Source organism: Bacillus sp. ok061 (assembly GCF_900108285.1).
Classification (GTDB): domain Bacteria; phylum Bacillota; class Bacilli; order Bacillales; family Bacillaceae_G; genus Bacillus_A; species Bacillus_A thuringiensis_S.
Window position 1 is genome coordinate 1 of sequence record NZ_FNUW01000007.1, and the last position, 57,671, is coordinate 57,671.

Genomic DNA, 57,671 nt, shown 5'->3' on the forward strand with positions numbered 1-57,671 from the left:
GTATATTGAAAAGTGCCGCTGTTTCTCTGATAGATGTCCCGTGTTCATTCATATAATAAAGTACATCTAGTTTATACTGGGCTGGGTAGAATGTATAGCACTTTTCAAAGGCCTTTTCACCTGAAGACTCATATCGTCTAATCCACTCACGAAGTACGCTAGGGTTAACTCCTATAGATTTAGCAATTGTTTTTCCACTTTCTGTACCATCTAAATATCGTTTCACCGCTTGGATTTTTTCTTTTGAAGAAAATTTAGCCATAAAAAATGCACCTCCAATTGTTAGGCTGTGTCTAACAATTGGGGTGCACTTCACTTTTCCTTTGCGGCTTGTTAAATCAAGACAATTGTGTTTATACATTCGGTTTAAAAGTGCTGAAAATTCAACATCTAGTTTATTAAAGATATGAGTGCTCTTTTCAATTAAATCATTTTCATTTGCAATAGGTTTAAGTACTTTTTGATCTGGAGTTACAGCTGATACATCCCACGGGCGAAGCGTATCAACTTGCAGTTTATCTTTTTTCTCTAGCAATATTTTATCTTTAAGAGGCACAACATACTTACGTATGGATTTAGCTAATTCATAGCAATCTTTCGCTGAATAATCAAAACGCTCGTATTTTTTGAACATATAATCGCGATAATTCTCTAATTGAATATTTTTTGCTTTTTGATGGCGAATTTCAATTAATTGATTTAATATGTTTTGGAGTTCTTTTTCAACAGATAAAAATTGTTCAGAAATAATGGTTTTTGCCTTTTTACGGGTGTCACGATTCGAATCTTGTAAATAGGATTGTAATTCTGTTATCGTTTTTTCTTCTCCGTCCCAAATTCCACTTAATCCTCCAGTGATTTCAAAGTACTCTGTGATTAATTTGTCTTCCTTTATTTCTAATTCGATATTTTCCTCACAAAATAACTTTTGAGCATTTTTTATTTTTGTATCTAATAAACCATATAGGTTAGAATCTAATTCCATTCGAAAAGGTGACTCTAAATATTTATTATCCAATAAATTTTGGTATCGCTTTAAAAGTGGCTTTACAAATTGTTGATCATGTTCAAAAGTATCCTTTATTTCTTCATCATCCGTATTACATTGAAAGGCGATGTAATGTGATCTTAATTGTTCTTCGATGTCCCAAATTACTTTTGACTGCTCTTTTAACCAATTTTCAAGGTCTGGTTTTGAAGAAATCATTTTATTTAATAAAGTCGAAAGAGTTTTTTCCAATTGTAGTACATTACTAATATCAATCGTATTTACACGTTGCATGATATATCCCTCACTTTTTATTTATTCATAGAGATATTCTATTTATTAATTGTAATTTCCTTGTTAAGTGGGGGGAATGTGAAATAATGTTAAATTTAATAATTAAAGAAGGTATTTATATGTCAAAGTAAAAAGTTTATCGTAAATGAAAATATATGGAGGGGTGCTACATGAGAAAGAGAAAGAAGTTACTTGTGTTTTTATTTCCACTTGCTTTATTATGTGCCTGTGAGAATGACATTGAAGATCCAAAAAGTGAAGAGTCTATAGTGATGGATATTGCTACAGCGACAGTAAAGGAGGAATCTTTTTTTAGTGCCGCTATATGGGATGAAAAAGCAAGAATAGTAGATTTAGAGATTGCTGATAGCGAAAATGCTAACGAAATAAAAAAAGAGATTAATAAAAGATTGCAAATTCAAGGCATTATGTCCTATAAAGTAAACATATCTCAAAGAAACAAGGAGATTTCAAATGCAGAACATAGGTGGGAGTTAGTTTTTGGACATATATTTGATGACGTATTCAGAAAAAATGGATATGAAGGGTTTGGTATTCAGCAAATAAATTATAAAAAGAATCAACCTGTTACCATTGATATAAAAACTAAGATTAGCGATGATGAAGTAGGGGCGAGAGGACTTGGACAGAAAATAGAAAAAGAAGTTGAAGGGGTACTTAAAACAGAAGCAGTAAAGAAATGGATTGAAAATGATTCATATGCTATTGGGATTTACGATATAGACGATCGGAAAATTAACTAATTGAGGAATGAATGCTATATGAATTAAAAATCGATATAATTAAATATAGAATTACTGAAGGAGGTGTAATATGTATAAGTATTTAAATATTTTAAACGACATAGAAAATATGATTCAAAATGGAGAAATAAGAGAAGGAAAGAAATTACCGTCTATACGGTCACTCGTTACGCAATATGAATGTAATAAGGCAACAGTTATACGTGCTCTTCATGAATTAGAAAAGCGTCACATTATATATTCTGTCCCTCAAAGTGGATACTACGTTGTTAAAAAATCAGAGAATACTATAGAAAATAACGAGATAATTGATTTTGCTTCCTCAGCACCAGATCCAGATGTTTTTCCGTATTTAGATTTTCAACATTGTATTAATAAGGCTATTGATACGTATAAAAATGATTTATTTGTATATGGAACGCCGAAAGGGTTACCATCTTTAATTCCAGTCATTCAAAAACAGTTGGCAAATTATCAAGTGTTCACGAAAGAAGACAATATTTTTATAACGTCAGGTGTGCAGCAGGCACTTGCTATATTAACTTCTATACCATTTCCGAATGGAAATGAAACCATATTAATTGAACAGCCAACATATCATCTATATATTGATTATCTAGAGATAAATAAAGTTCCTGTAATCGGTATTAAACGTTCGAATGAAGGTATCGATTTGAATGAATTGGAGCAAATATTTCAAACTGGAAAAATAAAATTCTTTTATACGATACCGAGATATCATCATCCGCTTGGAACTTCTTATTCTAAAGATGAGAAAGAAAAAATCGCACTATTGGCTAAGAAATACAATGTATTTATAGTGGAAGATGATTATTTAGCAGATTTAGAAACTGATTCAAAAGCAGATCCGTTATATAGCTTGGATAATTGTAGTCATGTCATATATTTGAAAAGTTATTCGAAGATTATTTTTCCTGGTTTACGGGTTGGAGTTGCGGTCATTCCACCGTCCATTGCAAATGCTTTCTATACATACAAAAAGATACTAGATATTGATAGTCCGATGATTTCTCAAGCGGCTTTAGAAATTTATATAAAGAGCGGTATGTTTGAACGTCATAAAAATAAAATTAAATCTTCCTATCACAATAGATCTAAAAAATTAGCAAAAACACTAGAAAGAACTCATAGTGAAAACCCACTTTTATTCACATATAAAAAGCATAATACAATTGGAATTCATACTTGTTTAAAATTACATAAAACGAGTATTTCAGAAATGTTTTTCCAAAGACTAAGTGAAAAACAAATAAGTATTGATACAATTGATAAAAATTATGTGAGAGGTTTTCCGAAAGAAAGACTATTAAAGTTAAACGTATCGAATGTAAAGGAAGATAGGATTGAAGAAGGAATTCGTAAAATAATAGAGGAAATCAAACAATTGGAACATATAACCTTCCAATTTAAAAAAGAAAAAAATGAATAAGTAGCTTTGTTGTGAGACGCAAAATAATTCTTTTGTTTGTGTGTATCGCTATAATAATTGAAGCTATTGTTGTAACTAAATATTATAATAAGGATGATAATTATAATCCTTCAAAGATACATGGCTCGATTTATTAGAAGATAATTCCTAAAGCCAATGCTTAATTAAGGTTATGGCGGGTGTAAACCAATTAGAACATGATCTGATCCGTAGGTGGAAACATAAAGGGATTGAACTGAATAAGAAAGAAGGAAAATTTAAAGGTTGGTTAAAGAAATACCATAAAAATCATGCAGGAATGAATTATGCAGTAAAGCTTTATGAAGAGGTAGATATGAATGTAAATCAAATTTGTGAAATTACAAATGTGTCTAGGGCCTCATTATTTAGAAAGCTATCGGAAAGGAACAGTTGATGAGTTATACTAAAAATCAGAAATATATAATAAGGGATAAATTCCATAGAGAGGTGGAATTACATGCCTAAAATTGATAATATGTTAGCGATTCTATGGATGCTTCGTTCAGGTAAAAAAATTACTGCAAAACAAATTTCAGAAAAGTTAGAGATGAATATACGGACTGTGTATCGTTATATTGATACAATTTCAACAAGTGGTGTGCCTATAATTTCAGAACCAGGACATAACGGTGGATACACGTTATTAAACAATTTTATTGAGGCTCCTCTTTTTTTTGATTTTGAAGAGCAAACTTCACTATTTCACGCTGCTGTTTTTGCAGAAGAAGCCGGATATTATGGAGGTGAAGCATTAAATAGGGCCATTTCAAAACTAAGTAAATACTCAAATCAAGAGCAGGAAGCAAAGATAAACCGACATTTAAGTAGTCTAGAAGTAATAAGTCGATTTAGTTCATCCTCTATGGAACATTTTTTGAAGGAGTTGGAGCAGGCCGTAACTGATGGGTATTCAGTAAAAATTCTTTATCATAAAAGTGGGAAAAAGCAATTAAATTATAGATTGGTCGATCCGTACAGAATTATCTATTGGAATAATAAGTGGTATGTGATTGGATTTTGTCATCTTAGGAATGATATCCGTAGTTTTAGGGTAGATCGAATTGAAAATTTAATGCTAACCGAAAATAAGTTTAACCGGCCAGAAAATTTTTCAGCACGTGACTTTTTTATAAAAAATCTTCTTCCAACTATAGAAGATAAGGAAGGGATTATTTCTTTGGTTATTAGTGGGGATAAAAGTGTATTAGCTGATATTTGCCAACATTGGTTTTTAGGACATTATTTACAAGTGCGGACTTCAAATCAAGCAGTTTTTCTTCTTGAAAAAGATATGATACATACATATGTACCTTATTTACTTTTACCGTACAATAAATCTATTAAAGTTATTGAGCCAATAAGTCTTAAGAAAAGACTTATTGAAGTTCTGTCGGAATTAATAAAATTTCATGAAGTATGATAACTTCCCTGACGTTAACTGTCAGGGAAGTTATATTATAATATCCATATCAATTGTGATTGGAGTGATATGGGATGCAAACAAAAAAAGTTTTTCTATATGTATTTAATACAATGTCGGACTGGGAATATGGATATTTAATTACCGAACTAAATTCAGGAAGATATTTTAAAAAAGATTTAGTACCTTTAAAAGTAATTACAGTAGGAGCTAATAAAGAAATGATTACTACTATGGGGGGACTGAGCATAAAACCAGATATTTCCCTTGATGAATGTACTTTTGAGAGTAAAGATCTTTTAATTTTACCAGGAGGGACTACTTGGAGTGAAGAGATTCATCAACCTATCTTGGAAAGAGTTGGCCAAGCTTTAAAGTTTGGTACTATTGTTGCTGCAATTTGTGGTGCAACTGAGGCCCTTGCAAATATGGGATACTTAGATACTAGAAAGCATACAACTAATAATTTAGAATACACTAAAATGGTATGTCCTAACTATAAAGGAGAAAAGTTCTATGAGTTGGGATCTGCGGTATCCGATGCGAATTTAGTTACTGCATCAGGAATAGCTCCTCTGGAATTTGCGATGGAAGTACTGAAAAAATTAGATGTATTTGCACCAGATACATTACATTCATGGTATAACCTAAATAAAACTCACAAACCTGAATACTTCTTCCAGTTAATGAATTCAATAAATTGCTGAACTAAAAAATCAACTAAGCAGATTTATATTAGTTTAAAAAATAACCATGTTCTAGACAATGTCAAAGCATGGTTATTGAATATAACTTAAAAATGGTTATAAAGTAATGAAAATTCCTTAACGTTGTATATTCGTATTTTCCTGACGTTACCTCTATAAAAGGAAATATGATAACAATCATATACCGGAAGTGATAGAACTGAGTTATAAAAAGTAGAAGAAAAGTGTTACTATAATACTTTTTAGAGCACTCAATTGTTGAGTGCTCTTTTTGTTTATGTAAAAACAAAATGGAAATAAACTACCAATAGGTGATATCCTTAAAGTATAGCATTTACTTTGAATAGGAGGGTGATGGAGTCTATGGGGGTACATATAGTCGATGATTTACAGCAATTATCGTTATTATTAATGTTTTTAAGTACATTCATATTTTACAGATACTTAAAGAAGGTTAAACGAGAGAGAAAATTGACTGGCTTTGAATGGACAATGTATTTTGTCACTCAATTTGCGACATTAATTTGGGCAATTACTTATTTTATTAAGCACTTAGCTGAATCGTAAATACTAATCATTCAATCTAGTATACTGTTATCTATTTGGGATATAAATGTAGTCCGTATCTAAATCAATGACAACATCGCTTATGATGTCTACTTGTAGTAACTTTCGGATTTTTTTGTAATGATATCGTACACAAAATAAGCTTAGCAAATCCTCATTAGATATCTCTTCATTTTTTACATTTAAATACATCGTTATTAATTCGTTAATAGAACAGTTACAGCCAATAACATACTCGTTTATTCTATAGCCATCAAATTCAATTATCATGTTATCACTGTTGGGTGCTAGCCAACGTTATAGCTTTAATTTTGGATGAATCTATTATACATTGTTTGAAATTTAGTGAGAATATATTTTTATAAAGTGAGAGGATATGAATGGAACAATATAAGTTAGTTTTAGAAGGTGCGAAACAACTTAAGTGGAAAACAAATGAAATTAAGGACATACAGGACGATGAAATTATCGTTAAAACAATGGCAGGAGCGATAAGCATTGGGGCCGAGTTACCACAGTATAATGGATCCGATGTTACAGATCCGCATCCTTTTTATCCAAGAAAAACTGGATATGAAAGTTATGGTGAAGTGATTGAAGTTGGTAATAAAGTAACACATGTAAACGTAGGTGATAAAGTAGTTTCTTTTTATGGACATGAAACGATAGGGATAGTTAAGGCGCATAAAGTAATTCGAGTGCCTAGTTCTATACAACCTAAAGTTGCTTTATTATCTATTCTTTCGTGTGATGCCGCTAAAGGAGTATTGAAACTAAACCCGCGACAGGATGAAAAAGTACTTATAACTGGAATGGGAGTTATTGGTTTACTCGCTTGTTATTTCTTAAAATACTATATAGGTGTTGAGCATGTGGATGTTGTTGAGCCTAATAAAAATAGAAGAGAATTTGCAAAGAAGTTTGGTGCGAAAAACCTCTTTGATTCAGAAAAACAAATAATAGAAACATATAATTACGGTTTGGAATGTTCTGCTACAAATAGAGGGTTTCACACATTACAAAAGGCTATTAATAGTAATAGAGCGATATGTATTCTTTCTGATGGTAATATAGAAGACTTAACATTAACCGCCGACTTTTATCGAAAAGAATTGAAAATCATTGGTTCAAGTGATGGATATGGTTACCAAAAACATGCAGATTGGTTTTTTAGTCAAATAGAACAGACGCCATGGATAGAAGAGATTTTTCAGCATGAAATTCATTATACTGCACTTGAAAAATGTTTTGAGGAATTAAGTCAAGGAATAATTACTCCTTTAAAAGTATTTGTCTCATATGAATAAAATGACAACGTACTTGTCACGTAGCTCACATATATTTTGTCATTAATATGATAATAAAACGAGGAGTAGCATGTACGTGTTAATTTTTAATAGGCACAACGGGTTGTTGCTCTTTCATTATGTACAAATCGTATATTATCTTTCTCAATGTACATATTAAGTAAAGTATTTAATATCACGTACATAAAAGGCGGGGTAATATGGATGGAAATAAGAAAAATGAAGAATTGAGTAAATTTAAGAAACAACGGTTTAATGAAGATAATCAACCAGTAGCTGGTATAGAGCTAGCTTTACCGCCTGATATAGGCAGCATGTTAGACTCGAAATCAGTTGATGATCAAAGTGGAGAAAGTAATAATGAATAAGTTTAATCTATACGCATCCATTTGGGTGCTTTTGTTTTTTTGACAATAGAAAATAGATCATCAAATTCTTATTGAAAAAAGATGGATCTAAATAGATCCATTTTCTATATATGTAAGTTTTAATTTTCACCAAAAAGTTTAAAGTGCATCTAGAATGCTAATAACATTTACCATTAAAGGATTGGGCTATTATGCATATTATTGTTGAAAGCATTATTTTAATTCTCACTGGGATTCTTGCATTAAAAATGACAGGTAGTAAATCTGTTAGCCAAATGACAAGAGCTGAAATCATCATAGTAGTATCAATTGCGCGTATTATTGTAGAGCCTGTATTAAGTAGGAAAGTAGTCCCATCTATATTTGCAGCTGTAATATTTGCAAGCGTACTTCTTATCATTCATTTCTTTGAACTGAAATCAAGGGAGGTGGAACAATTCCTAAATGGCAGTAGCTTTGTAATTGTTGAAAATGGAGAGATTATTAAAGCGAACTTGATGAAGGCAAAAATGTCTGAACAACAACTTTATATGCAATTAAGAGAAAAAGGAATACATGATTTAAAGATTTTGCAGCAAGTTACAGCTGAGCCGAATGGACGTATTGGTTATCAATTAATAGAGAAAGCTCAACCGATAACTTTAGAAATGTTAGAAAAAACATTAGATCAGCACAAAATAAAAAGATAATTTCTTATGTGAAATGCCAATATACAATTGAATTATTGGCATTTTTTATTTTTTCTAAATGTAAAAGTTAATATTTAGAATAGATATTCAGCCAATCTTTAAATTAGATATAGGCTTATTAATATGCTATATTCAATGGAGCTATAGTGACTGTGGTGAAAAAAGCAGCGTTAAAATGAATAGGTCTTTCATGTGATATTAAACATGAGATAAGAATAAGGAGATAAAAATAAAATGGAATTTTGGGAATCAAGTTTTATCGAAAAACAAACGATGTGGGGATTTGAACCTACAGAATCTGCAATTTTGACAAAAGATTTTTTTCTTGAAAAGAACGTTAAGAATATATTAGTTCCGGGTATTGGATATGGAAGAAATGCAAAGGTTTTTATCGATAATGGTATAAATGTAACAGGTATTGAAATTTCGAAAACAGCGATCGATTTAGCAAGAGAAAACGGACTAGAAGATGTTAGTATGTATCACGGTTCAGTAAACGAAATGCCTTTTGATAATAAACTGTATGATGGGATATTTAGTCATGCACTTCTTCATTTGTTGAATGAACAGGAAAGAGAGAAATTTATTGAAGATTGTTATAATCAGTTAAAACCAGGCGGATATATGGTTTTTACAACTGTTTCTAAAAAAGCTCCCATGTACGGAAAAGGAAAACAGTTGGATAAAGATTATTATGAGATAATGGAAGATGTAAAAATGTTCTTTTATGATTCTGAATCTATAAAAAAAGATTTTAATCAATATAGATTAGTAAAAGTTTCGGAAATTGATGAACCAAATAAGAACATGGCAAATAAACCTTCAATCAATTTCTTAATGATAAAATGTAAGAAAGAACGATAACTAAAAGTTATTAAGAATGATTAAAGATGTTTATATATTGATTATGCACAAATAAAAAGGACAAGCATATAATATAAATACCTTTTAACTTTAAGTAACCTTAACTTTCGTTAATAGGGTATCTCAAAATCCCCAAAAGAGCACTTGCGGAAACAAGTGCTCTTTTATTTTTTTGTTTCATAAATATTTATACTTGCAAATTTCGTGCAATAAAAATAAATCTGAGAGAAATAACCATATCTTTATTATACGATTATTTCTGAACTACAAACGTTATAGCATTTGTTTTTAATTGAATGTGTCTTTCATTACGAACTATATTATAAGCTAATTCTTTTATTTCAACTTTTACTTCTTTCCATCCTTTATAAATACTTTTTAATAGATGTATCATTTCATCAGTTGGGAGATTAATTTCAATTAAAGCTTCTAATTCTTCATTCGTTTTTAAATCAATTTCTTGTATGTTAGAGTTAATAATCAAACAATTAATACCACTGTTTTTTGTCCCTTTTTTCATAGAATGAAGCACGTTTTTAAAATCTTTTTCTGATTTGACATGTTCTAAACTTGATACTGCAACGATATAATCATAAGCGTTAGAGTCAATATGATAGTTTTCAATTGCTGCTTGTTCTGTTTTTATAACCTCGAATACATCATGTTCTTTGCTATAAGTTTGTAGCTTTGTTAAAGCGGAATTAAGTAAATCAACACATGTAACAGTGCCGCTAGTATTTCTTATCTTTTGTGCAATTGGAATGCTATTTCTACCGACGCCAGAGCCAAGATCAAGTACTTGTAAGTTGTTTTGTCCTTCAAAGTGATCCATCAAGTCCATAACTGTTTTAACCGGTTTGTACAGCCAAGAGCCAATTTCAAATAGTTTATATTGTTCATAGCAAAGGTCGTGATATTTCTTTTCTTCTTGTCTTATGTAATCGATACGGTTCACATTGTTTCAGCTCCAATATTTTTATTGCAAAATGAATAGGTGGGACAGCCTTTAACATTTGTTTGAATTCGAAAAATACCACCAGCATGTGGATACTCTTTTAATTCGTCATCAGTCATTCTTGTTCTGGCTGTTGTAATATATAAATCTGTTAAATTAGGCCCTCCAAATGTACATGATGTTACATATAAAGCTGGAATTGGAATGCTTAATATTTTTTCTCCAGTAGAGGGATTCCATCTAGTTATTTTTGAACCTCCCCAATGTGCAATCCATAAACAGCCGTCTTCGTCAATTGTCATACCATCAGGTAGACCATCATTTTCAGAGAAAATGATTACATCAATTGGATTATGAATGTCTCCAGTACGTATATTATATTGATAGCGAACCACTTTTTTAGTAGGTGTATCTATAAAGTAAAAGTATGTATGATCAGGTGACCAAGCAATTCCATTTGATGTATTTACATGTGAAACTTTTTTCTCTACACTTAAATTATGATGTAAACAATACAAGGAACCTGCAGCATTCATACCGTATGTATCTGTAGTACCTGCCCAGAAACGACCAGCTGGATCACATTTTCCATCATTGAAACGATTTTCTATTAAATGTGGTTCAGGGTCAAAAATATGTATCAGTTTTTCTGTATTTACATTAATAGAATAAAAGCCGTTTTCCATAGCTAAGAGTAGTATATCCTCTAAATATGGAACAACACAGCCAATTTGTTGATTGAGAGCGATTACTCGGTTCGTATTAGTAGTAGGATTATATATGCATAATTTTTTCTCCATAATATCAACCCAATATAAAAGTTGCTTTTTTTCATTCCAACATGGTCCTTCAGCTAAACTTGCTTTAACATTTAAAACTAAGTCTATATTACTGAACAAGATGTTCACCTCGCGTTATAAGATATTAATATAATTCGATAAGAATAGAGGTAAACCTTTTAGTCAGAGGATATTATGATTTGTGCTCTAGAAAACTAATCTTCTCAAGTGATTAAAAGGTTTATAAACACGGAGAGGAAAATGCATATGATGTTTTATGAGATTGTTTGCTTTTCTTGTAAGAATATATTTCGTGTTTACGAAGGTAGTGAGAAATATAAGCGATTTAAAGAGAAACCAAAAGGGGCATATTGTTGTGATGAGTGTAGCCACAAAATTCAATTAGAAGCGATAAAGAATTTTTTTAGATAATTTTACAATTTCGATTCGGAAAAGTTTGACAATAAAAGTGTTATAAATTATCATATTAAAAAACTAATATTTAAGGCATAGAAGAGAAGAGTAGTTAAGAAAGAATACGTACAGAGAGCTCTGGTAGCTGAGAAAGAGCGGTATACATCTTAATGAAAAAAGACTTGGAGCTGCGCAAGGAACTAATTTATTTAGGGATGGTGCGACGGGTTCTCCCGTTATAGAGATAGGGTATAAGCATATTTTGCCGTACCTGAAGAGGTTAATATGGTGACATATTAACAAACTGAGGTGGTACCGCGAAGCTAACAACTCTCGTCCTCAAGATGAATAATCTTGGGGGTGGGAGTTTTTTTGTTGCATAAAACTAGAAATGAGAAACAAAAAAATAATTGAGGTGAGTAATATATGCATTGGGCGTATGAAGTAGCACATGAATTAATTAGGAAACATCCAAATAAAGAAACGTTTGTTTGTGCATCTGGAATTAGTCCGTCAGGTTCTGTTCATATTGGGAACTTTCGTGAAATCGTAACGACTTATTTCGTAGTAAGAGCACTTCAAGATTTAGGGAAAAAGACTCGTTTTATATTTTCGTGGGATGATTATGATAGGTTTAGAAAAGTTCCAAAAAATATTGATCCATCTTTTGCAAAGTATATTGGTATGCCATACTGTGATATTCCAGATCCGTATGGATGTCATAACTCGTATGCGGAGCATTTTGAAAAAGAGTTTGAAAAATCGCTTCAAGCATTTGGAATTGAAGTAGAATTTATTTATCAACATGATGAATATAGAAGTGGAAGGTATAATGATAATATTTTAGAGGCTTTGTATAAACGAAAAGAAATATATGATATTTTAATGGGTTTTAAAACTGGAGAGTGTAGTGAAGAAGAGCGAGAGAGCTTTTATCCAGCTACATTATATTGTGAGAGGTGCGGAAAAGATACAACAACTATTACACATTTTAATGAAGTATTAAAAACAGTGCGGTATGAATGTGAATGCGGAAATGAAAAAGAGTTATCCGTATTAAATACAAATAAAATGAAACTAAACTGGAAAATCGATTGGCCGATGAGATGGATGATAGAGGATGTTATTTTTGAACCGGGCGGTAGAGATCATTCATCAGAAACGGGTAGTTATAATGTATCAAAAGAAATTGCAAGGAAAATATTCAATTGTGAAGCGCCTCATTACGTTGCTTACGATTTCATTGGTATTAAAGGGAATCATGAAAAAATGTCTAGTTCTTCAGGGAATAGTATTACACCAAGCGATTTATTGAAAGTGTATATACCAGAAGTAATTCTCTTTATGTTTGCAAAATACAAACCAGGCGCTGCTTTTCATATTGGGTTGGATGAAGATGTGATTCGTAATTATACAGAGTATGAGCGATTGAAAGATAGTTATGAAAATAAAACGCTCAAAAATGAAGATTTATTTGATGCAATTAAAATCTCTAAAGTTGATAGGCAGTTTAAAGAATATCCGAGATTTAATCAAGTAGCAGGAACGTTACCGCTATTAAATTTTGATTCATCTATTTTACAAGATACATTAGAAAAAATAGATAGAAGTTATACATTAGATGCTATGATAGCGATATGTAACCGCGCAGAGTATTGGATAAGAAACTTTCAATCTGAAAAATTAATCGCGGTAAATCAGGAGAAAAATGCAGAGTTTTACTACACATTAGATGAAAGGCAGAAAGAATGGCTAGTAGAAGTTTGTAAAATACTTCGTTCTAATAAAGATTACTCTAACTTAATGGAGCAATTATATGCGATTTGTCATCATGAAAATAAAAAAATAATGAAAGAAAATCAAAAACAATTATTCACTATTATATATAAGCTCATTATGAATCAATCAAATGGTCCTCGTATACCATTATTAATACATGTAGTAGGCATAGAAAAATTCATCACACTATTAGATTTCTAAAACACAGTTAAAAGCAACGCAAGTACCAAAATTTCTAAGTACTTGCGTTGCAAATTTTACTATCGTGAATACATTTTCGGACATTCATCACCACTTGGTTCATAAAAACAATGGCTTTTAAACTGTCCTACAAATGGCTGATTATACCATTCAGGCGGACAAGCTCCAACTGGACGGAAATACCAAAGAGCCCATCGTGCAGGCCAGCGCCATTGACCTTGTAAAACTTTTCGTGCGATTTCTTTTTCTGATTCACGAGCGCGTTGATAAAAATATCCATATTGTACTGCTTCAAATCCGCCGGGGCTTTGATATACAGCGTCTCGTACGGTACGGAGTTGTTTAAAATCTAAGCAATCACAAAATACACGGTTTACTACAACGCATCCAACTAACTCCTCACCTTGGCGACCTTCGCCTTCAGCTTCAGCACGAATTAATCGAGCTAGTAAATCAACATCACTTTCGTTGTATGGAATAAGGGGCATAGTGATACCACCTTTCTGTTATAGTAAAGAGTGTATGTTATAAAACAATCTGCGTGCTTTTTTACATAAAAATAACATTTAATTTTAAGAGGAGCTTGTATAAAAAAAGCTAATTAGTAATAGTAGATAAATATAAAAGGGAGAGGTATTATGTATCGAATTCATAAAGACCATATCATTTACTCAATGTCACCAGAAAATAAGCCGTGTATGGAAGTAGAAATTGGGAGCAGTCTTGTATTTGAAACATATGATTGCTTTGAAAATCAAATCGATTCTGAAGATGTTGTGTTTCAAGAATTAGATTGGAACCGAATTAATCCAGCGACTGGACCTGTATATGTTAAAGGAGCAGAACCTGGCGATATATTAGTCGTAACGATTGAAAAAATTGAAATTGCAGAGCAGGGCGTTTTAACTACAGGTGCAAACCTTGGTGTAATGGGTGATGAGTTAAATGAAAATACAGTGAAAATTGTCCCAATACATAATGAATATGTTTTGTTTTCAAGTGAACTACAAATCCCGATTAATCCAATGATTGGGGTAATTGGTACTGCACCGAAAGAAGAGAGCATTTCATGCGGCACCCCACATGATCACGGTGGGAATATGGATTGTAAAGAGATAAAAGAAGGGACGACATTACTATTACCTGTAAATGTTCCTGGCGCTCTATTAGCATTAGGTGATCTACATGCAGCAATGGGTGATGGTGAAATTGGTGTTAGTGGCGTAGAGGTGGCTGGTGAGGTAACTGTAACAGTTCAAACTATAAAAGGAAAGAAATGGCCATTACCAATGGCTATTCAAAAAGAAAAAATAATGACGATTGCTTCAGAGAAATTGTTAGATGATGCAGCAAATCGTGCTGTACATAATATGGTGATATTTTTACATGAAGTATTAGAAATGTCTAAAGCTGATGCAACTCTTTTATTATCGGCAGCAGGTAATTTAAAAGTTTGCCAAGTTGTTGATCCGCTGAAAACGGCGCGTATGGAACTAGGAATGGATTATGTGGAGAAACTAGGATTTACTTTTAGTAAATTTCATATTAAATAGATAAGGGAAGAAAAAGGATACTTTTGTATAAAAGCATCCCTTTTTTAATTTACGGATTTTGTGAAAAGAGGTAGTATTTATTTTATATAAGTATATTTAAGATTGTGGATTAAAAAGGAGTTCAATAATGGTCAAAATTATGATTGTAGAAGACGATATGAAAATTGCAGAACTATTATCAACACATGTTGCGAAATATGGTTATCAAGGAGTTATTGTATCGGACTTTCAAAATGTATTAGATATTTTTTTAGAAGAACAACCAGAGTTAGTTTTATTAGATATTAATTTACCGAGTTTTGATGGGTACTTTTGGTGTCGTCAAATTCGCGGTGTTTCTACATGTCCGATACTATTCATTTCGGCTCGTGAAGGTACGATGGATCAAGTTATGGCGTTAGAAAACGGTGGCGATGATTTTATTCCGAAGCCTTTTCATTATGAAGTTGTAGTGGCGAAAATTCGTAGTCATTTAAGACGTGCATATGGAGATTATGCACCGAAACTAGAAGAGCGAATGATTGAGCAACAAGGCCTTTGTTTATATCCTGAAAGGCTTGTATTGAAACTTAGAAACGACGAGATTGATATAACGAGAAACGAAGCTATTTTATTAGAGACATTAATGAAAAATTATCCGCGTGTTGTGAGTAGAGAAGTGTTACTTAATAAATTATGGGATAGTGAATCTTATGTTGATGATAATACATTAAGTGTAAATACAACACGTGTGCGTAAAAAGTTACAAACGTTACATATAGAAGGTGCGATTGAAACGATTCGTAGTGTTGGATATAGATTGCACATTACTTGGGATAATGGTATAGAAAAATGATAAGGTTGTTTATACGTGATCATATACCACTTATTTGCTTTACCATAATTCAACTACTAGCTATATTTCTCGTATATTGGTTTGATGGGCATAATCATATTACAACGGCGTTATATGCAATGTTTCTAGGTGTTTTCTTTATGGGAAGTTATTTAGTGTTTCGTTATTTTACACATCGTTCTTTTTATGAGCGCCTAGCAAATCCGATGCAATCTTTAGATGAATCTGTTCAAAAATCTGATTTTGCGGCTGTATCGGCTGCTCTTCAAGAACTACTTGAGGTGCAATATCGACATTATCAAAATCAGCTGCAAATACAAGAGAGAAAAAATAATGACCATTTAACCTTTATGAATCAGTGGATCCATCAAATGAAAACACCTTTATCTGTAATAGAATTAATTACACAGGATGAAGTAGATTCACGTTTTGAAAGTATAAATGAGGAAACAGACCGATTAAAAAAGGGATTGGAAATGGCTCTATATGTCGCACGATTAGAAGCGTTCACACAAGATTTTTATGTAGAAAGGGTACAACTACATAAAATAGTGAATGATTCGGTACATGAACATAAACGTTTCTTTATACGGAATTTTGTATATCCAGAGCTTGAAATTGATAAGGACATTACTGTAGAAAGTGATGTGAAATGGTTACAGTTTTTAATCGGACAAATACTATCGAATGCGATTAAGTATTCATCAGGTAGTAGAGAAAAGATTAAAATGAAAGCTTGTAAGGAAGGTAATACCGTTATACTTGAAATTGCTGATAATGGCGTAGGTATACCGAAGCAAGATTTACCAAGAGTATTCAAACCTTTCTTTACAGGAGAAAACGGTAGAGATTTTAAAGAATCAACAGGAATGGGGCTATATCTTGTATATGAAATTACAAAACAATTAGGACATAGTGTGGAAATCCATTCAGAAGTTGGTAAAGGTACGGTAGTGCGAGTAATATTTTTTAATGTGTAAAAAGTAATCAAGGCTAAAGAACTTTGGAGATAAGTTTTTTAGCCTTGTTTTGTACCCTTGATAACATTGGAGAATGAAATATTCTATAGATAAGAGAGGCAAAATGAACCCAATAAGAATAAATGTAAGACTACATACATGAACCATTTTTTATAATAAAAATAGAATCTTATAGAAGTTGCGAATGATAGGAGGCTTGAAATGGATATTCGTAAAATGAAATATTTCATAACGGTGGCAGAAGAATTAAACTTTAGTCGTGCAGCAGAGCGTCTTATGATGGCACAACCGCCTTTAAGTCAAGAAATTCGAAAATTGGAAGAAGAATTAGGAGTTCAACTTTTTCACCGGACAAAAAGGATGGTTGAGCTTACCGAGGCGGGGAAAGTCTTTTTAGAAGGTGCTAGGCAAACATTACTTCAAGTAGATAGAACGATTAAAGAAACACAGCTTGCAGATGAAGGGAAAATCGGGCATTTAATCATCGGTTTTGTCGATTCTACAGAAACAGTTATAGGCATATTAAAAACATTTCGAGAACGGTTTCCGAAAATTCAGCTCATATTACGCGAGATGACAACAGACCAGCAAATAAAAGCGCTTTACGAAAAACAAATTCATATTGGATTTATTCGTTCGGAGCAAAATAATAAAATATTATCTTCTGAAGTTTGTTCTGAAGAGTGTTTAAAATTGGTTTTACATGAAAATCACCCTTTCGTTTCGTTACCTAATATTTCAATCAAATCATTAGTAGATGAACCATTCATTTTATTTCCTCGCCATTTCGGTACAAATTTTTATGATTTAATTATTAGTTACTTTTGGGAACATGGAGTAAGTTTAAATATTGTTCAAGAAGCAGTTCAAATGCAAACGATTGTAAACTTAGTTGCAGCTGGAATGGGGATTTCAGTCGTTCCATCATCGGTGGAAAGCTATAAAAAATCAGGAGTCATGTATAATGATATTCTAGAAAATACACCGAAAATAAATTTATATGCTGGATGGAGGAAGGATGAAAAGTCTGTCGTGTTAGAGAACTTTTTAACAGTTGTTAGAGAGGTTTATATGACTTCACAATGTGAACTTAACAGATAAAAATAAAAGCCCATCTTTATAGGATGGGCTGTGGGAAGTTGGCAAGGAGTGTTTATTTATAGGTAAAACTTACTCATGATTCAACCTGTTTTACTAGTATCATACTCAGCGAAACCTTTTAATACACTATCAATCTGATCCATAATTTCAGGTTGCAATTTAACACTAGAAGCAATTACATTTTCTCTTATTTGTTCCGGATTTGAAGCACCAATAATTGCAGAAGAAACAGCTGGATTTTGTAATACCCAAGCAACTGCGAGTTGAGATAAGGTAAGGTTATTTTCTTGTGCGATAGGTTTAATTTCCTGGATAGCGGTAAGCACATCATCACTCATCCAACGTTGCACGAGTTTGTCAAAAAACGGTTTTCCAGCATCGGAGTTAGCACGCGATTGATTCGGTAATAGTTTACCAGGTTGATATTTTCCTGTAAGAATACCTTGTGCAAGTGGCGACCATACGATTTGGCCAAGTCCCTCACGTTGACATGTTGGAATCACATCAGTTTCAATAACTCGCCATAACATCGAATATTGAGGTTGGCTAGCGATAAATGGAATGTTCAATTCGCGTGCAAGTGCTGCACCACGGGTAATTTGTTCTGATGTCCATTCGCTTACGCCTAAATAGAGAACCTTACCTTGTCTTACAAGATCTGAGAAAGCTAACATTGTTTCCTCAAGAGGAGTTGTTATATCAAATCTATGTGCATAATAAACATCGATATAGTCTGTCTGTAATCGTTTTAACGATGCATTACAATTTTCTATAATATGTTTTCTTGATAATCCACGATCATTTTTTCCAGGACCGGTCGGATGGCATACTTTTGTACATAGTTCTATACTTTCTCGGCGTATACCTTGCAAAGATCGGCCAAGTACTTCCTCAGCTATCGTGTCCGAATAAACATCAGCAGTATCGAACGTTGTAATTCCAACATCTAGTGCGGCTTTTACACAATCATTTGCAGTATCTTCGTTTACTTTTCCACCATGGTTTATCCAGTTCCCGTATGCGATTTTACTTACTGTTAATCCACTGTTTCCTAGTTTACTAAATTCCATTGTAGAACCACCCCTTAAAAATGATACCTTTATTATAAGAACTGAAATTTAGTATGTATAATATATGATTTATGATGAATTTATATAAAATTTATATAAGAGGGAATGCTTACAATTTTATTGCTAGGGAAAGCTAAAGCAAGTAGTACAACAAATGTGGTTGATACTTGTTCGATATGAAGTGAAGAAATAATGAATAGACCTTAAAAGAAAGCAATCTTTTTTAGCAGCACAAATAATTGCATTTACTCATACAGTACTATTATGGTACAATATGGTTACTAATGAGGGGAAGGAATGATGGGTGGACGATGATTAACTAATCTTATTTTTAAATGTTGAAATTCAATAAATTTCAATTTCTAAAAAATAGGATTAGTCTGCCCGATTTCCATACAACGGTATTGCTATTTATGTTGCGTAATAGCTTATTTGGGTGTAAATATTTTAACGACTAATCCTGCCAAATTTATTTGGGAGGATTTTTTTATTCTCCCTTAATGAAAGGGATCGGTATTATGAAAGAACTATTAAAATTAAATGATGTTTATGTTGAAATAAAAGAAAATATGTTGTTAGAGAAAATGAATGTGACAGTAAAACAAGGGGATGTTATCGGGTTAATTGGTAAAAACGGTGCTGGTAAATCAACGTTACTTCAATTAATAAATGGAAAGATTGAGCCTTCAAAAGGGATTGTTGAATGGCAGCAAATGAATATGACAACCGCATATGTTGAGCAAGAAATAGAATCTTTTATTAGTAATGATGTGATTTCGCAAGAAGCAGAACTTCTTGCGAAATGGGGCGTGCCAACGAACGATTTTCATACTTTAAGTGGTGGTGAAAAGCTGAAAATTCGATTAGCAAAAGGATTTGCCGAAAATCCTAATGTCTTAATATTAGACGAACCGACAAATCATTTAGATGAGATCAGTACGGGATTTCTTATTAAACAAATAAAAAAGATGAAAGGTACTGTTATTGTTGTATCGCATGACCGATATTTTTTAGATGTTGTCGCAACAAAAATATGGTCAATTGAGGACAAAAAATTAATTGAGCATAGTGGTAATTATACGAGCTACATGAAAGTACGTGAGCAAAGAAGGAAGTCGCAGCAGCGTGAATATGAAAAGCAGCAAAAAAAGATAGAACAAGTAGAAACACATATAAAAGAATTGAGTTCATGGTCACAAAAGGCACATGCGCAGTCTACAAAACAAGAAGGTGTGAAAGAATTCTATCGTGTAAAAGCGAAGCGAATGGATGCGCAAGTGAAGTCAAAACGAAAACGACTCGAAAAAGAGCTGGAGAAAACGAAAGTAGAACGTGTGAAAGAAGAATATTCAGTTGAGTTTTCTATTCAAGCGAACAAAAAAGTAGGAAAACGCTTTTTAGAAGTGAAGCAATTAAAAAAAGACTTTCATGGGAAAGTATTATTTGAAAACGTTAATTTTACAATTCAGCACGGTGAGAAAGTTGCGATTGTTGGACCAAACGGTAGTGGGAAAACAACATTACTGAAGATGATTATGGGAACGGAAACTGCTGAAGGAGAAATATGGATTTCACCATCTGCAAACATAGGCTATTTAACACAAGAAGTTTTTGATTTACCGCTTGATAAAACACCGGAAAATTTATTTTTTAAAGAGACGTTTGAAGAAAGAGGAAAAGTCCAAAATTTAATGAAACATTTAGGATTCCAAGCGTCTCAATGGAAAGAGCCGATTGAGCATATGAGTATGGGAGAAAGAGTAAAATGTAAGCTAATGGCTTATATTTTAGATGAAAAAGATGTACTCATTTTAGACGAACCGACGAATCACTTGGATCTACCTTCACGTGAACAACTTGAAAATACATTAGCTGAGTATAACGGAACATTAGTAATTGTATCTCACGATCGATATTTTCTGGAGAAAACAACTAACACAAGACTCGTGTTTTCAAACAATACGATACAAAAGCAGCTAGAAGAACCTACTAAAACAAGAGATGATATTGAAGAGCTACGTTTAAAGTTAGAAACAGAGAGACAAGAAGTATTAGGAAAATTAAGCTTTTTAACTTCTAACGACAAAGAATATAAAGAACTTGATGAACGATTTATAGAACTTACGAAGCAGATTAAGGCGCTATAACGTAAGTAAGGGGGATTAATATGGGAGAAGAGAGTTTGACTAAGTTATTTAGAATAGATTGTGGAGATATATACTTGCAAGAGTTTATGGTCAAAGATGCAGAGAGTATTTATAAAATAGCAAATCAACCGGAAATAGAAAAGTTTTTACCAGACTGGAAATCAACAAAAGAACAAAGGATGGATTGGATTGCAAATTATGAAATACCAGCAAACAAAGCATTTCTTGAGGCAGTGAAAACTACGAATAACATAGATAATCATATGTTAAAGCTAGGAATATTTAAGGAAGCTACAAATGAATGCATTGGATGGTGCTGCACAGGCATGAAAGAAGAACTCCCTTCACCAAACAGAGAGATAATGTATGCTATCTCAAATAAACATCAAAATCATGGCTATGCTACAAAAGCGACTAAAGGCTTAATTGACTATTTGTTTAAAGAAACAAATTTAATTGTCCTTAACGCAATTGCTTTAATTAACAATGTACCATCAAATAAAGTTATTAAAAAATGCGGGTTTACTTATTTGAGTGAACACAAGATAGCAAATCAACTATATAATCATTATGTATTGAGTAAATCTGAATGGATAAAAAATATTGTTCAGTAAAAGGAATTAATACGAAATCATAAAAAAGCTTAGAGCTAAAACTCTAAGCTTTTTATATTCATTTTATCCCGCATAGGTACCTTAATCTTTATCATTCATGAATGTTTACACATTTTAGTAATAAGTAAAAAAGGGATATTAGCTTAACATTTAGTAAAAGCTTTTTTTGGCTAAATACAAATGCAGTCTTATCCAAAACGAGATTTTGGGTCTTTATGAGCTTGCCTATTATTGTATTATCAGTAGTACCTGCCATGATGTCGTTCTTTGTATCAGGAAATATTAAATCAATTTTATTATTTATATGTTGGATAAACACATTCATTTCCGCCTCAGATATTTACAATTCGTTTTTGATTGCAATGAAACCGAAGAACTCATTTTTTTGCAGAGGTTATTATCAAGTGAAATAGTATTTAATGGGTAACTCAAATATGCTTTAACTACACACAACAGTTAAAATATAATATTTGAAAGTAAAAAGACCGATAAAAATCGGTCTTTTTATATTAATAAAATAAAGATTAGAAAATAGCATTGTAATTCAAACCAATATGCAAATATTATAAGATAGATATGCTTTGTTTATAGATTGAAAATAGGTTTGTTATCAGTTTTTTTAGAAATCTTACAAGCGTGTAAGATAAATGAAAGATGAATCAATATGAGCTGTAAGACAATTCATTTACACTCTATAGTGAGCAGTGGAAACGAAGGGAGAATATAAATGGAAATTTTGCAGGCAAATAGTATTAGTAAAGTATATAGAGGGAAAGTACCTTTTAAAGCATTAGTAGATATTGATTTATCAATTCAAGAAGGTGAATTTGTAGGAATTATGGGCCCGTCAGGTAGTGGGAAAACAACGTTATTAAACATGGTATCTACTATTGATTCTCCATCATCGGGAGAAATATTTATTAATGGTACAAATCCTTTCCAATTATCATCAGAAGAATTAGCGTTATTCCGCAGAAAACAATTAGGATTTGTTTTCCAATCATTTAATCTTCTTAGCACACTTACTGTAAAAGAAAACATCGTATTGCCGATGACTTTAGATGGTGTTTCTGTGCAAGAAATGAACAAACGAGCGGAAGAGATTGCAGAGAAGTTAAACATTACAGATATATTGAGTAAAAGAACGTTTGAAATATCAGGGGGACAAGCTCAAAGAACAGCAATTGCTCGTGCGATCGTTCATAAGCCGCAATTGTTACTTGCAGATGAACCAACAGGGAATTTAGACTCTAAATCTTCAAATGATGTAATGGAGATGCTTGATACTCTAAATAAAGAAGAAAAAGCAACGATGATGTTAGTTACACATGATCCGTATGCAGCGAGCTTTTGCAGCCGAGTAATCTTTATTAAAGATGGTCAACTATATAACGAAATTTATTGTGGTGAAAGCAGGCAAACTTTTTATCAAAAGATTATGGATGTCCTTTCTTTGTTAGGAGGGAAAAGGCATGACTTTTCGTCAGTTCGCATTTAATAATATTTTTCGCAATAAGCGTACATATGCTGCCCATTTTTTAAGTAGTGCATTTTCTATTATGATTTTCTTTACGTATGCTCTTTTATTATTTCATCCTGATTTACAAGGTGAGTTGAAATCGACAAGTGCAACAATAAGTGCATTTGGTACATTGGGATTTTCAGTTTCGCAAGGATTGATTTTTGTATTTTCATTTTTCTTCATTTTATATTCAGTTAGTTCGTTTTTAAAAACGCGTAAGAAAGAATTTGGCATTTTAATGATGCAAGGTATGTCAATGAGACAGCTTAAGAAATTATTATTAATTGAAAATATGTTGATTGGACTTGGTTCAATTTGTATAGGGATTTTCATTGGACTCATATTTTCTAAACTAGTCTTATTGATAAGTGCAAGTGTATTAATGATTAATAATGGTTTGCCTTTTTATATACCAGTGCGGGCTGTACTATTAACAGTTATCACATTTCTTTTCTTGTTTTTAATTGTTTCATTATTTACATTTAAAATGATAAAAGTAACGGAACTTGTGGAACTTATTCGAGCAGAGGAAAAGCCAAAACCTGAACCGAAATCTTCAGTTTTATTATCGCTACTTTCTTTAATTAGTATAGGATATGGATATTTTTCAGTATTTCGCTTCATACCAAGTACCAATTTTATTACGCTTGGAATAGGTGTGCTCCTAGTAATTATAGGAACGTACTTTTTATATACACAGTGTAGCGTGTATATATTGTACCTTGCTAAAAGGAGAGAATCTTTCTTTTTAAAGAGAACAAATATATTAACATTTTCTGAATTAATTTACCGTATGAAAGATAATGCAACGATGTTTTTTATAGTATCTATTGTTTCAGCAGTTGCATTTACAGCAATTGGTACAACAGCCGCAATTGGAAATAGGGATTTGGTAAGGATGACAAATCCCTATACATTTTTGTATGGAAGTTTTGAGAATGACAAAGTATTGAACAAAAATCTTTCTATTATAAAAAAACACCTTTCTGATGCTAATATTCCGTATCGAATGGCTTCATCTTCATATATATACACAGAAAATGGCGTAAATGTAATGAAGTTAAGTGAATACAACGATCTTGCTAAAGCACTAGGCTATCAAAAAGAAACAATTGAAAAAGAAGATGAAATTTTATTAATTCCTGGGGTCGTATCACAAAAACAAGAATTTAAAAATGGCGAGTATAAAAAGAATATAGAAGTCATTCAAGGTGACTGGACAAAGACATTTCATGTGAAAAAAGCTGTAGAAAATTTAGTTTTACCACATGATTCTAGAACTATTTATATCGCTGTTCAAGATCAGGTATATGATGGAATACCTCTTACTAGTGACCCAGTTAATAAAGAAATTCCATATCGTACTTACGGATTTGTTGTAGATGATTGGATAAAAACGAAAGAGATTTCCAATCAATTAAAGAGTATATTCGATAAAAATCTTAGGGACAGAGATTTCTACTTTGAAGCTTTAACATTAAACTTGTTGGAAGCAAAGCAAAAGAATGGTTTATTACTTATGGTAAGTATTTTAGTCGGAATCGTCTTCTTTACATTCGCCGCTAGTTTTATTTATTTCCGATTATATACAGATTTGGATCGCGATCAACAACAATATAAAATGATTTCGAAAATGGGATTAAGTAAAGGTGAGTTGAAAAAAGTTGTAACGAGGCAGTTATTATTAATGTTCTTTTTACCAATTGTCGTTGCAGTGATTCATACTGTAGTCGCTTATATAGCATTACAGCAATTAGTCAATTTTTCTATCATAAATAGCTCTATCGTTATTCTAATTTCATTTATATGTATACAAGTTTTATATTTCTTTATAACCCGTTGGCGTTACCTGCAAAAGCTTTATAAGGTTATGGAGCAATAGAATTTATTAGCTTGTAAGACTACACTAAAGTATGTGGAAAAATGAACTGTATGATGAAAGGAAACGAGATGAAAAGAACTTTAACTATTTTTATGTTTACGATACTGCTATTAATAAGTTTTAGTGCATGTTCTAAAAAGGAGAATCCATTTCCGGCAAACGGTGTATTAATTATTGGAGATGAAAATAATATTTCACCAATTATTAATCGTTATCAGGAAATTACGGAAGAAAATGAAGTGTTTTCTGTGAAAAAAGGGGAAGTTGGAAATGGAAATGTCTTAATTTTAAATGAATCTACAGCACAAGCATTGATTAAAGAAAAACTTTTTCGAAAACAAGATAATGGCTCCAATTATATTATAGATACGTTACCGAAATTCTCAAAAGAAGGGTCACTTTTATTTACAAGTGAAGACGATAAGACTATGAAAAGTATTAAAATAGGAGGGGAAGAGATTCCTGTTACATACGATAGTGATGCTTGGATAGGTAACAATCGTAAATATTCAACGGAATGGTATATGATTGTAGCAAAAAATAGTGTGTATAAAGAAATAAAGGCAAATGAAATGAAAATGCATCTTCTTCATTTGAAAAAATCTCTAGGTGACGAAAAACCTAAAATGTCGACAGATAATACATTGGTTAATGAAAATGTCAAAGTAAAAAAACTAATTAAAGGTTTGGAAGGAAAAGTATCTTTCCAGTTTGTAACGATTGGAGAAAAATCATAAAAAAAGAGTTCGAGGTTGATAAAAACTTTATCACCCCCGAACTCTTTTTAGTTTGTAGACCAATCAAATATTATGCTTTACATTACTTCATTTAATCGAGTCTCGTTTGTTTCCTCAATCGCATTTGAATTTTGAACTGAATTATTTTGGGCTTCTTTTTCTTTACGAGCCTTTTGTAGCATTTCAAGGATGATCCATAAAGGAACACCTTTATCCTTTAACATCTTCCATAAATCTAATTCATTAAATTTATGCTCAGGCTGTTTCATTTCTTTTTCAGATGAACGAATATCAAACTTGATAGGATCATTTACTTTCTTACTTTCAAGTTTAGTAGAAGAGATAGTATTATGCTCAAGAGTAGATGGAGTTATTTTAGTAGGTTGAGATAATGTATGAATATTTGATCCGATTTGCATGCTTTTTCCTCCTTTTCAAGCAATGAGATTAGTTTTCTTATGGTTTTTAAATCTTTTTAACATGAGGAAACTATATCTAATTATAAATTCAAATAAACAGATTTACAAGTTGTATTGTAAAAAGTAAATGTTCACTTGAATTAATATTTATCAACATTTGTATATGTTTTCTATATATACAACGTATATAAAATACTTTACATTATGTTTAAGTTGTTAAAACATTCTGTTATTTTCGGAAGAAAAATGTAAACGTTTTATTAGGGGGAGAAAGTATGGGGAAGTTATTTTTAAAAATATGTTTTTTCGCATTAGTGACCTTATGTTCATTCGCAGCGAAAATATCATACGCTGAAGAGGGACAACAAAATAATTACCCTATCATATTGGTGAATGGATTTGCTGGATGGGGTAGAGAAGAAATGTTTGGCGTAAAATATTGGGGTGGTGTTCATGATATACAGGAAGATTTGAAACGAAATGGTTATACGGTACATACTGCAGCTGTTGGACCTGTTTCTAGTAACTGGGATCGTGCATGTGAATTGTATGCGCAAATTAGGGGTGGAACAGTAGACTATGGTGCCTCGCATGCTGAGAAACATGGACATAATCGTTTTGGCAGAACTTATAGTGGTTTTGCACCGAATTGGAGTGAAACAAATAAAGTTCATTTAGTTGGACATAGCATGGGTGGACAAACGATTAGAACATTAGTACAGCTATTAAAAGAAGGTAGTTTTGAAGAAAAGAATTATGTGAAAAATCACCCAGACACCAAAATATCACCACTATTTGAAGGCGGAAAATCATATGTTCATAGTGTTACAACATTAGCAACCCCTCACAACGGTACAACACTTGCGGATGGTAGCCTTCTGCTGCCGTTCGTTAAAGATTTACTCATTACAGCTGCGAGCTTTGGAGGAAACAATAATTTATCTTTATATGATTTTAAATTGGATCAATGGGGTATAAAGAAGAATGCTGGAGAGTCCTTTTTCCAATATAGTAATCGTATTCTAAATAGTTCACTTTGGAAAAATACAAAAGATATAAGTCAATGGGATTTAAGTACAGATGGTGCAAAGGAGTTAAATAATTGGGTAAAGACACAACCGGATGTGTATTACTTATCTTATAGTGGACATGCATCACAAGCAGCACCTATAACAGGTTTACATTTACCTCATATAACGATGAATAAAGTGCTGATGGGTAATGCATTTTTCTTAGGTTCTTATGCGAGATATGAAGAAAACCGTCCGTTAGTTGATACTTCTTGGTGGCAAAATGATGGTGTAGTAAATACAAATTCTATGATTGCACCAACTTCTAATGTTGCTGTAAATAATAATGAGTCATTACAGATTGGAAAATGGAATCATATCGAAACGAAAGCGAATTGGGACCATCTCGACATGGTAGGATTAAGTGTTTCAGACTCGTTAGGTTTTTCTAGCATTCAAGAGTTTTATAGAACAATTGCTGAAAAGCTATCACGTTTACCGAAATAGGTAATAATAAAGCGCTCTCGATGGAATTCGAGAGCGCTTTATATTATATTGAAAGAGGGGTTTGGTAGAAAAATATGGGGGGATATTATGAAAACTCAAGTTGTATTATCAGGATACGGAACAGTAGGCAGAGAGTTTATAAAATTATTAAATGAAAAGTATTCATATATATATGAAACATATGGGATTCAATTAGTTGTAAGTGGCGTATTAGGGAGAAATATTGCAATACATAATGAAGACGGCTTATCTCTTCATCATTTATTGATGTATGGTGGCGGTACCGCTGCAATTGAAAAATATTTAGAGTATCATCCGAAGGAACGTGCAACAACTAGCATAAGTGGTACTGTATTGGTAGAATCAACAGTTACAAATCTTAAAGATGGAAATCCAGGGAAACAATATATGAAACAAGCGATTGAGAAACAGATGGATATAGTAGCAATTTCAAAAGGTGCACTCGTTACAAACTGGAGAGAAATAAATGAAGCAGCAAGAGGCGTAAATGTACGAATTCGATATAGCGGTGCAACAGCCGCTGCACTACCGACACTAGATATCGGACAATTTAGTTTAGCCGGTTGCAGTATTGAAAAAATAGAAGGAATATTAAATGGAACAACTAATTATATTCTTACGAAAATGTATGAGGAAGATATGACATTTGAAGAAGCACTGAAAGAAGCGCAAAATAAAGGAATTGCTGAGACAAACCCTATATTAGATATAAGTGGTTCAGATAGTGCGTGTAAATTGTTACTTTTGACAAACAGCCTAATGGAAACAGAGAAAACACTTACTGATATACATATAAAAGGAATCGAGCACGTTACAAAACAGCAAATACAAAATGCTAAGGAACAACATAAAATTATTAAATTAATAGCATCAATATATAAGGATGAGGGTGGCAATGTGAATTTAAATGTTGAACCGTGCGAAATAGAAAAAAATCATCCGTTAGCAAAAGTAAATGGGACCGAAAAAGGAATTACGTTCTTTACAGATACGATGGGACAAGTTACTACAATTGGTGGGGCTTCTAATCCACGAGGCGCTGCAGCTGCAGCTTTAAAAGATGTAATTAACTTATATCGAAAAGACTTGTAAGACCGTACCGCCCTTTATAAAAAATACATATGTCGTGGACCTTTTGAGAATGAAATAAATATGCAAAAATGATTGCAGGGGGTAAGGAATTGTTTAAGGATTTTAAAGTTGTTAAAGATCGTCCCGTTTATATTCAATTGAAAGATTATTTGAAGAAGATGATTATGAAAGGGTATTTGCTCGGGGATCAAAAAATTCCATCAACAAGGGAACTAAGTGAATTACTAAGTGTGAGTAGAAACACTGTACTCGCTGCTTATGCAGATTTAGAGCAAGAAGGACTCATTTATGCAGTTAAAGGAAAAGGGAACTTTGTTGCGAAGGTGGATATATCTAACACTTCGTCTGTTGAAATAGATTGGAAAAATAAACTTAATACAGTGACCGCATTAGCGGATGAATTAGATTTAATGAAACATGGTGTTCGTTGGGAAAAGGGAATGATTGTTTTTAATAGTATAGCCCCGGATGAGAAGCTATTTGATGTTGAAAATTTCAAAAGAGCTTTTCTTACTCGTATGTCCATTGAAGGGGACATCGTATTGAACTACGGATATGCAAAGGGATATAGACCGTTAATGAATTATTTACTTCATTACATGGAAATGAAAGGCGTAGACATTTCGAATAAAGATATTCTAATTACAAATGGATTTACAGAAGGATTGGATATTGTACTCTCTTCTTTATCAAAAAAATCCGGGCGTGTCATTTGTGAGAATCCAACTCACCACGCTGCGCTAAAGTTGTTCCGCTTACATGGACTTGAAGTTCATGGGATTGATATGGATGAGGATGGTATTGATACGAATGAAGTTGAAAAAAGCTTGTGTGAAAAAGATTTTGATTTTGCTTATTTAATTCCTTCTTATCATAATCCAACCGGTATTGTTACGAGTTCAGAGAAAAGAACGGAATTGATGAGGTTATTCTCAAAATACAAGGTTCCTATTATAGAGGATGGATTTAATGAAGAATTACGTTATTCAGGTTCACATTTAGCTCCATTATTAACTTTTGCTGGAGCTGGCAATAATGTGATTTATATTAGTAGCTTTTCAAAGGTACTTTTCTCTGGTTTACGTGTAGGCTGGATTATTGCAGATAAAGAGCTGATTCATTATTTAGAAAGCGTAAAAAGAGCAAGAACGATTCACACATCTACGCTAGATCAAGCTGTTCTGTTTCAATATTTACATGAGGGATATTTTGAAAAATATTTAAAAAAGGCAAGATCTGTTTATAAGAAAAAATATGAGTTAGCTGTCGGGGCATGTAATCAGTACATTCCTTTCAAAAGAATGACTGGAGATGGTGGACTTCATTTATTTATAGAGCTAGAAGAGTATATGAATGCCCGCACACTTTTACAAAAGTGTTATGAGAAAGGCGTTACGTTTTCACCTGGAGATGTTTTTTACTCTGATGGAGAAGGAGCAAATACTTTCCGATTAGGGTTTTCGCGTTTGAAAGAAGAAGAAATAGTTCGGGGAATTAAAATAATTGGTGATACATTAAAAAATGAAATTTGGAGTTGAGAAAATGAAAATCGGTGTTATTATGGGCGGGGTATCGTCTGAAAAACAAGTTTCAATTATGACGGGGAATGAAATGATTGCTCATTTAGATAAAAATAAGTATGAAATAGTTCCAATTACATTAAACGAAAAAATGGATTTAATTGAAAAAGCGAAAGACATTGACTTTGCATTGCTCGCATTACACGGAAAATACGGAGAAGATGGGACAGTTCAAGGAACACTGGAGAGTTTAGGGATTCCTTATAGCGGAAGTAATATGTTATCTAGCAGTATATGTATGGATAAAAATATTTCGAAAAAGATTTTACGTTATGAAGGTGTAGAAACGCCAGATTGGATTGAACTTACAAAAATGGAGGATCTAAATCTTGATGAGTTAGATAAGTTAGGATTTCCATTAGTGGTAAAACCAAACTCTGGCGGATCGAGTGTCGGAGTGAAAATCGTTTACAATAAAAATGAATTGATCTCAATGCTAGAAACTGTATTCGAATGGGATTCTGAAGTAGTAATTGAGAAGTATATAAAAGGTGATGAAATTACATGTTCCATTCTGGATGGAAAACAGTTACCTATAGTTTCAATTCGACATGCAGCCGAGTTCTTTGACTACAATGCAAAATATGATGATACTAGTACAGTTGAGGAAGTTATCGAACTTCCAGCAGAAATTAATGAACGTGTAAATAAAGCGTCACTGGCTTGTTATAAAGCCTTAAAATGTAGTGTTTATGCAAGAGTTGATATGATGGTGAAGGACGGAATTCCATATGTAATGGAAATTAATACATTACCAGGGATGACACAATCAAGTTTATTGCCAAAAAGTGCAGAAGCAGCTGGAATTAGTTATAGCAAACTATTAGATATGATTATTGAAACGTCATTAAAAGTGAGAAAAGAAGAAGGTTTTTAAGATAGTTATATAACGAATTCTTTTGACAGTTTCATGAAGTATGCTATGATGAATACATTATAAAAACAAAATATTTATCCACTAGGGGGGCCTTTTATAGGCTGAGATCAAATGTGATTTTGAGACTCTTAGTACCTGATCTGGTTAATGCCAGCGTAGGGAAGTGGGAAAGACGTTGCTATTTAATGAGTAAATAATTACTGTCAATTTCACTTTCTTTACGCCTGTAAAGAAAGTTTTTTTATTTTACAGCTTTAATAATTGTGGATAAATACTTATATTTTATACATTATTGGAGGGATTTAAATGACTTTTTCACAATCATTACGTAAAGAAGTAGATTCAATTTGGGAAGCGAGTTTTAACCATCCTTTTGTAAAAAAACTTGGTGAAGGAACGTTAGATTTAGCTAGTTTTCGCTATTATGTGCTTCAAGATTCATATTATTTGAGTCATTTTGCTAGAGTACAAACTTTAGGAGCTGCGAAAGCTCTTGAATTAGAGACGACAGCTCGTATGGCACATCATGCTCAAAATACATATGAGGCAGAGTCATCTTTACATGAGAATTTTGCTAAAAAGCTAGGGATAACAAAAGAAGAAAAAGATAATTTTATTCCTGCGCCAACTGCATATGCGTATACTTCACATATGTATCGTGCTGCGTATGAAGGGCATTTAGGAGATATCATTGCAGCAATTTTACCTTGCTATTGGTTGTATTATGAAATTGGCGAACGCTTAAAAGAGTGCCATCCGGAAGAGCCAATTTATAACGAATGGATTTCTGCTTATGGATCTGATTGGTTCCGTACGCTAGTTGAAGAACAAATTACACGTTTAGATACTATCGCTGAAAAAGTAACAGAGGCAGACCGCAAGCGTATGAAACAGCATTTTATTATTAGCAGTCAATATGAATATTCATTTTGGGAAATGGCTTATACATTAGAAAAGTGGCCAGTGGATACAGACGTAAAAGACGTAATTGGATAAAGAATAGAAGTAATGTTATAGATAGGTATGGATCATACCTATCTATATATTTTTTCTTGTCAAATTTGCGTAAAGTCATTAGTGCTACGGATATGGCGAAATAGAATATCGATAATTTAGCTCATTTAATTGTCTACGCATTAACTGGATAAACTTCTGTCACATTTATTTTACAATCAAAGAACGTAAATGTTGGTGGTATGAAGTTAAATAAGAAAAGAAACCCGAGCTGTTAGCTGTAACGGAGTTGTTTTTTCTTTGCAGGAATTTCTAAGTTAACATGAAGTGCTGTTCATACAATATGCAAATTTGCATATTGTATTTTTTTGAGTTCTTTGTGTGTTAAAATCAAATATAGGGATATAGAAATATAAAGAAGCAAAAGCAGGAATATCCAATGAATTTTGAGAGGTGTTATATGTTTACAAATAAGAAATTAATTCGATTTGGTTTATCGTTGTTTGTATTTTTAGGGATAATTAATTTTACAATCAGCTATTTTCAAACATATCTTGAAACAGCAGCAGATATTAAATGGGTAATTCCAGAAATTTGGAAAACTATTTTACTAGATGTTCCTCAAGGTATACTTGTTCTTTTAGGCGCAATTGCATTATATGATTTCACAAAAGAGGCATCACAAAAAGACGCATCAATCTAAGTGTGTCTTTTTTCAATTAGAAATTTCATAGAGAGCTTTGCTGGAGAAATAGAATAAAAAGCCCTAATTAGGGCTTTTTTCTTTGTAGGAATTTCTTAACCGTCATAGAAACCGGTTACTTGGAAGTGTTATAGCGAAAGGCATTTACAGTACAGAAAAATCTAAGCGGCAGACGGAAATATATAGGATATGGCATCATAATTATTGAGAAATTAATTGAGCTTAGTAAGTATGAAGATATGACGCTAGAATTTATATTTTATAATTTCTATTTATAAAAATGAGCCCATAGTAAAAATAGGTATATGAACAAGGTGCATCATCTAGTGATAATTCATACTTTGTTGGTGTACGTATTGAACTTAGTTTATAGCGCTATTTCTACTTAGATGTAACGAACAGAAATATAGGAAAGCATCAATGAGGTTGTATTTTATAAACGGAGGTTATGAAAATGAATCAGTTTCAACAAGAAATACAAGCGTTAAGCCTTAATGATTACCAGTCTGGAAATATTGTCTATTGGGACCAGCAAAACCAATATCCATATTACTATATTGAGGATACTGCTCGTCGCTGTGGCGGTTGCGGCCGTTGTGGCGGTTGTGGTGGTTGTGGTGGAGGTCGTTGTGGCGGATTCCGTTGTGGTGGATTCCGTTGTATTGGTTGCTTCGGTTGTTTTGGTTGCGGGGGTTGCGGAGGTTGTGGCGGCTGTGGTGGTTGCTCTAATTGTTTTGATGGTTTTAGTGGTACTACTGATACAATTGTAACATATGAATATTGATTACATTTATCCCGCTATTTGCCGGGCAGTAAGACCCAAAAAAATTCAGTGAGAGCAAATAAATTAGGTGGAGGACGTGCTGCCCAAAGTTGTACTTTATCGACTAAAAAACATTAGTTATATATATGCCGACAACGAATATAGCCATTGTTAATGGATATATTCAAACATCCAAGTGAAATGGTAACAATAGGATATATAGGTGTAAATTAGGATGCATGGATAAAGCAATGACTAGGTTTAAAATCTAATCATTGCTTTTTCTTATGCTTTTATCATCAAATATCTGTCTGGTTTAGGGATTGATTTCTTCTAGCTAATGAATTTATTACAACTTTGTAAGGTTAATGTAATGTTAATCGATAGTAAATTAAGATGCTTGAGTGTAATTTAAATAAGATTAAAAAGTACTGTTTATCTATAAAATAATTGGGTAAATAATATGTAATTAGGAAGTGTATGAATATGATTGAACTAAAATCTATTATCCATTCGTATAAACTAAAGAGAAAAATAGCTAAAGATTTATACGGAAAAAGAGATGAATTGACACTGTTATTAAATGAATTTAATACTATGAAATGTACAGTAACATCTGAAAAGAAGAAAAACAATATATTATCTCGTTTGCAACTAATTTATCAAAATATGAAATTAGATAAGCAGTATCCTCTATCAGTTGCTTTTGATAGTAAATTATTGGAGCAATTAGAAAAAGAACCTCTACATACTATTGAGGATGGTGTAACATGTTTACATCTAATTTTAGATGTGAATTATGAGAAAATAAAACAATATGGTTCGAGTACAAGTAGGTCATTTGTTCCATTATCGCAGTCTTCTATTTGTCTTGCTGATTGTATTTGTTTAACAGGAGTTGTAGTAGGTTTACTAGGAGCAATTTCATTTGGAGGATTACTGTTATCTATATGTTCAATTACATAAAGGTTGATATTTGTAAAAAGGGCACCGATTTAAGGTGTTCTTTTTTGTTTTTTTGTAAAGTTATTGTAAATAATAAGTACAATATATTATATACATTGTATAATTTAAATGTATTAAAATACAAATGTAAAGAGGTGTTGTATATGATAATTACTTTTAATCTTTAAAAGAGTCGGTTTGATAATGTTTTATGTAGATAAATAGTTTTTACTTTTCTTTTAAATACTTGGTTTAAATGGATTAGATTAAGTAACTATTGTTCTAGCTTTTTGATAATCAAGACAACTGAAGAAAGGAAAGAATCATTTTATGAAAAAATTAAGGTTGTTAACATTTGAAAATATAGTAGAATCCCTTTTAAATGAAAAGGTATCATTTATATACTTTCCTATTGAATGGCTGGACATCGTAGAGATACATTATAAGACATTTTTATTAACGAGTAAGTTGAAACGTTTGAATGAAAGATTGTATGATATGTTTTCAGATATATTGTTTATACAGCATAATCCGTACGTATTAAATGAAAATACACCATGGATTGTATCGAAAGAACCTATTAGACAAGAGCAGCTCGATTATATTTTTCAAAGTTGGTATGAGATTATTCATGATTGGAAGCCAAATAGATTAGTAGAACCACCAAAATATGAATGGCAATCCGATTTGATTTCTAATTTGCCAGTACTACATGATAATGAAACGTATTCTAAGTGGGTGCCCGCTTTAATCTCACATGTTTTTTGTGAGCGTCCTATATATTTAGAAAATACAAATGCAGAAGAAATCTATTTTTCTCCTCTTAGATCACAAAATATTTGTGAGGCGATGTCAGGGCCGATAAAAGATGAAAAAACACAAGATTTTTTTTCCTATGTATATCGATTCGAATGCATAACCCGCGGTGGTGAGAACGCTCCATTATTAAATATTTCAATAGGGATTCGGAGATTTTATCAAGAATATAATCATCCAGATATTCCTTTACTTTTAAGACGGAAACGAGGCCTGATATTGATTTCTACCTCAGAGTTTGCGTCAAATAATAAAAAAATCCGGTTTGTAAAACTAAAAATACAACAAGCTACAACCGGCATGAAATGGATTAAGATATTTAGAAATTTAAAAGATGATTTTCAAATAGGTGGAGAGGTGGATTTAGACCATATTCTCCAATATCCGAAAGATTATATTGTCGGGGAAAATAAAAGGGTGTTATTTCCATACAATGAAAGAATATATAGAGTTCAAGGTACTAAAATAGAACCAGGTATAAAAGCAAAGGAAAGAGAGTATTTATTTAAAGAATTCCAGCGTAAATTCTCTTATTTCACAATACTTCCAGAATGTAAAAAGGTAGCAACAAATAACAAAAATGAATTATTTCCTTTATTTGCACCAAAAGGATTAGAGACATTAACATTAGAAGTTTGGTCTGAAAATATAGCGCTGGAAATAGAACAAGCATTACTTGATAGCGAAATTGTTTTGACTAAAATTGGTGGAAATTCTTATGTATTGAATACAGATTTTCCAGTATTATTAAAGATTGTGAGATACAATATTGAAAAGGTGTTACAAAATCCATATAAAATGCAATATTGTCAAAAATATAAAACAAATCTTGTAGATGATGTTACGAAAGCTGTCTATGCTACCGCGGGTGAGCGCAGTGATGCGACATTAGCATTAATCGCAATGAAAAATTGTGATGGACGCGAAAAAATTGATCCAAAACAAATCATTAGAGAGGGATTTGTACGAACAAATCGTATTTCAACATTTATTAATTTATTTATAGGCCAAAGTGTATCTCGTAAAACAATTGTAAATAGTGTTTTTAGTCTATTAGAACAAAAAGGATTTTTGAAGCGTAGTTGGAATAAGATAAATTTACCTTGTACATATGTTAATTTATCAATTGAACGAATATCGAAATTTGATTTCTTACCTATTCTTTCAAAAATAAAAGGAAAAGAAATTTTATATAAATTATATGGGAATACAGAGTGGCAAACGATTGATTACGTATTATTAAATATAAATAAACATAATGCATTTTTATCACAACCATCAAAGAGAAATGATATGGGGGCTCTTTTTAAACAATATGTTTTCGAAACATTAATGGAAATTGTACAATATGCAAAAGAACAAAATGAACAAGTTTACTTCATTGTAGATGCAAATTTGAGAAAATATTGGATAAAAGAGTTACAAAATAAAGAAATTAATACAGATATTTTACCTGATATTGTTCCAGAGGTATTAAAGGTTCCCAACTTAAATATTGTTAGAATAAATACAGGTTTTGATGTACCAAGCTACGGTGTAATAGAATGTGATGATGCTCTAGATAGAATTGGCTTATATGCAGATCAAAAAGGGATGTATTATAGCACTGGTGAATATTCACTTAATTGTAGTGAAGTTTTTCAGCGATATATAATTGAAATTCTACCATTAGGTGTAAAACCTGTAGAAAGGGATTATATCGCTAAAATGATACATTACATGTGCTGTAATTCTAGTATGCTTTCGAAAAAGAATGTACACATGACATATTCCGTACATATGGAAAAGGTAATAAAGAGTTATATTACTGACATAGATGCAAGAGAATTTAAAGAATTTGATGATGAATTGGATGTAGATGTAGTAAAAGTAGAAAAGAAAGATTCAATTATTCTACTTTAAATACTAGTAAACAAATCCTGCTCGTTATATCGATCAGGATTTGTCATTTTTTTATGCAAATAAGGATATCCTTTGTCAAGTATCTTTTCGTTTACATATTTACTTTATGTGCAGACAGGATTAATATGTTTTTTAGAAATACAAAAACTATATCAAATGGAAAAGCGATTTTTATTAATTGAAAAAATTTGAAAGGAATGGGGAATGGTGAAGAAATTAGATGTGCTCTTAATGCTACTGAGCGTCCTCTTTCCAATTGCAGGACTTACAAAGCAAATCCCTCTAGAACAATCTATATATATTGGAGGGCTTTTATTTTTTACTAGTTTCGGTAGTTATTTTGCTAAAAAGATGTATTCACGTATATGCAGCTGGATAGCGTATGCGCCATTTATAACATTACTATTAGTTATTTGGCATCAGGATATTTCAACAAGCTCAATCATAGCAAATGCGAAAATTGCTGCATGTGTCGCGTTAATTCCATGTTTATTCCGTTTTCGTACATATGGACTTACTTTGGGATTATTCTCATTATGGGCCGCTTTACTATGGGATATAAAAGAAGTACAGTCGTTAGTCATACTTGAACGCATGACGAGTTTAATGACAAGCCATTATGTATATATATTACTATTAATTGGAGGACTTGTATTAGGAGGATTACTTGCGATGTTCATTCACCGCAAAGAGAAAGATAATAATAAAGAAAATATAAATCTACTTGGACCAAAAAAGAAACGCAAAAGATTATCATTTAAGATTCGTCTTCCGAGATTACCGAAATTAAAGATGAAACTATTTAAGTTTGGTGGGAAAGAATCTAAAAGTAAAATCCCAGAAAAGATACATGAGCATAAGTACGAAGAACCAGTTGCAACATATAAAATGACAGAGCAAATAGATCCATACAAAGAAAATGAAGTTCAAGGTCAAACAAGGATGGAACGCCGAAGAAATAGGTTTAATGCATAATGAAGTTTAATAACCCCGTAATGACTTATCTTAATATTGATAAATCATTACGGTTTTTTTATGTAATTAAATAAAGGTTGCTAATGAGGGGGGATAGCATATTTTATAGGTGAGAAGTTAAATAAAATAAGGGGAGGATAAAATGCTTATCATTACATATATATCTGCTTGTATATTATTCTTAGTTAGCTTTTTACATGTATATTGGGGTTTCGGAGGTAATTGGGGGACAAATAGTGTTATACCAACTAAATTAGGGGAAAAGGCGTTTACACCTCGTGCCGGAATGACATTGTTCATTGCATTATTATTAAGTATGGCAGCGATAATTTTGTTGCAACAAGCAAATATTGTTCATTTTGCAGTTCCTAATGTTATTATTCAAGTCGGTTCCTGGATTTGTATGATTGTCTTTTCTATTAGAGTAATTGGTGAGTTTAATTACTTTGGTATCTTTAAACGACAAAAAGATACGCACTTCGCTAGAATGGATACCGGTTTATATATTCCACTTTGTGCATTTTTATCTTTATCTTTCTTATTAGCAATAATTTTGTGAGTAAATAATAGTAGTTTCTTTTCTCAAAATACATGTAAACGTGAGAATCTAAGAGTAAATAAAAAGGATGTAAGCGTCTTCTTGTCGAAATGTAAATTATTATGAAAGGCGGTGACACTATGAAGTATGTAAAAGTTAGTATGAATGGTGGAAGTGAACACAAATTCTCAATGACTTTAGATCGGTTTGAAGAACTTATTACTACAGAGAATGGGATATTAGAAAATAAATTAGTATGTATTGAAAATGTAATGATTAACCCTACTAATATATCTTCTGTAGTTGAAAAAATTGGTGTACCGGCTAAGTTTATGGAAGCTTAAAATCGTTAGATAAAAAACATCCCCAATGGATGTTTTTTAATTTATAAATATGAAATTGTATAGTGGATATTTGAGTAGATTTTTTAGCAATGACTATGCATATATTAAGTACCTGAACATGGTGCTTAATACATGCACGAAATAATAAGTACAAGCATATACTATTAAGTAGGACAAGATCTTCGTGTCCTACTTAATACTCAGAAAAAACCTCTAATCAAATAAGAGCATCCAATTCCAGGGTGCTCTTATTTTTTATAAAAATTTACCACGAGTCTTATTTTATAGTAGGATGCAAGAATAAAGGGCTATTTTTAAATAATGTTCTTTAGCCTTTAATTTTAAATTTATCTTTAACGTTAGTAAATATTAAAAATAATATGATAGCAGAAATTAAGTTAGATAAGTAGAAATCTTGATGAAACAGTAGTTCGAAGATGACATAGAAAGTAACGAATAAGGCGATAACAGGTAGTATGCAAATAAATATAAATCTCCAATTTTTTAAGTAATGTCTATAATTAGTAAGTACTTTCTCCATAAATGTAGCTCCTATATTTTTGTTTTTATATAATTATACATTTAGATACAAGGATTTTCAAAGTGAAAATATTTAGCAATTTAAAAATATAAGGAAAGTATTTGTTGAAAATCCAGATTGCTCTAGCAATCTGGATTTGACTTTAAATAACTATACTAAAATGATACACTATAATCTACGTTATTTTTGAAATGAATAGAGGGATTTGTGTGATAAATAAAATTAAAAATGCTGTAGAGGATATGTACGAGGATGAGGCTAAAGATTTACTTCAAAGTATTCTCATACAGTTAAACTTATTAGAAGAAAACTATAGTGAAGATACAATTAAAAATTTGATGGATATTCCGAAACAATTAAAGAGTAATCCTACTTATAAAAGAAATGTAAAAGAAAGTACGCACGTACATATTGCTTTTGATGACTCAACGGCTGGTTGCTTAACATATATGTTAAGTCAAGAAGAATTATCTGAAGAGAGTGTTGTTGCTTTTTCTGAATTCTTTTCAATTGGACCGATATATAAGTTGCATACGAATGGGGGGCAACTAGCAAGACAGAAGTGGTTAATAAATAATTTAACTGCTTATGATAGTTATTTTGAAGAAGAATATTTATCAAGATTTATAGCAACTATAGAAGAACTACATACTATTCCTGTTGAAACGCCTATTACAATTTGGAAGGCTGATAATGCACATGAACATGTAGGCCTAAGTTTTGTAATGGCACAATTAAAGGATAAGAAAAACATTCGAGTTATTAATACGTCTGAAGCAAGTCGAGAAATATTAAAACAAGAGTATGATATTCGTGGAACTGGAGAATTACCACCTGAAAGTTTAGCTCTATTCCAAAAAAGTTTTGCAAAGTTATCTTATTTAACTGAAGAGAAGCGAATGAAGTTTGAACATGAGTGGGATAGATTATCGGAAAGCGTAAAATGTTTAAGAGTGTGGAAAGAAAATGAAGTGTATTCTGTACAAGAAGATTATTTTGATCAATTTATAATTGAATGCGCGAAAAGTGTGGGTGCTGATCGAGAATTCCTCAAAGCTCCTAGAGTAATTGGTGAAGCCCTTGGTCTTGTTGAACAATTGGTTGGAGATACTTTCTTAGAATATCGCTTGAAACAATTAATTAAACAAGAAGTATTTGAATTTGAAGGTTCGTTAGATGAAATGCGTTTTTATAGTGTGAAGTTAAGGAAATAATAAACACCTTCTATTTTTGAAAGGCTCGTATTTTTAATAATACGAGCTTTTTAAGTTGAATTTGGGCTATAACATAAGCTTCCCAGAGAGGGCATATCACATATAAATGTTAAAGGTAATGAATGAAAAGTAGGTGATTTGTTAATATGTATAACCAACAAAATTATCCATATGATCAAGGAATGTATTATAATCCACAAAACTACGGGTATGAATCTGTAGATGAAGTGAGAGATATGGAACAAGAAGATTACAGACCAGATGATGCGGAAGATGCTCCAACGTCACCACCGCCGTCGCAAGCTCCGTCGTTACCGTCTACCTTTGCGTCTCCATCTCAAGCGGGCAATATGAAATCATGGATGTGTAATTGTCTAGGAAGATGGGGCTATTTACGTTTACATCGTCCTGGTCCTTTCGGAAGGGACTTATGGTTCTTTCCGACTGAAGTGAGAAGAAACGGAGTATCAGGTTACACTTGGCAAGGTGGTCGTCGTCGTAAAGTAAGTTATCGCTATCAACAAATTAGTAATTTTATGTGCTTCGCATAAAGAGTAGTGGGAGAGTGAAACGATTTTACTCTCTCACTTTTTTATTTTTCAATATACCAAGTAAGATTTTGGTTAAAAATTTACAATTTTCACGTTTTTATTAGAGTATAATGCATATGTTGGGTTGGTTTTCAAAAACAAATGAGAGTGAGGGAATACAATGTCAATGAAAAACAAAGTTGGACTAAAAATAGAGGATGGCATTAATTTAGCTTCAGCTCAATTTAAAGAAGATACGTATGAAATTTATAAAGAATCTAGAAAAATGCAACCTATCTTATTTGTGAATAAAACTGAACTAGGTGCGGAATGGCTTATCACAAGATATGAAGATGCCTTGCCACTTTTAAAAGATAGTCGCTTAAAAAAAGATCCAGCCAATGTATTTTCTCAAGATACATTGAATGTGTTTCTTACTGTTGACAATAGTGATTATTTAACTACTCATATGTTAAATTCAGATCCACCTAACCATAATCGTTTACGATCACTAGTACAAAAAGCTTTTACACCGAGGATGATCACGCAATTGGAAGGAAGAATACAGGATATTGCAGATGATTTGTTAAATGAAGTCGAGCGAAAGGGTTCATTAAATCTTGTTGATGATTACTCGTTCCCTTTACCAATTATTGTAATAAGTGAAATGCTTGGCATTCCAAAAGAAGATCAAGCGAAATTTAGAATTTGGTCTCATGCTGTCATTGCTTACCCAGAAACACCAGAAGAAATAAAAGAAACTGAAAAGCAACTATCTGAGTTTATTACATATCTTCAATATTTAGTTGATATTAAACGAAAAGAGCCAGAAGAAGACTTGGTGAGTGCTTTAATACTTGCAGAGAGTGAAGGGCATAAACTTAGCGCTCGAGAACTATATTCAATGATAATGTTACTAATTGTGGCGGGACACGAGACAACGGTAAATTTAATAACAAATACAGTATTAGCGCTGCTCGAAAATCCAGATCAATTACAGTTATTAAAAGAAAATCCAAAATTAATTGATGCCGCTATTGAGGAAGGATTACGATATTATTCTCCAGTTGAAGTTACAACTTCAAGATGGGCAGATGAACCTTTTCAAATTCACGACCGAACAATCGAAAAAGGAGATATGGTTGTCATTGCCTTAGCTTCTGCAAACCGTGATGAAACTGTATTTGAAAACCCAGAAGTATTCGATATTAATCGGGAAAATAATCGTCATATTGCCTTTGGTCATGGTAGCCATTTCTGCTTAGGCGCTCCACTTGCTAGGTTGGAAGCAAAGATTGCTATTACTACTTTGTTTAATCGAATGCCTGAACTACAAATAAAAGGAAATCGTGAAGAAATTAAATGGCAAGGTAACTATTTAATGCGTTCTTTAGAGGAATTGCCTTTAACTTTCTAGAATAGTTAAAGGGAGACATGCATACATCGAACATGGTTTACATAGAGTATGTATGTGTTATTTAAATTCGAAATGGAAGGGTGAAAACATCCCAATGATCAACTAATTCTATTTGTAAGAGACCTTCGTTAAAAAACGAAATATTCTTCTGAATAGGGTTAGTCTGTACATTTATAGAAAAGGGATGTATTTCGCTCTGCGAATATATAGTCTTTTTATATGATTTGTGCTGCCTCCTGTTCAGAACATGAAATAGGAGGCTTTTTTATGTCGACAAATGTAGTAACGAAACAAAACAATGGGGTATCACAAGTATTAAAAAATCGGTTTGTTCAAGGGATTTTAGCATCAGCATTATTTTTACAAATAGGAATATGGGTTCGAAACTTTGCAGTATTATTATATGTAATGGAAATGACAAAAGGTGATGCTTTTGCTATTTCGATGATTTCAGTTGCTGAATTCGCTCCAATTTTTATTTTTTCATTTATTGGCGGTACTTTTGCTGATAGGTGGAAGCCAAAGAAGACAATGATATGGTGTGAAACGTTAAGTTCCATTTCAGTATTCGCTGTATTAATTACGCTTATGTTTGGAACGTGGAAAATTGTGTTTTTTGTGACACTCATCTCTGCAATCCTTTCACAGTTTTCACAACCATCTGGAATGAAGTTGTTTAAACAACATTTATCAACGGAACAAATTCAATTAGCAATGTCTATATATCAAACGATATTTGCAATATTTATGGTATTAGGACCAATCCTAGGGACATTTATCTTTCATAGTTTTGGAATTTATATTTCAATCATCATAACAGGTATCTCGTTTTTACTTGCGGCAGTTGTATTGTTATTTCTTCCGAAAGATCTTGAAAACGACGTAGAAAAGAAAGATATCACTCTGTTGCAGGAGATGAAGGATGGTATTAAGTATGTCAAAAAGAAAAAGGCATTAACTTTGCTAGGGCTTTGTTTTATGGCTGCAGGACTAGGTATAGGATTAATTCAACCATTGGGTATATTTATTGTGACTGAGCAATTAGGATTATCAAAAGAGAGTTTACAGTGGTTACTAACGGTAAATGGTGCAGGAATGATTGTTGGCGGAGCATTAGCAATGGTATTTGCGAAAAACGTTGCTCCGCAAAAGATGTTAATTATGGGTATGCTTGGGCAGGCAATTGGTATTGGGATTATAGGTTATTCCACAAATTTATGGGTAACACTCACAGCACAACTTTTTAGTGGTTTAGCTCTTCCATGTATTCAAATTGGTATTAATACGCTCATTATTCAAAATAGTGATACTGATTTTATTGGTCGTGTAAATGGCATTTTAAGTCCACTATTCACCGGTTCAATGGTAGTAACAATGAGTATTGCTGGTTCATTAAAAGAAATGTTCTCATTAAGTACGATGTATGAAGGCACAGCTTTGCTATTTATAATTGGATTATTATTTATTTTACCTATATACAATTTAAAGCCAGTAATAGCGGTAGAAAGTGAAATAAATGGTAAAGGAAGTGCTGTACAACATGAATCCTAATCCAAATATTAAATACCCTATTGAAGGAAATCAAAACGTTCAATTTATAAAAAATACAATAACAAAATCTAATATACTTGTTGGTGACTATTCTTATTATGATGCAAAAGATGGAGAAACATTTGAAGATCGAGTATTACATCATTATGAATTTCTTGGAGATCGCCTAACTATTGGAAAATTTTGTTGCATTGCATCGGGAGTAAACTTTATTATGAACGGAGCGAATCATCGGATGGATGGATTTTCGGCATATCCATTTAATATCTTTGGAAATGGGTGGGAGAAGCATACACCTAGTTTGTCTGATTTACCTTACAAAGGTGATACAGTTATAGGAAATGACGTTTGGATTGGTATGGATACAACTATTATGCCCGGAATAAAAATAGGGGATGGTGCAATCATTGCAGCTAAATCTGTTGTGACTAGAGACGTCGCACCCTATACAATCGTTGGTGGAAACCCTGCAAATAAAATAAAAGAGAGATTTTCAAATGAAATAATAGAAGAACTATTGCAAATTCAATGGTGGCATTTTGACATTGAAAAAATAACTGAAAATATAGATGTGATTGTACGAGGAGATATTGAACCATTAAGAAAGCTAAAAAGGTAATAAAAAATACATGACAAAGAGTATCATACCTCCGAAATTTGTTAATGATAATAGAACAAGGAGGTGTGATACTATGGCACAAGACGTTTTATGTGAAGTAAACAACTGTAAATTTTGGGCGAACGGTAATAAATGTAGTGCAGAGGCAATTTACGTAGTAAGTCATAAAGGTAAACATGCATCTACAACGGAAGAAACAGATTGCAAAACTTTCGATCCAGAAGTGTAAATTTTTTAAGGGTAGCCAAATCGTGGTTGCCCTTTTATTAATTATAGTATTGATAATAAATATCATTTTCATTCATTGTTATTAACTTTTCTTGTTATTTTTTTATATTTTTTTCATAAGTGATGTAATCCAACTCAATTCATGTTCAATTCGTGATTTACTAAATTCAATGACTTCAGTAATAAAAGATGAGGTAACATCTAGAGACTGAATAGCAGTAAGCTGTTTATGTAGTACGTTTTGACGTACAGTCAAAATCTCTTTTCTATCCTCATAGTCAAGTTTTTCAAATAGCGCAATACGAACAAGAAATTCTGTATTGTTTGTCGCAAGTTTTTCGGGAAACTCTCGTAACATTTCAGAAAAAATTTCTTCTCCTGTTTCTGTTATATTGTACATATTTCGGTTTGGTTTTCCGACTTGTTTATGTATTTTTTTCGTTATAGCACCCATATTTTCAAAGCGCCGAAGGGCAGGGTAAAGCATGTTGTGATTTAATTCAAAATTCTCACCTAAACGATTTTGAACATTTTTTTTGATTTCATATCCATGTTTTGGTCCTGTCGTTAATTCTGCTAGCAGTAAAATGTCAACGTACATAAAAATCCCCCTTATATATTTCTCAAGTTCTCTAATGAAAAATCTCCTTTTATATATGTTAAAATAACATATGATAGTTTATACAACTTTGAACTGCCGACCTATCACTTTTATTGTAAAAGAAAAGGGAGGAAAGAACTATGGCTTCACCTGAAAATGTTATTTTAGTTCATGAAATTTCAAAGCTGAAAACAAAAGAAGAATTATGGAATCCATATGAATGGTATCGTTTGATGAGGGATAATCACCCAGTTCATTATGATGAAGAGCAGGATGTATGGAATGTTTTTTTATATGATGATGTAAATCGTGTTTTATCAGATTATCGCTTATTTTCAAGTAGAAGGGAGCGCAGACAATTCTCAATCCCTCCTTTAGAAACTAGAATAAATATAAACTCTACAGATCCACCAGAACATCGCAATGTACGTTCCATTGTTTCTAAGGCATTTACTCCAAGAAGTTTAGAACAGTGGAAACCTCGAATACGGGCTATCGCAGATGAACTTGTACAACATATCGAAAAATGTAGTGAAGTTAATATCGTTGAACAGTTTGCTGCACCTTTACCTGTTACCGTTATTTCCGATTTATTAGGAGTCCCAACAACAGATCGTAAAAAAATTAAAGAATGGTCTGATATTTTATTTATGCCGTATAGTAAAGAAAAGTTTAATGATCTGGATGCCGAGAAAGGGATAGCATTAAATGAATTCAAAGCATATCTTCTACCGATTGTTCAGGAAAAGAGATATAATTTAACCGATGATATCATTTCTGATTTAATTCGAGCTGAATATGAAGGCGAAAGATTAACCGATGAAGAAATTGTAACCTTTTCATTAGGTTTACTAGCGGCTGGGAATGAAACCACTACAAATTTAATTATTAATAGCTTTTATTGCTTTTTAGTAGATTCACCTGGAATTTATGAAGAGTTAAGAAAAGAACCTAACTTAATTTCAAAAGCGATTGAGGAAGTATTACGCTATCGCTTTCCTGTTACATTAGCCCGGAGGATTACAGAGGATACAAATATATTTGGTTCTTTAATGAAAAAGGATCAGATGATTGTTGCGTGGGTTAGTGCAGCGAATTTAGACGAGAAAAAATTTTCACAAGCCTCTCAATTTAATGTGCATCGAACAGGAAATGAAAAGCATTTAACCTTTGGGAAAGGTCCTCACTTTTGCTTAGGAGCACCACTTGCACGTTTAGAAGCTGAGATTGCATTAACTACCTTTATAAATGCTTTTGAAAAAATAGAGCTATCTCCATCTTTCTGTTTAGAAAAATGTATATTGGAAAATGAACAAACATTAAAATACTTACCTATTCGATTGAAAGCCAAATAAAAATCTTAACAAGGTGCATACATTTGCATCTTGTTTTTTGTTTCTCAATTGTGAGTTTTCGGTGATTACCTTAATATGGAATTGTATAAAACGTAGAGGAGGATTCTTATGTTGACTTGTAATGGAAGTAAATCATTTCAAAAGTTTATTAAAGGTGTTACAGATCTTATGGAAAACGGTTTATTTGAAGAAGAAATAGTGTGTGGCATTGAAAAGTTACTAGAAGAACTTTTAGAAAAGAAAACATGGCTCCCGTTAGATAAACAGAAGGCGAATTTGACTCAATATGCACGACATTTATTGTATGAAGATCCGCTCAAACGTTTTGAAGTACTAGCTCTCGTATGGAAAGATGGACAATCTACACCTTTACATGATCATGATGGCACATGGGGGGTAGAAGGCGTTTTTTCAGGAAGGATTATGGTGCAGAACTTTATACAAACGAAACAACTTGGTAATTCACTTGTTTATTTAACACATAAAGGCAATCTTTATTTGGGAGAAGGAGAAACAGATAAAGTAATTCCACCAGCGGATTGTCATATTCTTGAAATCAGCAAAAATGAAAGCGTTATTACGATTCATGTCTATGGTAAACAGTTAGAAAAGTTTAAAGTATATATCCCAACTGAAGAAAAAAATGTGTACATGTGTGAGACAAAATATATTAGTTATAATTCATAGTTTAAAATCCAAAGCTTTTTTAAAAAGAAAAGCTTTGGATTTTATTTTTAATTATTTCTTGACCTGAAACGCTTTTCATAAATTATAAATAAGAAGTACCGCACGAGGATTGTATGAAAACGATACCTATTAATTAATTAGAACTCGTGTATTTATAGAAAGTGGTGAAGAAATAATGAAATTAATCGCAATTGATTTAGATGGAACTCTTCTTTCGGGGAATAAAATGATAAGTAATGAAAATGCAGAAGCAATTCGAAAATGTCAAGAAGCTGGCCATGTTGTAGCAATTTGTACTGGACGTTCTATTGTTGATATTGAACGATTATTGTTAGAAGTTGATTTAGAATGTCCAATCATTGCGGAAAATGGTGCGCTTATATATAAAGATAAGAAAATGATGAAGAGATATCCAATTCGAAATATGCAGGCACTTGAAATTGTAGAGTATCTTGAAGAGAATAGTTTGTATTATCAACTTTATACTGATAAAGGTGTATATGTACCGGATTATGGAGTTGAGAGTGTACGTAATGAAATTGAGTATGTGAAGAATTCAAAAGAAAATTTCGACTTGAAAGAGTTAGAAACAATCGCAGCATTGTATCTTGAGCATACAGCGTTTCATAGTGCGAAAAGTTGTAAACAAATTGTAGAAACAGATATACATGTGCATAAACTATTACCATTTTCTTATGATATTGAGAAATTAAAAAAACTAAAAGAAACATTTCTTCATAATACAGATTTAGCAATTACATCTTCATATTGGCACAATTTAGAGATTAATCATCGAGATGCTCAAAAAGGGAATGGATTATATACTTTAGCAGAACATCTTAATATTCCAGTTGAAAACACTGTAGCGATAGGTGATGGGCTGAACGATGTTTCTATGATGGAAAAAGCGAACATATCAATTGCAATGGGGAATGCAGTTGAAGAAATAAAAGCAATGTGTAAATACGAAACGTTATCAAATGAAGAACATGGTGTGGCACATGCTTTATATAAATATGTAATGTAATTAAAAAAGAAAAAAGAATCCAAATGGATTCTTTTTTCTTTTTATTAGGGGTAAGGTATTCTATGAGTTTCATAGAAGCCTTATTACATTTCATTATATAGAATATATTGGAATAAATGTTTATATTTTTCATAAAAATGTGAATATTTTATGAACTTTACACTTATTGCATGTTTATACCGCTATTAGTGACGCGTATGACCCTCAAGGAAAAATTCAGTGAATGTAAGAGGAATGAACGAAATATATACTAATTAAAGGTGTATTCAGTATATACATTCTTTTCTTATTTTAATTGAAAAATAAAATTTGTTCGAATAATTATTCTACAGCTATATACCTACACTAGCTTTCTTCGTATAATGGAGAAGTATGAATTTTAGATTTGTATTAATTTTACATATTGAGGTGAAAAAGGAATGAATTCGCGGCTAATGGAACTTATTGATGTGAGTACAATAGAAACCATGGCAGAACAATTTTATAAATTAACTAACATATCACATCAACTTCTTGATGCTGAAAAAGAGTGTGTTTTTTCATTCGGAATGAATGAGATAAAAAAGAGTAAACTTCCAAAGATTGAAATCCCCATTTTCTTATACAATCAACATTTAGGATCTTTTGTTGTATGGTCCAAAAAAAGTGAAATTTTCAGTTGTCAAAAATACTTTGAAATGCTCTCAAGTTTAATTTTAGATGGCGCAATAAAAGTATTTCAAAGTAAAAATACAACATTGCTTTCTCGAAAAGAGGAGGAACTACATACGATTTTACAAAACATGCCTGTTATGGTCGATGCGCTTGATTATAATGGAGATTTTGTTTTGTGGAACCGAGAATGTGAAATTGTAACAGGTTATACCGCTGAAGAAATAATTGGAAATCCAAATGCACTGCAATTATTGTATCCTGATCATAGTTATCGCCAGAAAATACAAAAGAAATTTTTAACTTGTGGAAAAAATTTCAGAGATTGGGAAATGCACTTAACATGTAAAAATGGTGAAATCAAAACAATAATGTGGTCTAATATATCAGAACAGTTTCCTGTAACAGGATATAGTTATTGGGCTGTTGGTGTAGATATTACACATTTAAAAGCGATAGAAGAGCAGTTAAAACAACAAACATCTGAACTAGAATTAATTTTTAAAGCTTTACCAGATTTATGTTTCTTAACAGAAGATGATGGCACAATTATAGATTACAAGGCAGGATCTCCTACAAAGTTTTACGTACCCGCAGAAGCTTTTATGGGAAAAAAGTTTTACGAAGTATTACCATCTTCAGTAGCACAGCAGTTTCAGGAAGCCATTAATCAAGTGAAGGAAAAAGGAACGAATGTAATTGTAGAATATCCACTCACACTTAATGGAAGTATTGATTTCTTTGAAGCTAGATGCTTACCATTATTACATGATAAAATTATGATTATTGTACGCGACATTACAGAGCGAAAAAAGACAGAAGAATTGCTAAACAAATCAGATACGCTTGCTGCAATTGGTCAATTAGCAGCTGGGGTAGCTCATGAAGTAAGAAATCCTTTAACTGTAATTAAAGGTTTTATACAGTTATTCCAAATTAATAAAGAAGATCAAGAAAGATATTTTGATCTTATGCTTTCTGAAATTGAAAGGATAGAAGCAATCCTGCAAGAATTTCTGTCAATTGCTAAAACAGATGAGATAAATACAGAAAAGAAAAATATTTATCAAATTTTTAAAAATGTCGTATCGTTAATGAATACAAAAGCAATTATGACAAATATTCAAGTTGAACTATTTACGGATGACAAAGATATAATTATTGAATGCTCAGAAAATCAATTGAAACAAGTATTTATTAATATTTTGCAAAATTCAATCGAAGCTATGCCAAATGGTGGGGAAATTTCAATTCACATAAAAGAAATAAATGATGATGGTGTCATCATTCATGTAATAGATGAAGGAATAGGAATACCTGAAGAAAGAATTAAGAGATTAGGTGAACCTTTTTATAGTACGAAAGAAAAAGGGACTGGTATTGGATTAATGTTAAGTTATAAAATTATTGAAAGTCATCAAGGGACAATTAGTATCATGAGCGAGGTTGGTGTCGGGACAACAGTAACTATTTACTTACCGAAAGTACAAAGTAAACAATCTTTTTCTAATTGTGACGATAAATGTATAGCAATACGCACTAGTAGTAATTCTTAAATCAATTAATACCCAATAACAAAGCGATTAGTGAAAGCTAAGCTTTTTGTTATTGGGTATTTTTTATATTTAATTTAGTAAACTTTATCTTTTCTTTACCTTTGTTTTAATTTCTATTAAGTTTTAAACATTATATTATTATTTGTACAAAGCAATGTATAGAAATTGTACATTACTTTTAATATAGAAATGTGATTATTATTTGGAATATTGTAAGGAGGAGATTATGACAAGGTGAAAAAGCAAGAGAAGAAAAGTGGTAGAGTAGTACCTCTCCGGTTAAATATTTTATTCCTTTGTGTATTTTTATTATTTTCTGGCATCGTTATTCAGTTAGGGAAAGTGCAAATTTTTGATGGAGAAACATATAAAAATGAAGTAGAGAAGAGAGCAAATACAACCGTGGGTCTTTCTGTACCACGTGGAAAAATATTTGATCGTGAAGGAAATCCAGTAGTTGATAATAAGTCTTTACGTACGATTACATATACAAAGGTGAAAGGTGTAAAACAAGAAGAAATATTAAAATCAGCAAGACAACTTGCAGACATTATTGAAATGCCGCAAGAAGATATAGCTAAGTTAACTGAGACTGATAAGAAAGACTTTTGGATGCAATTAAATCCAGAACTTACACAAGACTTAGTATCAAAAAAAGAAATAGATAAATTTCGAGATAAGGATATTACCGGAAAAGAACTAGACAAAAAAATAGAAGATTTAAAAAGGAAGCGCGTTACAGATAAAAATCTTCAAGAACTAACGGCTAAAGATATAGAAGTGTTAGCTATTAAAAGTAAAATGACCTCAGGTTTTCAAATGGCACCTCAAATTATTAAAAAGGACGTTAGTGAACAGGAATATGCGGTGATTAGTGAAAATTTAGCGAAGCTTCCAGGGGTAGACGCATCAGTTGATTGGGAGAGAATCTATGTAAATGATGGGCTATTCCGTTCTGTTCTTGGTAACGTTTCAAATGCTGATGAAGGATTGCCACGTGAAAGATTAGATTATTATTTAGTGCGTGATTATAGCCGAAATGATAGGGTCGGCAAAAGTTATATCGAACAGCAATATGAAGATGTACTTCATGGTACGAAAAAAGAAGTAAGAAGTATTGCTGATAAACAAGGTAATACAATGAGAACGGAAACGGTTTCGGAAGGAAAAAGCGGAAAGAATTTAACTTTAACAATTGATATGGAATTACAGAAAAAAGTTGAAGAGAGCATAGAAAAAATATTAAAACAATATAAAGGCTCAGAATCAATGTTAGACCGTGCTTTCGTAGTAATGATGAATCCGAAAAATGGCCAAGTATTATCAATGGCTGGGAAAAAGCTTGTAGAAAAAGACGGGAAAATGGAAGTAGAAGATTATGCTTTAGGCACGCTGACTAGTTCTTATGAGCTTGGATCAACGGTTAAAGGTGCGACAGTGTTAACAGGGTTCGAAACAAATGCAATAACTCCTGGAACACATTTTTATGATGCACCTATGAAGTTTAAAGGAACTAAGGAGAAGAAGTCTTGGAAAAATTTTGGTGATATAGACGATCTAAGAGCGTTACAAGTTTCTTCAAACGTTTATATGTTTAATATAGCATTAAAAATTGCTGGCGTGGATTATGTGAAAAATAGTTCACTAGATATTAAACAAGAATATTTTGATAAAATGAGATATTATTTCAGGCAATTTGGACTAGGCGTACAAACTGGTATTGATTTACCAAATGAAACTGCAGGACAAATCGGAAGAAAAGATAATCAGCCTGGTTTCTTATTAGATTATTCTATTGGACAATATGATACATATACACCACTTCAGCTTGCGCAATATATTTCGACTATCGCAAATGGAGGGTATCGAATGAAACCACAAATTGTTCAAGAGATTAGAGAACAAACCGTTCAAAAAGATGAGGTTGGTAAAGTAGTACAATCAATAGAACCCGTTGTTTTAAATAGAATCGATATGAAACAAGAATATATTAATCAAGTAAAAGAAGGGTTTAGAAAAGTATTTCAAGAAGGAGATGGAACGGGAGTAAGAGCGTTCCAAAAAGCACCATATAAACCAGATGGTAAAACAGGGACCGCACAAACTGTATATGGCGGAGAAAATGATATTGGGCGAAATGAGAAAGGCGATCGTAGAGAATGTTATAACTTAACATTAGCTGGATATGCGCCATATGATGATCCAGAAGTAGCATTTTCTGTTGTAGTACCGTGGGTTGAAAATGATAAATCGGGCATTAACTCCGATATTGGAAAAGAAGTTTTAGATGCTTATTTTGATTTGAAAAATAAGCGATTAAATGGTGAAGCGCCAAAAACAGATGACTCTAAAGAGAATTAAAATGTACGAAACGTCTCTAGCATTCATGTGAACTAGAGGCGTTTTTATCTGGGAATAGATTAGAAATGAGGTATATATGAAGCCGTTTATTCTAAAATATTGGAGGAATATATGTAGCTATATCATAATAATAATAATAATAATAATAATTGGGATTATATTTATTAATAACTCTTTTTTTATTTTAATGGGCTAAAATAATTCTATTAACTATTCACGTTTTATAAAATAAATCATATATTGATAGCATAGGACAAGCAGAAACGCTTGTTCTAACCTCACAGAACACTCCTTATCACGGTTAAGCATCTACATAGGTAGATGCTTTTTTTATGTTGATGACTGAAAATTATTTATCAACATAATGTAGCAAGCATATTAGGACTATTAGGGGAAGATTACTTGTACAAATAACAGTATGCTTAATTAAAACAGTGAAATGTAAGGAGTGAGGAATAAGTGCTAAATATTTTAGTGGTTAATTTTCCAGCAGAAGGACATGTAAACCCTACATTAAATTTAGTAAAAGCCTTTACTGAACGAGGGGATCACGTACATTATATTACAACGGCAAACTTTAAGGATAGAATTGAAGATTTAGGAGCTACTGTACATACTCATCCGGATCTATTAAAGGAGATTTCTATTGATGCTGAAAGCTTATCTGGGTTAAATGCTTTCTTTCATGTGCATGTTCAAACTTCTTTATATATATTAGAAATTACGAAACAATTATGTGAAAGCATAAATTTTGATTTCGTAATTTATGATATATTTGGTGCGGGAGAGTTAGTAAAGGAGTATTTACAAGTTCCAGGTGTAGTTTCCTCACCTATATTTTTAATTCCTTCAGAGTTTTTGAAGACATTACCTTTTCATCCAAATGCAGATATGCTATTCCAACCAGAGGAAATCTCTGAAAAATTACTAAATCAGATGGAACATAAATTTGGAGTAAAACCAAAGAATAATCTTCAATTTATGAATAATAAGGGTGATGTTTGTCTCGTATACACAAGTCGTTATTTCCAACCTAATAGCGAATCGTTCGGAGAAAATAACATTTTTATTGGACCGAGTATTTCAAAGCGTAAAACAAATATAAAGTTTCCACTGGAATCACTTAAAGAGAAGAAAGTTATTTACATTTCAATGGGAACACTGCTTGAAGGACTCGAACCATTCTTTAATACTTGTATTGATACTTTTTCAGATTTTGATGGGATAGTCGTAATGGCAATTGGTGATAGAAATGATATTTCAAAAATAAAGCAAGCGCCAGATAATTTTATAATTGCTCCATACGTACCTCAATCAGAAATATTAAGTGAAGCAGATGTTTTTATTACACATGGCGGTATGAATAGCGTACACGATGCCATTCATTATAATGTCCCATTTGTAATAATACCGCATGATAAAGATCAGCCTATGATAGCGCAAAGATTAACTGAACTGGAAGCAGCACATAGACTATTGAAAGAACATGTTAATGTGCACACTTTAAAAGAGGCCGTAACAGATGTTCTTTCAAATGAAAAGTATAAACATGGTATAAGAAAACTTAATGATAGCTTTATAGAATGTGGTGGTTCAAAAGAAGCAATTATAGTTATTGAATCTCTTTTAAATAAAGTAAAACTTTAATCGGTTGAGGTTTTTACTGCCCGCAAAAAGCAGGATAAATAGTCGTAACTGTATACAAGCATAGAGGTTTTCACCTTTATGCTTGTATATTCTTATCCAGCAAATTGCACAGCAGTATTTGCATGTAAAAAAGCAGTATCAAAAACGGGAACAGCAAGATCATTTTGGGAGATGAGTAAAGGTATTTCAGTGCAGCCTAATAATATGCCTTCAGCGCCGTTTTGAATTAATGATTTTGTAATTTGTAATAGCTTTTCTTTAGATGTTTTTGAAATGATCCCTCTACTTAATTCATCTAATATGACATGATGGATAAAAGTTCTTTCCTCGTCATTTGGGATAATTGTCTCAATGTTATATTTCGCTAATCGTGATTTATAGAAATCTTGCTCCATCGTTTGTTTTGTTCCTAATAGTCCGATACGTTTTATATTCTGTTCTACCATTTCTTTAGCACTTACATCACCAATGTGAAGAAGCGGGATAGATATTGCTTGTTCTACCTCCTCGGCAAATAGATGTACGGTATTTGAACACATTAATAAACATTCAGCCCCAGATTTTTCAACTTTCTTTGCAACTGTAACTAGTTCATTTTTCACTTCTTCATATTGATGGTTTTGTAATAAAGTAGTTACTTCTCCAAAGTCCATACTATATAAAACTAACTTTGCATTTTGATCGTATTGAGAGAGTGTAAGTGTATTAATATGTTTATAGTATAATGATGTAGATTCCCAACTTAATCCTCCAATCAAACCAATAACTTTCATAATGCATTCCTCCCGAAACGATTTTGAATTTATTATTTCATAATTCCGATAAGAATACAATGATTTAAATGCACTGTTTAATAAAAAATAAAAATAGTAAGAAAAGTATTGAAATTTACATTTTTTAGTGCCATAATACGAATTACAAATTAATACTTATCCAGAGAGGTGGAGGGAACGGCCCTAAGAAACCTCAGCAACCCCTATGCAATTTTATAGGAAGGTGCTAATTCCGCAGAGGACACGATGTGTTTTTTGAAAGATAAGAGGATTCTTGAACGTGAAAGAAAATGACCTCTTATGTAAGAGGTCATTTTTTTGTTGTATAGAAAGGGAGTGTCGATGCATAATTCATTTTTAAATTAAATATAGAGTAATAAAAGTTAACTAATATGAGAGGAGAATTGTCATGAACAAATTATCAACAAAGTTAGTAGTAGCAATCGGTATTGGAGCAGCATTATACGGGATATTAGGACTTTGGGGATTTTCTATTGCACCGAATACATTTATTAAACCAGCATTAGCTATATTAACTGTTTTTGGAGCATTATTTGGTCCAGTGGCAGGACTGTTAATCGGACTTATCGGTCATACCGTAACAGATACGATTGCTGGCTGGGGTATTTGGTGGGGCTGGGTTATTAGTTCAGGTATTATTGGTTTTTCAATGGGTCTTATTCAAAAAAGAGTTGGTTTTAGTGTGAAAAACGGGTCGTTTAACAAGGGGGATATTTCTTATTTAGCAATTACTGGGCTAGTTGGTATTGTCATTGCTATTATATTTGCTGGGGCATTCGATATTATTGTGATGGGAGAACCATTTGACAAAATTGTTATACAAGTATTAGGAGCGACAATTTCCGATGTTATCGTTTTCTTAGTACTTGGATTGCCACTTACAATTGGCCTGGCAAAATCCAATAAGAAACATACACATTTAAAAATTGAAAAGTAGGGATGTTAACATGCAACCAATTATTTCGTTTGAACAATTCACCTTTCAATACGGGCATGCTGCGCAGCCTACTTTAAGTGATATTACCTTTCATATATACCCTGGGGAAAAAGTGCTAATTGCTGGACGAAGTGGTTCAGGAAAGTCGACATTAGCTCATTGTATCAATGGGCTAATTCCATTTTCTTATGAAGGGATTAGTACAGGTAACGTATTAATTGCCGGTAAAGACCCGAGGGAAGGAAGTATTTTTGAGCAAAGTAAACAGGTAGGAACCATTTTGCAAGATCAAGATGCTCAATTTATTGGTCTGACAGTAGAAGAAGATGTAGCTTTTTATTTAGAAAATGAATGTGTAAATCAAGATGACATGAAAAAAATTGTTTCGGACTCATTAAGAAAGGTGAAGATGCATACGTTTCATAAACAAAGTCCACATGAATTATCAGGAGGTCAAAAGCAAACAGTTTCTCTTGCTGGTTTATTAACAACAAATGCGGA

At 32.2% G+C, this 57,671-nt stretch carries 56 protein-coding genes, 2 pseudogenes, 2 riboswitches and 1 other annotated feature (1 of these 61 running past the window's edge); of the genes and pseudogenes, 48 read left to right on the top strand and 10 right to left on the bottom strand.

Features of this window, described 5'->3' with window-relative positions:
- Nucleotides 1-262, bottom strand: a 262-nt coding sequence (locus C4S65_RS11500) for a transposase (protein WP_142391533.1), incomplete at its 3' end; no start/stop codon positions are given.
- 1,190 nt (nt 263-1,452) lie between these two features.
- Between C4S65_RS11500 and C4S65_RS11510 the strand changes: the two genes are divergently transcribed.
- The 6 genes and pseudogenes from C4S65_RS11510 to C4S65_RS11535 all read left to right on the top strand — a co-directional run bounded on the left by C4S65_RS11510 (nt 1,453) and on the right by C4S65_RS11535 (nt 6,211).
- Nucleotides 1,453-2,046 carry a DUF4030 domain-containing protein gene (locus C4S65_RS11510; RefSeq protein ID WP_061665869.1) on the top strand — a complete coding sequence of 198 codons (594 nt, stop codon included), beginning with the start codon at nt 1,453-1,455 and terminating at the stop codon, nt 2,044-2,046.
- Nucleotides 2,047-2,116: 70 nt separating this feature from the next.
- A complete protein-coding gene (locus C4S65_RS11515) occupies nt 2,117-3,496 on the top strand; it encodes a PLP-dependent aminotransferase family protein (RefSeq protein WP_061665868.1) in 1,380 nt (459 codons plus the stop codon).
- A gap of 100 nt (nt 3,497-3,596) precedes the next feature.
- Nucleotides 3,597-3,911, top strand: a pseudogene (locus tag C4S65_RS11520) (helix-turn-helix domain-containing protein); the annotation flags it as partial.
- A 63-nt stretch (nt 3,912-3,974) separates the two neighbouring features.
- Nucleotides 3,975-4,937, top strand: a complete 963-nt coding sequence (locus tag C4S65_RS11525) for a YafY family protein (RefSeq protein ID WP_061665867.1) — start codon at nt 3,975-3,977, stop codon at nt 4,935-4,937.
- Between the two features lie 74 nt (nt 4,938-5,011).
- On the top strand, nt 5,012-5,644 hold the full coding sequence (locus C4S65_RS11530) for a type 1 glutamine amidotransferase family protein (protein WP_061665866.1): 633 nt from the start codon (nt 5,012-5,014) through the stop codon (nt 5,642-5,644).
- A 363-nt stretch (nt 5,645-6,007) separates the two neighbouring features.
- Nucleotides 6,008-6,211, top strand: coding sequence for a hypothetical protein (locus tag C4S65_RS11535; RefSeq protein WP_061665865.1), 204 nt, complete (start codon nt 6,008-6,010; stop codon nt 6,209-6,211).
- A gap of 27 nt (nt 6,212-6,238) precedes the next feature.
- Here the strand turns inward: C4S65_RS11535 and C4S65_RS11540 are convergent, their stop codons facing one another.
- Nucleotides 6,239-6,481 (bottom strand): hypothetical protein, encoded by a 243-nt coding sequence (locus C4S65_RS11540; RefSeq protein ID WP_086406196.1) that lies wholly within the window; start codon nt 6,479-6,481, stop codon nt 6,239-6,241.
- A gap of 110 nt (nt 6,482-6,591) precedes the next feature.
- Between C4S65_RS11540 and C4S65_RS11545 the strand changes: the two genes are divergently transcribed.
- From C4S65_RS11545 to C4S65_RS11560, 4 genes are all read left to right on the top strand, one after another.
- Complete coding sequence (locus tag C4S65_RS11545) at nt 6,592-7,518, top strand: zinc-binding alcohol dehydrogenase (protein ID WP_061665864.1); 927 nt, start codon at nt 6,592-6,594, stop codon at nt 7,516-7,518.
- Between the two features lie 200 nt (nt 7,519-7,718).
- Complete coding sequence (locus C4S65_RS34345) at nt 7,719-7,886, top strand: hypothetical protein (RefSeq protein ID WP_086406197.1); 168 nt, start codon at nt 7,719-7,721, stop codon at nt 7,884-7,886.
- A gap of 191 nt (nt 7,887-8,077) precedes the next feature.
- A complete protein-coding gene (locus C4S65_RS11555; RefSeq protein ID WP_086406198.1) occupies nt 8,078-8,575 on the top strand; it encodes a YetF domain-containing protein in 498 nt (165 codons plus the stop codon).
- A gap of 234 nt (nt 8,576-8,809) precedes the next feature.
- Nucleotides 8,810-9,439: a class I SAM-dependent methyltransferase gene (locus tag C4S65_RS11560; RefSeq protein WP_086406199.1), complete on the top strand. Its 630-nt coding sequence runs from the start codon at nt 8,810-8,812 to the stop codon at nt 9,437-9,439.
- A gap of 253 nt (nt 9,440-9,692) precedes the next feature.
- Here the strand turns inward: C4S65_RS11560 and C4S65_RS11565 are convergent, their stop codons facing one another.
- Both C4S65_RS11565 and C4S65_RS11570 read right to left on the bottom strand, forming a co-directional pair.
- The gene (locus C4S65_RS11565) at nt 9,693-10,394 is read right to left on the bottom strand and encodes a class I SAM-dependent methyltransferase (RefSeq protein ID WP_086406200.1); all 702 of its coding nucleotides are present in this window, start codon (nt 10,392-10,394) and stop codon (nt 9,693-9,695) included.
- Entirely contained in the window at nt 10,391-11,293 is a 903-nt protein-coding gene (locus C4S65_RS11570; protein ID WP_098838506.1) for an SMP-30/gluconolactonase/LRE family protein, read from the bottom strand. Before C4S65_RS11570 ends, C4S65_RS11565 begins: the two co-directional genes overlap by 4 nt.
- Before the next feature lie 141 nt (nt 11,294-11,434).
- On the opposite strand from C4S65_RS11570, the gene C4S65_RS11575 reads away from it, so the two are divergent.
- The gene (locus C4S65_RS11575; protein ID WP_000551042.1) at nt 11,435-11,605 is read left to right on the top strand and encodes a DUF2197 domain-containing protein; all 171 of its coding nucleotides are present in this window, start codon (nt 11,435-11,437) and stop codon (nt 11,603-11,605) included.
- Between the two features lie 69 nt (nt 11,606-11,674).
- Nucleotides 11,675-11,931 (top strand) — a binding site (T-box leader).
- Between the two features lie 82 nt (nt 11,932-12,013).
- Nucleotides 12,014-13,567, top strand: a complete 1,554-nt coding sequence (lysS, locus tag C4S65_RS11580; protein WP_086406202.1) for a lysine--tRNA ligase — start codon at nt 12,014-12,016, stop codon at nt 13,565-13,567.
- A gap of 59 nt (nt 13,568-13,626) precedes the next feature.
- Here the strand turns inward: lysS and C4S65_RS11585 are convergent, their stop codons facing one another.
- On the bottom strand, nt 13,627-14,055 hold the full coding sequence (locus C4S65_RS11585) for a cell wall hydrolase (RefSeq protein WP_001128402.1): 429 nt from the start codon (nt 14,053-14,055) through the stop codon (nt 13,627-13,629).
- 150 nt (nt 14,056-14,205) lie between these two features.
- Between C4S65_RS11585 and C4S65_RS11590 the strand changes: the two genes are divergently transcribed.
- From C4S65_RS11590 to C4S65_RS11605, 4 genes are all read left to right on the top strand, one after another.
- Entirely contained in the window at nt 14,206-15,120 is a 915-nt protein-coding gene (locus tag C4S65_RS11590) for an acetamidase/formamidase family protein (RefSeq protein WP_086406203.1), read from the top strand.
- 127 nt (nt 15,121-15,247) lie between these two features.
- A complete protein-coding gene (locus C4S65_RS11595) occupies nt 15,248-15,955 on the top strand; it encodes a response regulator transcription factor (RefSeq protein WP_000238992.1) in 708 nt (235 codons plus the stop codon).
- Nucleotides 15,952-16,935, top strand: coding sequence for a sensor histidine kinase (locus C4S65_RS11600; RefSeq protein ID WP_042972475.1), 984 nt, complete (start codon nt 15,952-15,954; stop codon nt 16,933-16,935). Before C4S65_RS11595 ends, C4S65_RS11600 begins: the two co-directional genes overlap by 4 nt.
- Nucleotides 16,936-17,136: 201 nt before the next feature.
- Entirely contained in the window at nt 17,137-18,036 is a 900-nt protein-coding gene (locus C4S65_RS11605) for a LysR substrate-binding domain-containing protein (protein ID WP_086406204.1), read from the top strand.
- Between the two features lie 80 nt (nt 18,037-18,116).
- Here the strand turns inward: C4S65_RS11605 and C4S65_RS11610 are convergent, their stop codons facing one another.
- Entirely contained in the window at nt 18,117-19,106 is a 990-nt protein-coding gene (locus tag C4S65_RS11610; RefSeq protein WP_061665858.1) for an aldo/keto reductase family protein, read from the bottom strand.
- A 518-nt stretch (nt 19,107-19,624) separates the two neighbouring features.
- On the opposite strand from C4S65_RS11610, the gene abc-f reads away from it, so the two are divergent.
- From abc-f to C4S65_RS11640, 6 genes and pseudogenes are all read left to right on the top strand, one after another.
- Nucleotides 19,625-21,253 (top strand): ribosomal protection-like ABC-F family protein, encoded by a 1,629-nt coding sequence (gene abc-f / locus C4S65_RS11615; RefSeq protein ID WP_086406305.1) that lies wholly within the window; start codon nt 19,625-19,627, stop codon nt 21,251-21,253.
- 20 nt (nt 21,254-21,273) lie between these two features.
- The gene (locus C4S65_RS11620) at nt 21,274-21,867 is read left to right on the top strand and encodes a GNAT family N-acetyltransferase (protein WP_086406205.1); all 594 of its coding nucleotides are present in this window, start codon (nt 21,274-21,276) and stop codon (nt 21,865-21,867) included.
- Nucleotides 21,868-21,909: 42 nt separating this feature from the next.
- Nucleotides 21,910-22,280 (top strand): annotated as a pseudogene (locus C4S65_RS11625) (DUF3267 domain-containing protein); the annotation flags it as partial.
- A 314-nt stretch (nt 22,281-22,594) separates the two neighbouring features.
- A complete protein-coding gene (locus C4S65_RS11630) occupies nt 22,595-23,365 on the top strand; it encodes an ABC transporter ATP-binding protein (protein WP_000404446.1) in 771 nt (256 codons plus the stop codon).
- Nucleotides 23,340-25,271: an ABC transporter permease gene (locus tag C4S65_RS11635; protein ID WP_086406206.1), complete on the top strand. Its 1,932-nt coding sequence runs from the start codon at nt 23,340-23,342 to the stop codon at nt 25,269-25,271. Before C4S65_RS11630 ends, C4S65_RS11635 begins: the two co-directional genes overlap by 26 nt.
- Before the next feature lie 50 nt (nt 25,272-25,321).
- The gene (locus C4S65_RS11640) at nt 25,322-26,008 is read left to right on the top strand and encodes a lipoprotein BA_5634 family protein (RefSeq protein ID WP_000975416.1); all 687 of its coding nucleotides are present in this window, start codon (nt 25,322-25,324) and stop codon (nt 26,006-26,008) included.
- Nucleotides 26,009-26,085: 77 nt separating this feature from the next.
- Here the strand turns inward: C4S65_RS11640 and C4S65_RS11645 are convergent, their stop codons facing one another.
- Complete coding sequence (locus tag C4S65_RS11645; RefSeq protein WP_001165517.1) at nt 26,086-26,427, bottom strand: DUF3914 domain-containing protein; 342 nt, start codon at nt 26,425-26,427, stop codon at nt 26,086-26,088.
- Nucleotides 26,428-26,702: 275 nt separating this feature from the next.
- Here C4S65_RS11645 and C4S65_RS11650 point away from each other — a divergent pair, with 275 nt between their 5' ends.
- The 12 genes from C4S65_RS11650 to C4S65_RS11710 all read left to right on the top strand — a co-directional run bounded on the left by C4S65_RS11650 (nt 26,703) and on the right by C4S65_RS11710 (nt 39,454).
- Entirely contained in the window at nt 26,703-27,944 is a 1,242-nt protein-coding gene (locus C4S65_RS11650) for a hypothetical protein (protein ID WP_000517055.1), read from the top strand.
- Nucleotides 27,945-28,031: 87 nt separating this feature from the next.
- Nucleotides 28,032-29,057, top strand: coding sequence for a homoserine dehydrogenase (locus C4S65_RS11655; RefSeq protein WP_061665856.1), 1,026 nt, complete (start codon nt 28,032-28,034; stop codon nt 29,055-29,057).
- 89 nt (nt 29,058-29,146) lie between these two features.
- The gene (locus C4S65_RS11660; RefSeq protein WP_103945232.1) at nt 29,147-30,595 is read left to right on the top strand and encodes a PLP-dependent aminotransferase family protein; all 1,449 of its coding nucleotides are present in this window, start codon (nt 29,147-29,149) and stop codon (nt 30,593-30,595) included.
- Nucleotides 30,596-30,599: 4 nt separating this feature from the next.
- On the top strand, nt 30,600-31,514 hold the full coding sequence (locus C4S65_RS11665) for a D-alanine--D-alanine ligase (RefSeq protein ID WP_003307060.1): 915 nt from the start codon (nt 30,600-30,602) through the stop codon (nt 31,512-31,514).
- A 73-nt stretch (nt 31,515-31,587) separates the two neighbouring features.
- A riboswitch (TPP riboswitch) is annotated at nt 31,588-31,693 on the top strand.
- Between the two features lie 127 nt (nt 31,694-31,820).
- Complete coding sequence (gene tenA, locus C4S65_RS11670; protein ID WP_000144522.1) at nt 31,821-32,510, top strand: thiaminase II; 690 nt, start codon at nt 31,821-31,823, stop codon at nt 32,508-32,510.
- A gap of 397 nt (nt 32,511-32,907) precedes the next feature.
- Entirely contained in the window at nt 32,908-33,171 is a 264-nt protein-coding gene (locus C4S65_RS11680; RefSeq protein WP_002082716.1) for a DUF3937 domain-containing protein, read from the top strand.
- 454 nt (nt 33,172-33,625) lie between these two features.
- Nucleotides 33,626-33,955 carry a heterocycloanthracin/sonorensin family bacteriocin gene (locus tag C4S65_RS11685; RefSeq protein ID WP_001071347.1) on the top strand — a complete coding sequence of 110 codons (330 nt, stop codon included), beginning with the start codon at nt 33,626-33,628 and terminating at the stop codon, nt 33,953-33,955.
- A 459-nt stretch (nt 33,956-34,414) separates the two neighbouring features.
- Entirely contained in the window at nt 34,415-34,900 is a 486-nt protein-coding gene (locus tag C4S65_RS11690) for a hypothetical protein (RefSeq protein WP_003307057.1), read from the top strand.
- A gap of 309 nt (nt 34,901-35,209) precedes the next feature.
- Complete coding sequence (locus C4S65_RS11695) at nt 35,210-37,597, top strand: RNaseH domain-containing protein (protein ID WP_086406209.1); 2,388 nt, start codon at nt 35,210-35,212, stop codon at nt 37,595-37,597.
- Between the two features lie 207 nt (nt 37,598-37,804).
- A complete protein-coding gene (locus C4S65_RS11700) occupies nt 37,805-38,572 on the top strand; it encodes a DUF3959 family protein (protein WP_086406306.1) in 768 nt (255 codons plus the stop codon).
- A gap of 142 nt (nt 38,573-38,714) precedes the next feature.
- A complete protein-coding gene (locus C4S65_RS11705) occupies nt 38,715-39,131 on the top strand; it encodes a DUF3995 domain-containing protein (RefSeq protein WP_086406210.1) in 417 nt (138 codons plus the stop codon).
- Between the two features lie 119 nt (nt 39,132-39,250).
- A complete protein-coding gene (locus C4S65_RS11710; protein ID WP_000878369.1) occupies nt 39,251-39,454 on the top strand; it encodes a hypothetical protein in 204 nt (67 codons plus the stop codon).
- 328 nt (nt 39,455-39,782) lie between these two features.
- Here C4S65_RS11710 and C4S65_RS11715 read toward each other — a convergent pair whose 3' ends face one another.
- The gene (locus C4S65_RS11715) at nt 39,783-39,995 is read right to left on the bottom strand and encodes a hypothetical protein (protein WP_000416836.1); all 213 of its coding nucleotides are present in this window, start codon (nt 39,993-39,995) and stop codon (nt 39,783-39,785) included.
- A 209-nt stretch (nt 39,996-40,204) separates the two neighbouring features.
- Here C4S65_RS11715 and C4S65_RS11720 point away from each other — a divergent pair, with 209 nt between their 5' ends.
- The 6 genes from C4S65_RS11720 to C4S65_RS11750 all read left to right on the top strand — a co-directional run bounded on the left by C4S65_RS11720 (nt 40,205) and on the right by C4S65_RS11750 (nt 45,555).
- Nucleotides 40,205-41,209, top strand: a complete 1,005-nt coding sequence (locus C4S65_RS11720; protein ID WP_061665853.1) for a DUF1835 domain-containing protein — start codon at nt 40,205-40,207, stop codon at nt 41,207-41,209.
- 146 nt (nt 41,210-41,355) lie between these two features.
- The gene (locus tag C4S65_RS11725; RefSeq protein ID WP_000282700.1) at nt 41,356-41,760 is read left to right on the top strand and encodes a hypothetical protein; all 405 of its coding nucleotides are present in this window, start codon (nt 41,356-41,358) and stop codon (nt 41,758-41,760) included.
- Between the two features lie 160 nt (nt 41,761-41,920).
- Nucleotides 41,921-43,156, top strand: a complete 1,236-nt coding sequence (gene cypA / locus C4S65_RS11730; RefSeq protein ID WP_103945233.1) for a cytochrome P450 — start codon at nt 41,921-41,923, stop codon at nt 43,154-43,156.
- A 267-nt stretch (nt 43,157-43,423) separates the two neighbouring features.
- Entirely contained in the window at nt 43,424-44,707 is a 1,284-nt protein-coding gene (locus tag C4S65_RS11740; RefSeq protein ID WP_000106399.1) for an MFS transporter, read from the top strand.
- On the top strand, nt 44,697-45,326 hold the full coding sequence (locus C4S65_RS11745; protein WP_086790399.1) for a Vat family streptogramin A O-acetyltransferase: 630 nt from the start codon (nt 44,697-44,699) through the stop codon (nt 45,324-45,326). Before C4S65_RS11740 ends, C4S65_RS11745 begins: the two co-directional genes overlap by 11 nt.
- Before the next feature lie 73 nt (nt 45,327-45,399).
- The gene (locus C4S65_RS11750; protein WP_000046095.1) at nt 45,400-45,555 is read left to right on the top strand and encodes a DUF1540 domain-containing protein; all 156 of its coding nucleotides are present in this window, start codon (nt 45,400-45,402) and stop codon (nt 45,553-45,555) included.
- A gap of 102 nt (nt 45,556-45,657) precedes the next feature.
- Here C4S65_RS11750 and C4S65_RS11755 read toward each other — a convergent pair whose 3' ends face one another.
- Nucleotides 45,658-46,155, bottom strand: coding sequence for a PadR family transcriptional regulator (locus tag C4S65_RS11755; protein ID WP_086406213.1), 498 nt, complete (start codon nt 46,153-46,155; stop codon nt 45,658-45,660).
- A gap of 140 nt (nt 46,156-46,295) precedes the next feature.
- On the opposite strand from C4S65_RS11755, the gene C4S65_RS11760 reads away from it, so the two are divergent.
- From C4S65_RS11760 to C4S65_RS11785, 6 genes are all read left to right on the top strand, one after another.
- Nucleotides 46,296-47,510 (top strand): cytochrome P450, encoded by a 1,215-nt coding sequence (locus tag C4S65_RS11760; protein ID WP_086406214.1) that lies wholly within the window; start codon nt 46,296-46,298, stop codon nt 47,508-47,510.
- A 108-nt stretch (nt 47,511-47,618) separates the two neighbouring features.
- Entirely contained in the window at nt 47,619-48,197 is a 579-nt protein-coding gene (locus C4S65_RS11765) for a cysteine dioxygenase family protein (RefSeq protein WP_000954433.1), read from the top strand.
- 175 nt (nt 48,198-48,372) lie between these two features.
- Entirely contained in the window at nt 48,373-49,224 is an 852-nt protein-coding gene (locus C4S65_RS11770) for a Cof-type HAD-IIB family hydrolase (protein WP_061665848.1), read from the top strand.
- 419 nt (nt 49,225-49,643) lie between these two features.
- Entirely contained in the window at nt 49,644-51,431 is a 1,788-nt protein-coding gene (locus C4S65_RS11775; RefSeq protein ID WP_086406215.1) for a PAS domain-containing sensor histidine kinase, read from the top strand.
- A 234-nt stretch (nt 51,432-51,665) separates the two neighbouring features.
- Nucleotides 51,666-53,792, top strand: a complete 2,127-nt coding sequence (locus tag C4S65_RS11780; protein ID WP_103945234.1) for a penicillin-binding protein 2 — start codon at nt 51,666-51,668, stop codon at nt 53,790-53,792.
- 459 nt (nt 53,793-54,251) lie between these two features.
- Nucleotides 54,252-55,439, top strand: coding sequence for a macrolide family glycosyltransferase (locus C4S65_RS11785; RefSeq protein ID WP_000932140.1), 1,188 nt, complete (start codon nt 54,252-54,254; stop codon nt 55,437-55,439).
- 92 nt (nt 55,440-55,531) lie between these two features.
- Here the strand turns inward: C4S65_RS11785 and C4S65_RS11790 are convergent, their stop codons facing one another.
- Nucleotides 55,532-56,212 (bottom strand): aspartate/glutamate racemase family protein, encoded by a 681-nt coding sequence (locus C4S65_RS11790; protein WP_000864395.1) that lies wholly within the window; start codon nt 56,210-56,212, stop codon nt 55,532-55,534.
- Between the two features lie 153 nt (nt 56,213-56,365).
- A riboswitch (SAM riboswitch) is annotated at nt 56,366-56,481 on the top strand.
- Nucleotides 56,482-56,621: 140 nt separating this feature from the next.
- On the opposite strand from C4S65_RS11790, the gene C4S65_RS11795 reads away from it, so the two are divergent.
- Both C4S65_RS11795 and C4S65_RS11800 read left to right on the top strand, forming a co-directional pair.
- Nucleotides 56,622-57,170: an ECF-type riboflavin transporter substrate-binding protein gene (locus C4S65_RS11795; protein ID WP_001038210.1), complete on the top strand. Its 549-nt coding sequence runs from the start codon at nt 56,622-56,624 to the stop codon at nt 57,168-57,170.
- A gap of 10 nt (nt 57,171-57,180) precedes the next feature.
- Nucleotides 57,181-57,671: the beginning of an ABC transporter ATP-binding protein gene (locus C4S65_RS11800; protein ID WP_061665846.1), read on the top strand. Its footprint extends 1,210 nt past the window's final position; only the first 491 of its 1,701 coding nucleotides appear in the window; it begins with the start codon at nt 57,181-57,183; the stop codon falls past the right edge of the window.

Bases quoted from the DNA above. Each gene is read 5' to 3' on its own strand.
- C4S65_RS11510 (WP_061665869.1), top strand. From the start codon at position 1,453: ATGAGAAAGAGAAAGAAGTTACTTGTGTTTTTATTTCCACTTGCTTTA.
- C4S65_RS11515 (WP_061665868.1), top strand. From the start codon at position 2,117: ATGTATAAGTATTTAAATATTTTAAACGACATAGAAAATATGATTCAA.
- C4S65_RS11525 (WP_061665867.1), top strand. From the start codon at position 3,975: ATGCCTAAAATTGATAATATGTTAGCGATTCTATGGATGCTTCGTTCA.
- C4S65_RS11530 (WP_061665866.1), top strand. From the start codon at position 5,012: ATGCAAACAAAAAAAGTTTTTCTATATGTATTTAATACAATGTCGGAC.
- C4S65_RS11535 (WP_061665865.1), top strand. From the start codon at position 6,008: ATGGGGGTACATATAGTCGATGATTTACAGCAATTATCGTTATTATTA.
- C4S65_RS11540 (WP_086406196.1), bottom strand. From the start codon at position 6,481: ATGATAATTGAATTTGATGGCTATAGAATAAACGAGTATGTTATTGGC.
- C4S65_RS11545 (WP_061665864.1), top strand. From the start codon at position 6,592: ATGGAACAATATAAGTTAGTTTTAGAAGGTGCGAAACAACTTAAGTGG.
- C4S65_RS34345 (WP_086406197.1), top strand. From the start codon at position 7,719: ATGGATGGAAATAAGAAAAATGAAGAATTGAGTAAATTTAAGAAACAA.
- C4S65_RS11555 (WP_086406198.1), top strand. From the start codon at position 8,078: ATGCATATTATTGTTGAAAGCATTATTTTAATTCTCACTGGGATTCTT.
- C4S65_RS11560 (WP_086406199.1), top strand. From the start codon at position 8,810: ATGGAATTTTGGGAATCAAGTTTTATCGAAAAACAAACGATGTGGGGA.
- C4S65_RS11575 (WP_000551042.1), top strand. From the start codon at position 11,435: ATGCATATGATGTTTTATGAGATTGTTTGCTTTTCTTGTAAGAATATA.
- lysS (WP_086406202.1), top strand. From the start codon at position 12,014: ATGCATTGGGCGTATGAAGTAGCACATGAATTAATTAGGAAACATCCA.
- C4S65_RS11585 (WP_001128402.1), bottom strand. From the start codon at position 14,055: ATGCCCCTTATTCCATACAACGAAAGTGATGTTGATTTACTAGCTCGA.
- C4S65_RS11590 (WP_086406203.1), top strand. From the start codon at position 14,206: ATGTATCGAATTCATAAAGACCATATCATTTACTCAATGTCACCAGAA.
- C4S65_RS11595 (WP_000238992.1), top strand. From the start codon at position 15,248: ATGGTCAAAATTATGATTGTAGAAGACGATATGAAAATTGCAGAACTA.
- C4S65_RS11600 (WP_042972475.1), top strand. From the start codon at position 15,952: ATGATAAGGTTGTTTATACGTGATCATATACCACTTATTTGCTTTACC.
- C4S65_RS11605 (WP_086406204.1), top strand. From the start codon at position 17,137: ATGGATATTCGTAAAATGAAATATTTCATAACGGTGGCAGAAGAATTA.
- C4S65_RS11610 (WP_061665858.1), bottom strand. From the start codon at position 19,106: ATGGAATTTAGTAAACTAGGAAACAGTGGATTAACAGTAAGTAAAATC.
- abc-f (WP_086406305.1), top strand. From the start codon at position 19,625: ATGAAAGAACTATTAAAATTAAATGATGTTTATGTTGAAATAAAAGAA.
- C4S65_RS11620 (WP_086406205.1), top strand. From the start codon at position 21,274: ATGGGAGAAGAGAGTTTGACTAAGTTATTTAGAATAGATTGTGGAGAT.
- C4S65_RS11630 (WP_000404446.1), top strand. From the start codon at position 22,595: ATGGAAATTTTGCAGGCAAATAGTATTAGTAAAGTATATAGAGGGAAA.
- C4S65_RS11635 (WP_086406206.1), top strand. From the start codon at position 23,340: ATGACTTTTCGTCAGTTCGCATTTAATAATATTTTTCGCAATAAGCGT.
- C4S65_RS11640 (WP_000975416.1), top strand. From the start codon at position 25,322: ATGATGAAAGGAAACGAGATGAAAAGAACTTTAACTATTTTTATGTTT.
- C4S65_RS11645 (WP_001165517.1), bottom strand. From the start codon at position 26,427: ATGCAAATCGGATCAAATATTCATACATTATCTCAACCTACTAAAATA.
- C4S65_RS11650 (WP_000517055.1), top strand. From the start codon at position 26,703: ATGGGGAAGTTATTTTTAAAAATATGTTTTTTCGCATTAGTGACCTTA.
- C4S65_RS11655 (WP_061665856.1), top strand. From the start codon at position 28,032: ATGAAAACTCAAGTTGTATTATCAGGATACGGAACAGTAGGCAGAGAG.
- C4S65_RS11665 (WP_003307060.1), top strand. From the start codon at position 30,600: ATGAAAATCGGTGTTATTATGGGCGGGGTATCGTCTGAAAAACAAGTT.
- tenA (WP_000144522.1), top strand. From the start codon at position 31,821: ATGACTTTTTCACAATCATTACGTAAAGAAGTAGATTCAATTTGGGAA.
- C4S65_RS11680 (WP_002082716.1), top strand. From the start codon at position 32,908: ATGAATTTTGAGAGGTGTTATATGTTTACAAATAAGAAATTAATTCGA.
- C4S65_RS11685 (WP_001071347.1), top strand. From the start codon at position 33,626: ATGAATCAGTTTCAACAAGAAATACAAGCGTTAAGCCTTAATGATTAC.
- C4S65_RS11690 (WP_003307057.1), top strand. From the start codon at position 34,415: ATGAATATGATTGAACTAAAATCTATTATCCATTCGTATAAACTAAAG.
- C4S65_RS11695 (WP_086406209.1), top strand. From the start codon at position 35,210: ATGAAAAAATTAAGGTTGTTAACATTTGAAAATATAGTAGAATCCCTT.
- C4S65_RS11705 (WP_086406210.1), top strand. From the start codon at position 38,715: ATGCTTATCATTACATATATATCTGCTTGTATATTATTCTTAGTTAGC.
- C4S65_RS11710 (WP_000878369.1), top strand. From the start codon at position 39,251: ATGAAGTATGTAAAAGTTAGTATGAATGGTGGAAGTGAACACAAATTC.
- C4S65_RS11715 (WP_000416836.1), bottom strand. From the start codon at position 39,995: ATGGAGAAAGTACTTACTAATTATAGACATTACTTAAAAAATTGGAGA.
- C4S65_RS11725 (WP_000282700.1), top strand. From the start codon at position 41,356: ATGTATAACCAACAAAATTATCCATATGATCAAGGAATGTATTATAAT.
- cypA (WP_103945233.1), top strand. From the start codon at position 41,921: ATGTCAATGAAAAACAAAGTTGGACTAAAAATAGAGGATGGCATTAAT.
- C4S65_RS11740 (WP_000106399.1), top strand. From the start codon at position 43,424: ATGTCGACAAATGTAGTAACGAAACAAAACAATGGGGTATCACAAGTA.
- C4S65_RS11745 (WP_086790399.1), top strand. From the start codon at position 44,697: ATGAATCCTAATCCAAATATTAAATACCCTATTGAAGGAAATCAAAAC.
- C4S65_RS11750 (WP_000046095.1), top strand. From the start codon at position 45,400: ATGGCACAAGACGTTTTATGTGAAGTAAACAACTGTAAATTTTGGGCG.
- C4S65_RS11755 (WP_086406213.1), bottom strand. From the start codon at position 46,155: ATGTACGTTGACATTTTACTGCTAGCAGAATTAACGACAGGACCAAAA.
- C4S65_RS11760 (WP_086406214.1), top strand. From the start codon at position 46,296: ATGGCTTCACCTGAAAATGTTATTTTAGTTCATGAAATTTCAAAGCTG.
- C4S65_RS11765 (WP_000954433.1), top strand. From the start codon at position 47,619: ATGTTGACTTGTAATGGAAGTAAATCATTTCAAAAGTTTATTAAAGGT.
- C4S65_RS11770 (WP_061665848.1), top strand. From the start codon at position 48,373: ATGAAATTAATCGCAATTGATTTAGATGGAACTCTTCTTTCGGGGAAT.
- C4S65_RS11775 (WP_086406215.1), top strand. From the start codon at position 49,644: ATGAATTCGCGGCTAATGGAACTTATTGATGTGAGTACAATAGAAACC.
- C4S65_RS11790 (WP_000864395.1), bottom strand. From the start codon at position 56,212: ATGAAAGTTATTGGTTTGATTGGAGGATTAAGTTGGGAATCTACATCA.
- C4S65_RS11795 (WP_001038210.1), top strand. From the start codon at position 56,622: ATGAACAAATTATCAACAAAGTTAGTAGTAGCAATCGGTATTGGAGCA.